General features: G+C 63.4%; 39 protein-coding genes, 1 tRNA gene and 1 pseudogene (1 of these 41 only partly in view). 18 read left to right on the top strand and 23 right to left on the bottom strand.

What is annotated here, in order from left to right; all coding sequences use genetic code 11:
- Positions 1–104 precede the first annotated feature (104 nt).
- From CKO25_RS21780 to CKO25_RS05160, 10 genes and pseudogenes are all read left to right on the top strand, one after another.
- Positions 105–1,130 carry a reverse transcriptase domain-containing protein gene (locus CKO25_RS21780; protein WP_338115068.1) on the top strand — a complete coding sequence of 342 codons (1,026 nt, stop codon included), beginning with the start codon at positions 105–107 and terminating at the stop codon, positions 1,128–1,130.
- Positions 1,131–1,404: 274 nt separating this feature from the next.
- Complete coding sequence (locus CKO25_RS05200) at positions 1,405–1,650, top strand: toxin-antitoxin system HicB family antitoxin (protein WP_200386857.1); 246 nt, start codon at positions 1,405–1,407, stop codon at positions 1,648–1,650.
- Between the two features lie 20 nt (positions 1,651–1,670).
- A complete protein-coding gene (locus CKO25_RS05195) occupies positions 1,671–1,931 on the top strand; it encodes a type II toxin-antitoxin system Phd/YefM family antitoxin (protein ID WP_200386856.1) in 261 nt (86 codons plus the stop codon).
- A 199-nt stretch (positions 1,932–2,130) separates the two neighbouring features.
- On the top strand, positions 2,131–2,289 hold the full coding sequence (locus CKO25_RS05190) for a hypothetical protein (RefSeq protein WP_200386855.1): 159 nt from the start codon (positions 2,131–2,133) through the stop codon (positions 2,287–2,289).
- 36 nt (positions 2,290–2,325) lie between these two features.
- Positions 2,326–2,820 (top strand): restriction endonuclease subunit S domain-containing protein, encoded by a 495-nt coding sequence (locus tag CKO25_RS05185; RefSeq protein WP_200386854.1) that lies wholly within the window; start codon positions 2,326–2,328, stop codon positions 2,818–2,820.
- A 30-nt stretch (positions 2,821–2,850) separates the two neighbouring features.
- Positions 2,851–3,039, top strand: a complete 189-nt coding sequence (locus CKO25_RS21045; RefSeq protein WP_242467421.1) for a restriction endonuclease subunit S domain-containing protein — start codon at positions 2,851–2,853, stop codon at positions 3,037–3,039.
- A 43-nt stretch (positions 3,040–3,082) separates the two neighbouring features.
- A complete protein-coding gene (locus CKO25_RS05175; protein WP_200386876.1) occupies positions 3,083–3,352 on the top strand; it encodes a type II toxin-antitoxin system Phd/YefM family antitoxin in 270 nt (89 codons plus the stop codon).
- Positions 3,349–3,624 carry a type II toxin-antitoxin system RelE/ParE family toxin gene (locus CKO25_RS05170; protein WP_200386853.1) on the top strand — a complete coding sequence of 92 codons (276 nt, stop codon included), beginning with the start codon at positions 3,349–3,351 and terminating at the stop codon, positions 3,622–3,624. Before CKO25_RS05175 ends, CKO25_RS05170 begins: the two co-directional genes overlap by 4 nt.
- Before the next feature lie 3 nt (positions 3,625–3,627).
- Positions 3,628–5,469 (top strand): DEAD/DEAH box helicase family protein, encoded by a 1,842-nt coding sequence (locus CKO25_RS05165; RefSeq protein ID WP_200386852.1) that lies wholly within the window; start codon positions 3,628–3,630, stop codon positions 5,467–5,469.
- A gap of 239 nt (positions 5,470–5,708) precedes the next feature.
- A pseudogene (locus tag CKO25_RS05160) lies at positions 5,709–5,819 on the top strand (transposase); the annotation flags it as partial.
- 104 nt (positions 5,820–5,923) lie between these two features.
- Here the strand turns inward: CKO25_RS05160 and CKO25_RS05155 are convergent.
- Positions 5,924–8,095 carry a carbohydrate binding domain-containing protein gene (locus tag CKO25_RS05155; protein WP_200386851.1) on the bottom strand — a complete coding sequence of 724 codons (2,172 nt, stop codon included), beginning with the start codon at positions 8,093–8,095 and terminating at the stop codon, positions 5,924–5,926.
- Between the two features lie 1,102 nt (positions 8,096–9,197).
- Between CKO25_RS05155 and CKO25_RS05150 the strand changes: the two genes are divergently transcribed.
- Positions 9,198–12,341 carry a DEAD/DEAH box helicase gene (locus CKO25_RS05150; protein WP_242467420.1) on the top strand — a complete coding sequence of 1,048 codons (3,144 nt, stop codon included), beginning with the start codon at positions 9,198–9,200 and terminating at the stop codon, positions 12,339–12,341.
- A 109-nt stretch (positions 12,342–12,450) separates the two neighbouring features.
- On the opposite strand, the gene CKO25_RS05145 is transcribed toward CKO25_RS05150, so the two are convergent.
- The 3 genes from CKO25_RS05145 to CKO25_RS05135 all read right to left on the bottom strand — a co-directional run bounded on the left by CKO25_RS05145 (position 12,451) and on the right by CKO25_RS05135 (position 14,195).
- Positions 12,451–12,537, bottom strand: a tRNA-Leu gene (locus CKO25_RS05145).
- 155 nt (positions 12,538–12,692) lie between these two features.
- A complete protein-coding gene (locus tag CKO25_RS05140; RefSeq protein WP_200386849.1) occupies positions 12,693–13,136 on the bottom strand; it encodes a tetratricopeptide repeat protein in 444 nt (147 codons plus the stop codon).
- A 219-nt stretch (positions 13,137–13,355) separates the two neighbouring features.
- Positions 13,356–14,195, bottom strand: a complete 840-nt coding sequence (locus CKO25_RS05135; protein WP_200386848.1) for an inositol monophosphatase family protein — start codon at positions 14,193–14,195, stop codon at positions 13,356–13,358.
- A 330-nt stretch (positions 14,196–14,525) separates the two neighbouring features.
- On the opposite strand from CKO25_RS05135, the gene CKO25_RS05130 reads away from it, so the two are divergent.
- The 3 genes from CKO25_RS05130 to CKO25_RS05120 all read left to right on the top strand — a co-directional run bounded on the left by CKO25_RS05130 (position 14,526) and on the right by CKO25_RS05120 (position 19,506).
- On the top strand, positions 14,526–16,025 hold the full coding sequence (locus CKO25_RS05130) for a mannose-1-phosphate guanylyltransferase/mannose-6-phosphate isomerase (protein ID WP_200386847.1): 1,500 nt from the start codon (positions 14,526–14,528) through the stop codon (positions 16,023–16,025).
- A 275-nt stretch (positions 16,026–16,300) separates the two neighbouring features.
- Positions 16,301–18,187, top strand: a complete 1,887-nt coding sequence (gene parE / locus CKO25_RS05125) for a DNA topoisomerase IV subunit B (RefSeq protein ID WP_200386846.1) — start codon at positions 16,301–16,303, stop codon at positions 18,185–18,187.
- Between the two features lie 200 nt (positions 18,188–18,387).
- Positions 18,388–19,506, top strand: coding sequence for an FIST signal transduction protein (locus CKO25_RS05120; RefSeq protein ID WP_200386845.1), 1,119 nt, complete (start codon positions 18,388–18,390; stop codon positions 19,504–19,506).
- An 81-nt stretch (positions 19,507–19,587) separates the two neighbouring features.
- Here the strand turns inward: CKO25_RS05120 and CKO25_RS05115 are convergent, their stop codons facing one another.
- Together CKO25_RS05115 and CKO25_RS05110 are read right to left on the bottom strand one after the other, a co-directional pair.
- Complete coding sequence (locus tag CKO25_RS05115) at positions 19,588–21,264, bottom strand: cation:proton antiporter (RefSeq protein ID WP_200386844.1); 1,677 nt, start codon at positions 21,262–21,264, stop codon at positions 19,588–19,590.
- Between the two features lie 16 nt (positions 21,265–21,280).
- A complete protein-coding gene (locus tag CKO25_RS05110; RefSeq protein WP_200386843.1) occupies positions 21,281–21,976 on the bottom strand; it encodes a YceH family protein in 696 nt (231 codons plus the stop codon).
- Positions 21,977–22,205: 229 nt separating this feature from the next.
- Between CKO25_RS05110 and CKO25_RS05105 the strand changes: the two genes are divergently transcribed.
- Positions 22,206–26,717, top strand: a complete 4,512-nt coding sequence (locus CKO25_RS05105; RefSeq protein ID WP_200386842.1) for a hypothetical protein — start codon at positions 22,206–22,208, stop codon at positions 26,715–26,717.
- 86 nt (positions 26,718–26,803) lie between these two features.
- Here the strand turns inward: CKO25_RS05105 and CKO25_RS05100 are convergent, their stop codons facing one another.
- The 4 genes from CKO25_RS05100 to CKO25_RS05085 all read right to left on the bottom strand — a co-directional run bounded on the left by CKO25_RS05100 (position 26,804) and on the right by CKO25_RS05085 (position 31,311).
- Complete coding sequence (locus CKO25_RS05100; RefSeq protein ID WP_200386841.1) at positions 26,804–27,277, bottom strand: hypothetical protein; 474 nt, start codon at positions 27,275–27,277, stop codon at positions 26,804–26,806.
- 107 nt (positions 27,278–27,384) lie between these two features.
- Positions 27,385–27,912: a protein disulfide oxidoreductase gene (locus CKO25_RS05095; RefSeq protein ID WP_200386840.1), complete on the bottom strand. Its 528-nt coding sequence runs from the start codon at positions 27,910–27,912 to the stop codon at positions 27,385–27,387.
- Positions 27,913–27,988: 76 nt separating this feature from the next.
- Complete coding sequence (locus tag CKO25_RS05090) at positions 27,989–30,163, bottom strand: alpha-amylase family glycosyl hydrolase (protein WP_200386839.1); 2,175 nt, start codon at positions 30,161–30,163, stop codon at positions 27,989–27,991.
- A 32-nt stretch (positions 30,164–30,195) separates the two neighbouring features.
- Positions 30,196–31,311 carry an AI-2E family transporter gene (locus tag CKO25_RS05085; RefSeq protein WP_338115067.1) on the bottom strand — a complete coding sequence of 372 codons (1,116 nt, stop codon included), beginning with the start codon at positions 31,309–31,311 and terminating at the stop codon, positions 30,196–30,198.
- A gap of 131 nt (positions 31,312–31,442) precedes the next feature.
- Between CKO25_RS05085 and CKO25_RS05080 the strand changes: the two genes are divergently transcribed.
- Positions 31,443–31,946 (top strand): acyl-CoA thioesterase, encoded by a 504-nt coding sequence (locus tag CKO25_RS05080; RefSeq protein ID WP_200386838.1) that lies wholly within the window; start codon positions 31,443–31,445, stop codon positions 31,944–31,946.
- Positions 31,947–32,048: 102 nt separating this feature from the next.
- On the opposite strand, the gene CKO25_RS05075 is transcribed toward CKO25_RS05080, so the two are convergent.
- From CKO25_RS05075 to CKO25_RS05020, 12 genes are all read right to left on the bottom strand, one after another.
- On the bottom strand, positions 32,049–32,345 hold the full coding sequence (locus tag CKO25_RS05075) for a hypothetical protein (protein ID WP_200386837.1): 297 nt from the start codon (positions 32,343–32,345) through the stop codon (positions 32,049–32,051).
- Positions 32,242–32,700, bottom strand: a complete 459-nt coding sequence (locus CKO25_RS05070) for an AAA family ATPase (protein WP_338115069.1) — start codon at positions 32,698–32,700, stop codon at positions 32,242–32,244. The genes CKO25_RS05075 and CKO25_RS05070 overlap by 104 nt, the downstream gene beginning before the upstream one ends.
- A 190-nt stretch (positions 32,701–32,890) precedes the next feature.
- A complete protein-coding gene (locus CKO25_RS05065; protein ID WP_200386836.1) occupies positions 32,891–33,085 on the bottom strand; it encodes a hypothetical protein in 195 nt (64 codons plus the stop codon).
- A 39-nt stretch (positions 33,086–33,124) separates the two neighbouring features.
- Complete coding sequence (locus CKO25_RS05060; protein ID WP_200386835.1) at positions 33,125–33,307, bottom strand: hypothetical protein; 183 nt, start codon at positions 33,305–33,307, stop codon at positions 33,125–33,127.
- Positions 33,304–33,702 carry a type II toxin-antitoxin system VapC family toxin gene (locus CKO25_RS05055; RefSeq protein ID WP_242467419.1) on the bottom strand — a complete coding sequence of 133 codons (399 nt, stop codon included), beginning with the start codon at positions 33,700–33,702 and terminating at the stop codon, positions 33,304–33,306. Before CKO25_RS05055 ends, CKO25_RS05060 begins: the two co-directional genes overlap by 4 nt.
- Positions 33,699–33,965, bottom strand: a complete 267-nt coding sequence (locus tag CKO25_RS05050) for an antitoxin (protein ID WP_200386834.1) — start codon at positions 33,963–33,965, stop codon at positions 33,699–33,701. Before CKO25_RS05050 ends, CKO25_RS05055 begins: the two co-directional genes overlap by 4 nt.
- A gap of 135 nt (positions 33,966–34,100) precedes the next feature.
- On the bottom strand, positions 34,101–34,724 hold the full coding sequence (locus CKO25_RS05045) for a hypothetical protein (protein WP_200386833.1): 624 nt from the start codon (positions 34,722–34,724) through the stop codon (positions 34,101–34,103).
- A gap of 24 nt (positions 34,725–34,748) precedes the next feature.
- Positions 34,749–37,607: a valine--tRNA ligase gene (locus tag CKO25_RS05040; protein ID WP_200386832.1), complete on the bottom strand. Its 2,859-nt coding sequence runs from the start codon at positions 37,605–37,607 to the stop codon at positions 34,749–34,751.
- Positions 37,608–37,771: 164 nt separating this feature from the next.
- On the bottom strand, positions 37,772–38,893 hold the full coding sequence (locus CKO25_RS05035; RefSeq protein ID WP_200386831.1) for an ABC transporter permease: 1,122 nt from the start codon (positions 38,891–38,893) through the stop codon (positions 37,772–37,774).
- A 12-nt stretch (positions 38,894–38,905) separates the two neighbouring features.
- Positions 38,906–40,021: an ABC transporter permease gene (locus CKO25_RS05030; RefSeq protein WP_200386830.1), complete on the bottom strand. Its 1,116-nt coding sequence runs from the start codon at positions 40,019–40,021 to the stop codon at positions 38,906–38,908.
- A gap of 10 nt (positions 40,022–40,031) precedes the next feature.
- On the bottom strand, positions 40,032–41,867 hold the full coding sequence (locus tag CKO25_RS05025) for an ATP-binding cassette domain-containing protein (protein ID WP_200386829.1): 1,836 nt from the start codon (positions 41,865–41,867) through the stop codon (positions 40,032–40,034).
- On the bottom strand, positions 41,851–42,891 hold the full coding sequence (locus CKO25_RS05020) for an HlyD family secretion protein (protein WP_200386828.1): 1,041 nt from the start codon (positions 42,889–42,891) through the stop codon (positions 41,851–41,853). Before CKO25_RS05020 ends, CKO25_RS05025 begins: the two co-directional genes overlap by 17 nt.
- Positions 42,892–43,466: 575 nt before the next feature.
- Between CKO25_RS05020 and CKO25_RS05015 the strand changes: the two genes are divergently transcribed.
- Positions 43,467–45,038: a P-loop NTPase family protein gene (locus CKO25_RS05015; RefSeq protein WP_200386827.1), complete on the top strand. Its 1,572-nt coding sequence runs from the start codon at positions 43,467–43,469 to the stop codon at positions 45,036–45,038.
- A 635-nt stretch (positions 45,039–45,673) separates the two neighbouring features.
- Here the strand turns inward: CKO25_RS05015 and CKO25_RS05010 are convergent.
- A complete protein-coding gene (locus CKO25_RS05010) occupies positions 45,674–46,903 on the bottom strand; it encodes a hypothetical protein (protein ID WP_200386826.1) in 1,230 nt (409 codons plus the stop codon).
- A 1,070-nt stretch (positions 46,904–47,973) separates the two neighbouring features.
- Between CKO25_RS05010 and CKO25_RS05005 the strand changes: the two genes are divergently transcribed.
- Positions 47,974–48,001: the beginning of a hypothetical protein gene (locus tag CKO25_RS05005; RefSeq protein WP_200386825.1), read on the top strand. The gene runs 527 nt beyond the window's last position; only the first 28 of its 555 coding nucleotides appear in the window; it begins with the start codon at positions 47,974–47,976; its stop codon lies beyond the right edge, outside the window.

Below are 48,001 nucleotides of genomic sequence, written 5' to 3'. Positions count from 1 at the left end.
ATCGGATCAGCTTGCAGGACGATCAGGCCCGACGACTCCAGGCTTGGGTCGTCAACTCCTCGAGGATTGCCGCTCGGCGGCATTCCGAACATGCACTGTAGGAGGTGCAGTATGCAATCGCCGTCCCCACGGTGCAGGACCGGCTGATCCAGCAGGCCCTGCACCAAGTGCTGAGCGCGGCTTTCGATGGCGACATGAGCGAGCACAGCTGGGGTTTTCGCCCCGGACGCTCGGCCCATGACGCCGTCACGGCCGCACGCGGGTACGTGGCCGACGGCAAGGAATGGGTGGCGGATATTGATCTGGCGCGCTTTTTCGACCAGGTCAACCACGACCGCCTGATGCACCTGCTGGGACAGCGGATCAGCGACAAGCGGATCATGACGCTGATCGGGCGCTACCTGCGCGCACCGATGGACGAGGGCGATGGACGGCACAGTCGGCGCAGCCGCGGCACGCCGCAAGGCGGGCCGCTGTCGCCGCTGTTGGCCAACCTCTACCTTGACGTGCTGGACCGGGAGCTGGAGCAGCGGGGCCTGTCGTTCGTGCGCTACGCCGACGACATCGCCGTGTTCGTGGCCAGCGAACGGGCCGCCGAGCGGGTGCTGGAGCGCATGACGCGGTGGCTGCGCACGCACCTGGACTTGGACGTCAACGCCACCAAGAGTGGCGCACGCCGTACCGAGGAGAGCGCGCTGCTGGGCTTTCGCATCCACCCTGGTGGGCAGGTGAGTCCGGCGCCGAAGGCCATCGAGCGGTTTAAGGATCGGGTGCGCGAACTCTGGGACGCCCGGCAAAGCCTCACCAGCGAGCAACTGCGTGAACAGTGGCAACGCTATGTCACCGGATGGTGGAACTATTTCGGCTACGCCAACTGGCGCCGCGAGGTCCACGCCCTGTCGGGTTGGGTCAGGCGGCATATGCGCAAATACTTCTGGCTGCGCTGGCACGATCGCCACGGACGGTTCAACGCGCTGCGGCGCCTCGGCGTGCGCGGACGTGCGCTCGGGGTGGCCGGCTGTCGGCGCGGTGCCTGGTTCATGGCGCGTCATATCGTCATCAACCAAGCGTTGAAAACCGCAACACTGAATCGACGCGGATTCACTCTACCGTGGACGCTTGCGGGCTAAGCCCGCTGGGCTCAACCGCCGGATGCGGAAAACCGCATGTCCGGTGGTGTGGGAGGGCTGACGGGCGCAATCCCGTCAGCCCGACCCGATCGAAACCGGCTCCGCTGTAGGGTGGATAAGGCGCGCCGCTCGGTGTCGGGGACCTGGCACGGCGGTCGCGCGCGCCGCATCCACCAGGGGTCGCGCGCTGCCGCCCAAATTTGGAATTGCTGAACCTCTGGGCCGTTCAGCCGATCGCCCCTGCTGCATTGTTGAAGCACCTGGAGATATTCACTTGAGCACCCTGACCATCGATATCCCGGACAGCCTTGCCGGCCAGCTCAAAGAGGTCGCCGCAGATCGGGGCATCACCCTAGATCAGCTCATCTCTTCGGCGGCGGCCGAGAAGCTGAGCGCCCTCATGACCACCGAGTCCTTGCGCGACCGCGCTGCCCGCGCCGACCGGGCAGCCTTTGAGCGCTTTCTCGCGTCTTCCCCCGACGCCCGCCGTTGCCCGTCGACGAGCGTTGATCCGCCGTGATCTGCTGTCGGAGCATCGCCATGACGACTACCACGCTGAGCAGCCGCGCGTTCAGTCAAGACCCTGGCGCCGCCCGTAAGGCCGCCGAGTCCGGACCGGTGATCATCACGCACCGGGGCCAGCCCACTCATGTCCTGCTCAGCATCGCCGAATACCGACGGCTGACCGGCGCGCCCTGTAGTCTCGTGGACAGGCTCGCGATGCCCGCTGACGCCGAGGACATCGATTTCGATCCCCCGCGTCTGGACGGCGCGCTGGTCAGGGCGGCGGATCTCGACTGATGTATTTGCTCGATACGATGCTGGTGTCCGAGTTGCGCGAGGCGCGCACCGTGAGGGCTGCCCCCGGGGTTGTCGCTTGGGCCGCGAGCGTCATCAACCTGGACTCCAGTCACGGCTCACACGATCTTCAACCCGAACTGACGGCCCGTCCAACACCCTCGGGATGCGAATACGCACCGCCCATGACCGGAGACCAGCAATGCAGGTGACCGACAAGCTCAGAAGCCAGGCTGCAAAGGCCGTACGGGTCTCGATGCTGATTGAGGGCTACAAAGCGACCCGTTCCAAGCAGACGAAGGACGAGGCCAAACGGATCATGGATCGGCAGCGTGTCCAAGTGTCGGTTCCGGGAAAGTGACATCGATTTGGTGGGGTTGAGCAGGGAGGACAACAGGTGAGTTTTCCGCGCTATCCGGCTTACAAGGACTCGGGGGTGGAGTGGTTGGGGGAGGTGCCCGAGAAATGGGCGGTTTGCCGTCTAGGAAGCGGAAGTGAAAAGATCACAAACGGATACGTCGGTCCGACGCGTGATATCTTCGTTGATGACGGCATCAGGTATTTACAATCTCTACATATCAAGAACAACAAGATCTGCTTTGAGCCGCCTTATTTTGTCACGAAGGAGTGGAGCGAGAGTCACGCGAAGTCTATTTTGAGGGAGGGCGATGTCTTGCTCGTTCAGACCGGAGACATCGGCCAAGTCGCTGCAGTGCCAGCGGAGTTTATTGGCTGCAACTGTCACGCCCTCATCCTGCTTTCGCCAAAGCCGGGTTTGAGCGGAGCATGGATCGCGCTCGCCCTGAACTCCGACTACGGACGCCACAGCCTCCTCTCAATTCAGACCGGCGCGCTGCACCCGCACCTCAACTGCGGAAACGTGAAGGATTAGAAAATCCCTGTACCTCCGGAACACGAGCAGGTGGATATCATTCGGTGGCTGGTTGACGCCACAAACAGCGTCGATTCGCTGATCGAGGACGCCCAAGAAGCTATCGCTCTCCTCCAAGAACGCCGCACCGCCCTGATCTCCGCCGCCGTCACCGGCAAGATCGACGTGCGCGGCCTGGTGGCCATACCCGAGACCGACCTTGTCCGATCGTGCGGTTGACGGCATGATCCAGTGCACGACTCCCGTTCCGACCGAGACCGCCATGAGCACCATCAGCGCCAACGACCTCAAGACCAAGGGCATCGCCGCCATCGAAGCGGCCTTGGCGGGCCAACCCGAGGCGGTCGTCTCGGTGCGGGGCAAGGAACGGTTCGTGGTGATGGACCTCGACCACTACCGCTACCTCCGGGAATGCGAGCTGGAAGCCGCGCTGGCCCAGACCCGGGCGGACCTGGCCAGCGGGCGCTTCGTCGAAGAGTCGGCCGATGCGCACCTGCGGCGCATCTCGCCCCCGGCGGAGGGCGATGGGTGAGCTACCGCCTGGTCTTCACTGCGCGCTACGACAAGATCGAGGCCAAGTTCCTGCGCCGTCACCCGGAGCTGCGGCCGCTCTACGGCAAGGCATTGCGGCTGCTGGAGGCTAATCCGCATCACCCGTCGCTGCGCCTGCATCGCCTTGAGGGGCGTCTCCGCGATCTGCACTCGGCCTCCATCAACCTGTCCTACCGCATCACCCTGGAGCTGTTGGTCGAAGACCAACGGATCATCCTGGTCAACGTGGGCGACCACGAAACGGTGTACTGAGCCATGGTCACTCACCATGAGATCGCCTTCGAGAACGACATCTGTGACCACCTGAGCCTTCACGGATGGCTCTACGATGGCCCGCAGGATCACCAGCACTACGATCGTAAACGCGCTCTGTATCCCGCCGACCTCGTCGCCTGGGTAACGGCGAGCCAGCCCGAGTCATGGGAGTCCCTGGAGAAGCGCTATGGTGTCGCGGCAGCTAATACCCTGCTGACGCGCGTGCGCACCGAGATCGACGCCCGCGGCACCCTGGATGTCCTGCGCAACGGCGTCTCGATCCTGGGGGTGAAGAAGCCGATCGCGCTCGCTCAGTTCAAGCCGGCCTTCGGGGTGAATCCCGAGCTGCAGGCCCGCTACGCCGCCAACCTCCTTAGGGTGGTGCGGCAACTGCGTTACTCCGTCCATCACGAGAACAGCCTCGACCTGGGACTCTTCCTGAACGGCGTCCCGGTCGCGACCGCTGAACTCAAGACCGACTTCACCCAGTCGGTCGAGGACGCGGTGGATCAGTACCGCTTCGACCGGAACCCCAAGCCGAAGGGCCGCGATGGCAGCGGGACCAAGGCCGAGCCCCTGCTGTCCTTCCCCAACGGTGCCCTGATCCACTTCGCGCTCAGCAACTCCCGCGTGCGCATGACCACGCGCCTGGCCGGTCTCGAGACACACTTCCTGCCATTCGACAGGGGCGACGGGGGTGCCGCGGGGAATCCGGTGAACCCGACCGGCCACCGCACCGCCTATCTCTGGGAGGAGGTCTGGCAGCGGGATTCCTGGCTGGAGATCCTCGGGCGCTATGTCATTGCTCGGCGGAACGCCAAGAAGCAGATCGAGTCGGTCATCTTCCCGCGTTATCACCAGCTCGATGCGACCCGCGCATTGGTCGCCGCGGTCTTGGCCGAGGGCGTGGGCGGGCGCTATCTGATCCAGCACTCGGCCGGGTCGGGTAAGACCAACACCATCGCCTGGACCGCCCACTTCTTCGCGGATCTCCACGATGCGAACGACCGCAAGGTCTTCGATTCGGTGATCGTGGTCTCCGACCGCACGGTGCTCGATGCCCAGCTCCAGGAGGCGATCTTCGACTTCCAGCGCACCACTGGCGTGGTGGCGGTCATCACCGACAAGCAGGGCAGTAAGAGCAGCGCCCTGGCGGAGGCGCTGGCGGCGGGCAAGAAGATCATCGTCTGCACCCTCCAGACCTTTCCATTCGCACTCGCGGCGGTGCGCGAACTGGCGGCCACCCAAGGCAAGCGCTTCGCGGTGATCGCCGACGAGGCGCACAGATCGCAGAGTGGCGAGGCGGCGTCCAAGCTCAAGGAGGTGCTCTCCGCCGAGGAGATCGCGGAGCTGGCCGACGGCGGCGAGCTGAGCAGCGAGGATATCCTGGCCGCCCAGATGGCGGCCCGCGCGAGCGATACCGGCATCACCTTCGTGGCCTTGACCGCGACGCCCAAGGCGAAGACGCTCGAACTCTTCGGCCGCCGGCCGGACCCGAGCACGCCCGCCGGCAAGGACAGTCTGCCGCAAGCCTTCCATGTCTACTCCATGCGCCAGGCGATCGAGGAAGGCTTCATCCTCGACGTGTTGCGCAACTACACCCCCTACAGCCTGGCCTTCAAGCTCGCCACCGGCGCGAAGGAACTGGACGGGCAGGCGGTCGAGCGCGCCGCGGCCATGCAGGGCCTGATGCGCTGGGTGCGCCTGCATCCCTACAACATCGCTCAGAAGGTGCAGGTGGTGGTGGAGCACTACTGGTCGGTCGTGGCCCCGCTGCTCGACGGCCAAGCCAAGGCCATGGTGGTGCTCGGCAGCCGCGTGGAGGCGGTGCGGGTGCGATGAGGATCGTTGGATCCCGACCCCGAACGCGTCCTACCCTCAATGCTCTGGCCCCATCGAGAAAATTGAGAAGTGACTGCCTGACTAGTTAAGTTTCTATTATTAAATAACTTTTAGTCATAAATAAAACGGGTAATTCCCCCGGCTCTGCCGGGCTGACAGTAGCCGTTTGACATTTCCGGGAGTCCATCGGGGACACTCCGACGCGTGAGCCGCCAAGCACATGCGTGAGGAGAGTCCCGATGGACGAGTTTGAGAGCCTAAGCCACTCCAAATGGGAGTGCAAATATCATGTTGTTTTTATAACGAAATATCGCCGACGTGTGCTCTACGGGCAACTGCGGTCGAACCTCTTTGCACAGCACAACGCCGAGCAACGTTATCTCAACGTTGCTCGGCGACTTTAGACCAACATGCTGAGGTGTTGCTGCCTCGTCGAAACGAGGCAGCCCTTCTTCTACTGAACGATCTCAAGAGTGCTCGGACTCGGCAGGGCCATGCCATAAACCGCCAGGATAGGCTCCTGATCGACGGACAGAGATCCACTCGACCCTGCTGTCACGGAGCCGTCGAGACGCCGAATCTCCTGCACACTCTGCGTTGTCGTGATGGTTTGCGGGGAGGTCGACGTCGTCCAAGCGATCATCCCGCGTTGCCCATCCGGTAGATTTAAGTCGAGGCGGAAGGTGTTGGTTTGTCGATCCTTGTTGTAGCTGGTCACGGTCGAGCCGGCGAGCCATTCACGAACGACCTGATACGCACGTCCGCCTGCACTGAGTGATGCAAATGTACCCGGATCAGAGACTAAAGGAAGTCGTGACATCGATGGATCATTTTCCCAGAAATACCACCCTGAGGTTTCCAATCCAGCAAGCCATGTCAGCAGATAATACCGAGCGACATAGGAGCGCATCTGTGCCGGCGTTAAAGAAGCGCCTTGAGGGATGGTGACTGCTCCCTCCGTATTGTAGATCGGCATGTGTGCGAGGCCGGCTTTTGCCATGAGACTCCTTACGGTCGTAGGGAAAACAAAGGCATTTTCCAACTGATCGCTTGAAGCGTACAGGTGAATCGATACCGCGTCTGCGTACTGCCCGCCACCCATCGCGAGGTACTCCTCTAAGCGATGTAGGCCAGTGACCGTAACATTAGGGGTAAGTATAACTGCATTCGGATCTTTTGCTGAAACCACCTCTTTCAATATTATCGCCATTTCTAGCATTTGCTGTTGTGTGCCTGACCAGAAGTAATGGTAGTTATACTCGTTCCATGCCTCATAATAATCGATGTGTTGTCCGTGACGATCAACAACGGCCGTCACAAAGTCACGCCAATCACTCATATTCAAAGGTGGTCGAGAGATTCCTTGTTGACCATTCGCCCAAGCTGGGACACGCCCGAATGTGTATACAATTTTACTGTCTGGAAGCGCTTGTTTGATACGCTGGATATACATATCAAAACGTAACCAATCGTATACTCCCTTTTCTTTTTCGACACCGAGCCAATCAGTCCCAGTATCCCAGAGTCGTATCATTCCAGGACTAACGTTCGTCAAGGTTGGCCACATGTCAACGACATGGCCCCGATTCATGTGCATCCCGAAGAGCGATGACGGAATGGCGCGAGTCGTATCGACGCGGAAGGGATCTGCGCCACCTTGACCTGATGTTTGAATCAGTGACACGTCATCAATGAACACATCGATATTCAACTGTGTCAGGCCAAATTCGATCCGTGCTGAGTTATCCTCCAATGGTGCAACATCGAAGGTGTACTGCTTCCAGGTTTTTCCGACTTTCGCCGTCTGCTGTCCCCACACTGTCCAATGTGGACTATTTTTACGGACGATGATGGCGACCGTGGTTGCTTTGCTGGCTTTCAGCCAAACCGAGGCCTGATAGGTCTCCCCGCCTTTCAGTTCGACGCTCTGCCTGAGAATGACTTTCGTTGGATCCTGGACCACACGAACTCGGACACTTTGGCCGGTTCCGTCACGACCTGGCGTTGCCATCGCGGCTTGCATGCTGCCGCCCCACGCGTTGATATTCCAAGGAGCGAGCGATGCCGATTCGAAGCCTGGATTCAGGAGGCGATTGCCTGTTAATTGCTCGAGGATGATGTCATCAAATTGAACGTGAACCCCGGCCTCCAGCAGTTGGATTTCGAAACGAGCGGCATTGTCTTCACTTGGCGCAACATCGAAACTCACGAACGCCCATTCAGTACCAATTTGAGCGGTCTGTTGGCCCCACACCGTCCAGTGTGGACTGTTCTTGCGGACACGTAGTACGACGGAGGTCTCTCGATCCGCTTTAACCCATGCGGTAGCGCGATAGAGTTCACCACCACGCAAATCGACACTTTGACGGAGAATAACGGCTTCGGGATTCGCGGAAACATGGAGCCGGGCGCTTTGGCCGCCAACGCGCCCGGGGCTTACGATCTGTGCCTGCATCTGTCCGCCCCAAGCATTCACGTTCCAAGGGGCGAGTGTCGCGGCCTCGAAGTTAGAGTTGACGAGAAGATTATGGGTGCCCTGGCCCTGTGCAACGGAGGTGAACAGGACGAGGAATCCGATTACGACCCAATGCCAGGTCGGGTTGCGCCAACGGGGTTGGTCAGACATGGTAGTTTCCCTTAAGGTCAATTTCTGTGAAACACATCAGACAAAGCCAGTGCACGCGTCTCGGATAACAGGGGAAGACAATCCAGAATCTTCGCATCGCATTCACGAGGAGCAAGGCCAGTGAATCGTCTGGGCGGGTTGCAAGTCCGATCAATTGCTGCGTCAACGTACACCCTTATCACAACAAAACTGGCAACGGCATGTGAGTGGGGGGGCCGTCCCCTCCTGGCAGAGGCATCAGATCCCAGTCTGCCCTCTGAGGTGCTTGCCTAGGATCTCGGCCTCGGGATGGCACAGTCCGCTGAACGCGGTTCCAGATTCCAGGATATCAGGTCGGCATGCCTTGACGACCTCGTCCGCAAGAGCAGATGACCGAGGGGGTGATCGAGCCCACCGATCGCAAACTATTGTCTAACTTGCGGCTGAGTCTGATCCAGGTCAACCGCCTGCTCGCAGACCCCTTTGGGTTTAAGTATGGTGTGGGGGGTGGAAGGGAATCTGTGACGGACTTCACAAATTGCGAGGATGTTGGCCTCGGCAATTCCCATCTTGACCCGGGCTCGGCTCGCTCGATTGGCGCGATGCTGCTGTGCTTGATGCCGAGCCCGAACGCGTCTTCCCGCGTTTGGGCTACGGTATCGAGACGCAACCGGCTGCTCGCTGGAGTTCAGCCCACACCGTGCGTGCTTGGCTGGAGATTCCATCGTTTTGCTCAATCCTGAACGGGTATGATCCTAATGGATATTCAATGAAAAAGATAGACTTGCAGGATTCCGGTTGATCCCGTCGAGCCCTGTACGCGGGGAGTCTGGACGGATCATTGTTGCAACCAGGGATTCGCACCATCGGAGGATCTAAGGTGTTGAGAAGACACGAGGTGTTCGCATTTCTTTCGCGTCGATCGTCACAATGTCTATCCGTTGCCCGAGATTCTGTTGTTGGTGTTCTGTGCGGCGCTGTTCGAAGCTTCAACGCCTGATCGAGGGTATAGACTAGACGATCAACAACCGATTCTCGTCCCAATCAGCTGATGCAGCACTCCGCTCATGACACCGCATCGACCCCAGGAGGTGGCCACTCCGCGCCGCTTGGAGATCCCTTCTTGCTCGATACCGAGCAGATCGAGGCCTTGGCATCCTCTGCCGTCGTGCGTCTGGGGCTTCGCTACGCCAGCGAGTATCGCGTGGTCGCACTCGAGCGTATGGAGGCTGGGCTCTATGCTCGGGTCGAGGATGGCGAGACCGAGGAGAAGCTCGCGCTTGAGATCGTCCGTCATCGCGACGGTCGGTTGCTGGCGGCTTGCGAGTGTGATGAGGCCACGCTTGACACCTTGTGCGTGCATGCCATCGCTGCCTTGTTCGCCTATTCCAAGGGCCAGGGACACGAGCCGATCGATCCGTCGTGTCGCGCCGATGCGCGGCGCGCGGCACTCGAGGAGCGACTCGCCAGGGCTCGTGCGGAGGTGCGTGTCGATCCGCTGTCCGAATCCGCCAGCGCCTCTGGTTTCGGCCTCTGGCGTGCGCGTTCCTTGCAGTCGGCGACGCACTATTCGAGCGACTATCGGGTGCATATCCGCTTTCTGACCCGTCGTGCCAATCACTGCACCTGCCCGGATTTCGCCACCAACGAACTCGGCACCTGTAAGCATGTCGAGGCGGTGTTGCACCATCTCCGCAAACGCCGCGATTTCAAGCAGATCAGCCAGATGCCATCGCCACGTGGCGCCGTCGTGCTCGACTGGGAGGCCGACCCCGCCCCCCTCCTGCGGCTGCATCGCGGTGCCGAGATGAGCATCGACCTGCAGCCCCTGCTCCATGAGCACTTCGACGCCGACGGGCGTTTTCGACTCCGCTTGCCGGACGACTTCCTGCGTTTCGTGGATCTGGTCGCGGGTCATCCCGACCTCGATATCGGCGACGACGCGCTCGCCTATGCGCGTCGATTGGCCGAGGATGGCGCGCGGGCGATCCGCGCCGCGGAGATCGGCGAACGCATCCGTGCAGGCGGCGGCCGTCTGCCTGGTGTCCAGGCCAAGTTGTATCCCTATCAGACCGAAGGGGTCGCCTTCCTAGCCGGCCGTGGACGCGCCTTGCTGGCCGATGACATGGGGCTTGGCAAGACGCTCCAGGGGATCGCCGCGGCCTACTGGCTCCACCTCCACGAAGGTGTCGAGCGGGTGCTGGTGATCTGCCCCGCGTCGCTCAAGCGGCAATGGGCGCGTGAGATCGAGCGCTTCACTGGCGCGTGCGCGCAGGTGATCGAGGGGCCGGCGGCGGCGCGCGGCGTGCAGTACCGCAAGGGCACCGGCTTCTATGTCGTCAACTATGAGCTGGTGATGCGCGACCTTGCGGTCATCAACAGCGAATTGCGCCCGGATCTGATGATCCTGGACGAGGCCCAGCGCATCAAGAACTGGCGTACCAAGATCGCGAGCACCGTCAAGCAGATCGGCTCGCGCTACGCCTTCGTGCTGACGGGCACGCCGCTCGAGAATCGGCTGGAGGATCTCTACAGCCTGATGCAAGTGATCAACGCGCGGGTGCTCGGGCCGCTCTGGCGCTACATGGTGGATTTCCACATCACCGATGAGCGCGGCAAGGTGCTCGGCTATCGCAATCTGTCGGAGCTGCGTCGGCGTCTTGCGCCGGTGATGCTGCGTCGCGATCGCAGTCTGGTGCGCGATCAATTGCCCGAGCGTATCGTCACCCGCATCGACGCGCCGCTCTCGCCAGCGCAACAACAGATCCACGATGATGCCTTGCAAGCCGCCGCCTCGCTCGCTCAGATCAGCACTCGGCGCCCACTGACGCCGAGTGAGCAGAACCGCATGATGGCGGCGCTGCAACGCGCGCGCATGGCCTGCAATGCCGCGGCTCTGGTCGATCCGAGCATGGCCGAGAGCCATCCGTCCAGTGCGCCGAAGCTCGACGAGCTCGAGACCATCCTCGACGAGGTGTGCACACTCTCCGGGCTCAAGGTCGTGGTCTTCTCCCAGTGGGCGATGATGACCGAGCTCGTCGAGCAGCGCGTCCGACGCCTCGGGCTCGGCAGCGTGCGACTGCACGGCGGCATCCCGAGTGCCCATCGCGGTGCGTTGATCGACCGTTTTCGCGCGGATGATGCGGTGCAGGTTTTCATCTCCACCGATGCCGGCGGGGTCGGCCTGAACTTGCAGAACGCATCGGTCCTGATCAATCTCGACATCCCCTGGAACCCGGCGGTCCTCGATCAACGGATTGCCCGCGTGCATCGTCTCGGCCAGCGCCAGAAGGTCCAGGCAATCCTGATGGTGGCGCCCGACTCCTATGAGGAGCGCGTCCTGACGCTGGTGCAAGGCAAACGCGAGTTGTTCAACAACGTCGTCGACGCTGATGCGAGCGAGGACGTGGTCAGCGTCTCCAAGCGTCTCGCCGAGATCCTGGCCGAGGATCTGGCCGCCCGTGCCGAACCCGTCGCGGCAGCGGAGACGCCAGCTGTTGCCAAGGATCTCGCGGGGACCAGGATCGACCCTGATGCCGGAGCCGCTCCCGTCTCACTGGCCCCCGACCCGGTCGGTGCGACAGCGGGGCGCGCCGACGTGGCGCCGACCGTGCCGGACCTCGACGACGCGGTGCGTGAGTGCGTGATCGGCCTACAACAGGCGTTCGGTCAGCGCATCACGCGCGTCTTGGGCCAACGTCGCCGCGGCGAGGATGGGGGACTGGGCGGACTGCTGGTCGTCATGGACCGGGTCGAGGAGAGTGACGACGCCGTTGCCAGCCGTCTGTCGAGTCGGGTGCCGATCGCGCTCATCGACCGGCGGACGCTCGACGCTTTGAGCCGACTCGGCGGCGTCTCGCCGCTCGCCGACGCTGATGCGCTATACGACCAGGTGGAGGAGGGCGCGGACGTCTCCGCACCGAGCGAGGCACCGTTGATGCGCAAGGCGCGCGATGGCCTGGGCGCCGCGAGGCTCCTGATCCAGCAGGGCTGTCCGGGTCCGGCGCTGGATCTCATCGTCGCGGCACTGCTGTCCACCGCGGCCTGTCGTGCCGGGCTCGCGCATCCCCCGAGTCCCGCGCAAGCCGCGGTCTGGCTCTATGGCGAGGCCTTGCCCGCTGGCCTGTTGGAGCCGTCGGAAGGTGCCCTGCTGATGCGCGCGATCGGTTTAGCCCAAGCCCGCGATGCGGTACCCGAATCGATGCTCCAGGGCCTAGCCGAGGATGCCGCCGGCTTTCTGGACGCGGCCAGGTCGTGGCGGTTGTAGATCGGCGCCGCGCGGAGTCGGTCGATGAGCTGCTCAAGTACGCCTGGTCCCATGGCCCATCGCGGCAACAAAAAGGGGTTAGGCTGTTCGCCTAACCCCTTGATTTTTTTGGTACCGGGAGCCGGACTCGAACCGGCACGGTGTTGCCACCGTCAGATTTTGAGTCTGATGCGTCTACCAGTTTCGCCACCCCGGCAACGCAGCACGAGAGTATACGCCGCTCGGGCGAACTTGGGTACCCCTTCCAGCCCTTCGGTATTCGCGATGCGTGCAGGCGCGGGCCGGACATGGGTCCGCCGCGCTCTGACCGAATGGGGCGCGTGGTCATACATCGAACTTGTACGCCCAGCCTCAGCGTTCATCAAACCCGGCTAAGCGATAGAGCCGGTTCGCCTCTTCGAGATCCTGCTCGACGCCATGTCCTTGTTCGTACATCATCGCTAAGGTCGTCAATGAGCCCACGAGCCCCTGGTCAGCCGCTTTCTTGAACCAGGCCACTGCCTTTTCGGGATTCTTGTCGGTGCACTCACCTTCCATGTACATGAAGGCGAGACCATGTTGGGCGAGCGCGAGGCCGGCCTCGGCGGCGCGCTTCATCGAGGTGTAGGCGAGGAGTGGGTTCGGCAGCATGCCGAGACCGTTTTGCGCCATGATGGCGATGCGGTACTGCGCATCAGGGTTACCTTGTTCCGCCAACGGGCTCAAGAGTCCAGCGGCCCGCGAAAACTGTTTGTATTCGAAGGCGGTGATGCCACTTGAGAGGGCCATATCCTGATCGCTAATCTCTTCGGTCATGTCTGCTGTCCTCGTGCAGTCTGGGATGGATGGTGACTGATTGGGTTGGACTGGGTTGGCTGTCTGGTCAGTGCCGACTGGTGCGACAGGGCGGTCACGATCGGACTGCATGGCTGCCGCTGTGCGTGGTGTTGTGCCTGGCCGGACGGATGGCGCTGGTCCGGGCTCGGGGTTGAGTCGATCGGATCCGCATGTCAGGTCCCGCGCGCGGCGAACTCCTCAGGCTGCGTCCTCGAAAGGCAATTCGATGAAGTCCAGCCAGGTTTTCAATAAGCCTTCATTCGCCGCGGCGACCGCGAGCCTGGGTTCGAGGCTGATCGCATCATCCTGCGTGATTCCGTCACCGGCGTAGAGTGCGGACGCAGCGCCTGCCTCGCTGGCGATCAGGCGTCCAGCGGCATAGTCCCACAGCCTCTGGCCACCATGCAGATAGAGCTGGAAGCGACCCGCGGCGAGCCAACACCAGTCGAGTGCGACGGAGCCGAGGTTGCGCTGCGAGCGGAACCCACCGGGGCGAAAGAGTCGAGGGATGCGTGATGGCGGTAGGCGTTTCAGATCCACCATCGCCAGACCATCGCTGAGTTGATCGCTAGTCGCAACAGGACGGATGGTGACCCCGTTCAGGAAGGCTCCCTCGCCCCTGATCGCGTGGAAGCATTCCTGACGCACCGGGTCGAGGATCATGCCAAACCGGCTTGCGCCGTGCTCGAGGTACGCGATCGAGATGGCGAATCCAGGGAACCCTAGGGCATAGTTACTGGTTCCATCCAAGGGATCGAGGATCCAGACGCCGTGCTCCCCCGCGGCGAGCAGGCGATCCTGTTGCGCGCGCTGCATCTCCTCGCCCAACAGGGGGGTGGTCGGATGCCGGCGCGCGATCGCGGCGGCGATCCGGGCTTGGACCGCGCGATCCGTTTCCGTGACCAGGCTGCCATCGGCCTTGTGAGCGGTTGGCGATGCGCTCATCCCGCCGTCTTCGCAGCGACGGAAGCGTGGCAGGATTTCGGCCGTCGCGGTTGCCTGCAGGATCTCGCGGATTGAATCCGGGTCTGGTGTCATCGTCGTTGTCCCATCCGTTCGCTGGGGCGCATTGCGTCGTCCCGATTCAAGTCATTGAATTGGATCCGGGCAAAACGCGCGCAATCAGGCCAACCATATCGCGGCCATGGCGCGAAAGTGAGGGACAATGGGCCAGATGCAACTCGTTGGCAGGGTGTGGGCGCGGCCGCTTGATCAGGTCACTCCAAGTCTCCCGCGTGATCTGGATTCATGCGTCGGCGCGGTTTGCGATAATCTTGAGGCTGTGATGAGGCGTTGGTTGCTGCGACTGGACGCCCGGCCTCAAGGGTCTTTCCCTACTCCCCTCATAGTCTTGTAAGGAGCACGACGATGTTGCTACAGCCTGTCATCCTGTCTGGCGGATCCGGAACCCGGCTGTGGCCGCTCTCGCGTGAGTCCTATCCGAAACAGTTCCTCTCGCTCACGAGCGAGCACACCATGTTGCAGGAAACGGTGCGTCGTCTCGATGGTCTGGCCGATGAGCACCCGCGTGAGGCCATCGGATTGTGCGATCCCATCGTCGTGTGCAATGAGTCTCATCGGTTTCTGGTCGCGGAACAATTTCGGGTGATCGGGCGACGGACGGCCGACATCATTCTCGAACCAAAGGGCCGAAACACGGCCCCAGCCTTGACCCTGGCCGCGTTCGCGGCGACGCGTGATGGCGCCGATCCGATTCTCCTGGTGATGCCGGCCGACCACACCATCCGTGACGAGGTCGGATTCCGCGCCGCGGTTGCTGATGCCTGTCAGGTCGCCGCGGCGGGGTTCGTCGTCACCTTCGGCATCGTCCCCAGCAAGCCCGAAACCGGCTATGGTTATATTCGTCAGGGCGCGCCCTACGCCCTGAAGGACATCCAGGATGGTCGTGCCCATCGCGCCTTTAGGCTCGATGCCTTTGTCGAAAAGCCCGATGCGCAGACCGCCTCGGCTTATCTTGCGGCGGGTCAGTATCTCTGGAATAGCGGCATCTTCGTAATGAGGGCGTCGCTCTGGTTGGGTCTGATCGAGCGGTTTCGCCCGGAGATTGCGCGCGCCGCGGGCGATGCCTACCAGTCCTCCCAGGTCGATGGCGACTTCCGCCGCGCCGATGCCGACTGTTTCGCCCGTTGCCCCAGTGACTCGATTGACTACGCGGTGATGGAACCCTTGGCGAGCGCGGCGGACACGGACCTGCCCGGCGCGGTGGTCGTGTCACTGGACGTCGGCTGGTCGGACGTGGGTGCCTGGTCCGCACTCTGGGAGGTGCGAGAGCGCGATGCGGCTGGCAATGTCCTCGACGGCGATGCCTTTGTTCACAATGCCCGCAACAACCTCTTAATCGCGCATCATCGAATGTTGGCGGCCATTGGGGTCGAGGATCTGATCGTCGTCGAAACCCCGGATGCGGTCTTGGTCGCGACCCAGTCGAGTGCACAGGATGTCAAGGCGGTCACGCAGTTCCTCCAGCACGAACACCGCAACGAGCATCGTCACCATCAGCGGGTCCACCGCCCCTGGGGATCCTACGAGGCGATCGGCGAGGGTTCGCGTTATCAGGTGAAACGTCTAATCGTGAAACCCGGTGAGTCACTCTCGCTGCAGATGCATCATCATCGCGCTGAGCACTGGATCGTGGTCTCAGGCACCGCACGCGTCACCTGTGATGACCGCACCTTCCTCCTCACCGAGAATCAGTCGACCTACATCCCCATCGGCTCATCCCATCGCCTTGAGAATCCTGGCACCATTCGTCTGGAACTCATCGAAGTGCAATCCGGAAGCTATCTCGGCGAAGATGACATCGTGCGGTTCGAGGATCGGTACAATCGGCGGCAGGGCGAGTGTTGAGTCGCGTCAGGTGTGGGGTCCCAAGCCACCGTGCAGACCGCGACGCCTGCCCCGGTTGTGATCCTTGATCCCATTTCGCGCTATGATCCTGGCCCTTCCTAGAGGGCGGCTCGACGTGGCGCTGGGTCAGCCGCGGTCTCTCCCGCGAGAGCCTTGGCGGATGTCCTGGCCCGAATCCGATGACGCCGAGCCGTCATCATGACGGCGCGGGGTGCGGCATCCTCTGCTATCCATGATTTTTCTAGCCCACGACAAGGGATCGTTCAATCGCATCCATGACCGGCAATTACGACGCTTCAGCCATTGAGGTCCTGAGTGGCCTCGACCCGGTGCGCAAACGCCCTGGGATGTACACGGATACTAGCCGCCCGAATCACCTGGCCCAAGAGGTGATCGATAACAGCGTGGATGAGGCGCTGGCCGGCCACGCGCGCCGCATCTCGGTGGTGCTGTTCGCCGACGGTTCGCTCGAGGTGAGTGATGACGGGCGTGGGATGCCGGTCGACATCCACCCGGAGCAGGGCTTGCCTGGCGTTGAGGTGATCCTGACGCGGTTGCATGCGGGTGGAAAGTTCAACGCCAACAATTACCGGTTCTCCGGGGGCTTGCATGGCGTGGGCGTCTCGGTCGTGAATGCGCTCTCGCAACGGCTTGAGGTGTGGGTGAAGCGGGGCGGGCATGAACACCATATGTCCTTTGCCGGCGGAGAAAAAACCAGCGCGCTCGTGCGGACGGCGGCGGTCGGGCGCGCGCAAACGGGCACGCGGCTGCGTTTCTGGCCTGATGCGGGCTACTTCGACAGCCCGCGGTTCGCGGCGCGACCACTCATCCATCTACTCCAGGCAAAGGCGGTGCTCTGTCCTGGGTTGGAGGTGCGCTTCCGTGACGAAGTGGCGGATGAGGAGCACGTCTGGTGTTATCAGGATGGTCTCGAAGAGTATCTACAGCACGCCCTTCAGGGCGCCGAGACGCTGCCGCGCGAGCTCTTCGTGGGTGATCTTGCGGGGACGAACGAGGCGGCGAACTGGGCGCTCGCCTGGCTCCCCGACGGCGGCGAGCCGGTCGCGGAGAGCTATGTGAATCTCATCCCAACCGTTCAGGGTGGCACCCATGTGAACGGTCTGCGCTCGGGCCTCACCGAAGCAATCCGTGAGTTTTGTGAGTTTCGGAATCTGTTGCCGCGTGGCGTGAAGGTGGCACCGGAGGACGTCTGGGGGCGTCTCAGTTATATCCTGTCCGTGAAGCTGATCGAGCCGCAGTTCTCGGGGCAAACCAAGGAACGGTTGTCCTCGCGTGAGTGTGCGGCGTTCGTCTCGGGGGTCGTGAAGGACGCCTTCAGTCTGTGGCTCAATCAACACGTCGCCGAGGGCGAGCGCATCGCCGAATTGGTGATCGGCGCCGCGCAGGCACGCCTGCGCGCCGGTCGCATGGTGACGCGTAAGAAGGTGACGCAAGGGCCGGCACTCCCAGGGAAACTGGCCGACTGCACGACCACCGATCCGGAACGCAGCGAGCTCTTCTTGGTCGAGGGTGACTCGGCGGGCGGCTCGGCGAAGCAGGCGCGTGATCGTGAGTTCCAAGCCATCTTGCCCCTGCGGGGGAAGATCCTGAACACCTGGGAGGTGGATTCCGCCGAGGTTTTGGCCTCGCAGGAGGTCCATGACATTGCCGTGGCGATCGGCGTCGACCCGGGTAGCGATGATCTCGCGCGGCTGCGGTTCGGCAAGGTATGTATCCTTGCCGATGCCGACTCCGATGGCGCGCACATCGCGACCTTGCTCTGCGCGCTCTTTCTCCGGCATTTTCGACGTCTGGTGGGCGAGGGCCATGTCTTCGTCGCGATGCCGCCACTCTATCGGATCGATGTCGGTCAGCAGGTCTTCTATGCATTGGATGACGACGAAAAACGCGGCATCCTAGATCGCATCGATGCCGAGAAGATCAAAGGCAAGGTCAACGTCCAGCGCTTCAAGGGACTGGGTGAGATGAATCCCATGCAACTGCGCGAGACGACCATCCACCCCGATACCCGGCGCCTGGTCCAACTCACGGTTGAAGCCGAAGAGGACAGTATCAATCTACTGGATATGCTACTGGCCAAAAAACGGGCAACCGATCGGCGCGCTTGGTTGCAGGAGAAGGGCGACCTGGCGGACGTGTAAGAACGCCCACTGGTTCCTCATCTCGAACGCTATCCCCACTTGCTCATGACCTACCCGAGATGACGCCCGCGGGTTTCTCCAGCGGATCGATCAGATTCGATTAGAGGTCAAACATCACCTCGCCGTCGTCCGCCGGGCTGGGTCTATGAAGACTGTCCAGATGGCGACCATTCATCACCGGGTTTCGAGGAGATCAGGATATGACTGCGTTTCGCTTTGGTCATGCCGCAGCGCCCGATTGGCGTGTGGCGCTCGATCAGTGTCTCACGCGCATCGGTCAGGTTCCCCCGACGGCGACGCTGGGTTTTCTCTACACTACCGATGCACTCAGCGATGACCTCGCCGAGATCCTGCGGACTCTTCGTGATGCCACTAAGATCCAGGATTGGGTCGGCTGTGTCGGTCTCGGCATCTGCGCGACCGGTGCCGAGTACTACGAAGAACCGGCGATCGCGATCATGCTGGGCGAGTTCGAACGGGACGCCTTTCTGGTCTTTCCGAGTGTCACTGATGATCTTGTGGACTTCGATCGCCGTCATCGCGACTGGATCACCGCACAACGCCCCTATCTCGGTCTGGTCCATGGCGATCCCTCCAACGGCCAGATCGAGAGCCTGGTCGAACAGCTCGCCGCGCGAACCACCGCCGAATTCCTGGTCGGTGGTCTTGCGAGTTCGCGAGCAGACGCCCTGACGATCGCCAATGGCGTGACGCAAGGTGGGATCTCCGGGGTGCTGTTTGCCGAACGGGTTGGCCTCATCACGCGCTTGACCCAGGGATGCTCGCCAATCGGTGCTCATCACCGGATCACCGAGGCCCAGCGCAATATCGTGATGCGGCTCGACGGCGAACCCGCGCTTGATGTGCTGAAACGCGATATCGGTGAGGAGTTATCACAGGACCTGTCCCAACTCGGGGGGCTGGTGTTTGCCGGACTGCCGATCCAGGGATCGGATACGGGTGACTATCTGGTCCGCAATCTGGTCGGCATTGATCCCAACCACGGGCTAGTCGCGATTGGTGACCTGGTTGAGCCGGGCCGTGAACTCATGTTCTGTCGCCGTGATCTCGAGACCGCCCGCGAGGATCTCGACCGCATGCTCGAGGGCCTCAAGGCGCGTTTGAGCGCACCACCACGCGGCGGGATCTATGTCTCCTGCCTTGGGCGCGGGGTCAATCTGTTCGGACCCGAATCGGCCGAGCTGCGGCAGATTCAAGCCGCCCTCGGCGAGGTGCCGATCGTGGGCTTCTACGCCAACGGCGAAATCTCGCAAGATCGACTCTATGGCTATACCGGCGTCTTAACGCTCTTCACCTGAGCGCCGCCGGCCACGGCTGCAGTTCGGCATCGCGCGGGCGCTTGTCTGGATGTTCCGTGCCCCGCGCCTGACGTGTCTCGGTCAGGGTCGGGATCTCTCGATGTGTGTGGATGTCCCGGCGTGTTTGCGCATGATCTCGATGATGTTCTCGGCGGCGAAATCGACCGCGTCGCGCACGGGGTAGAGGATGATGGGCGCCCCGGCAAGCCAGAGTTGTTGGCCCTGCTGATCGTCGCGCGCGACGATCGCGATCTCGCCGGTGAAGCCACGCTCGGCCAGGGCATAGAGCAGGACCCGGTTGGAGTCCACGTCGGGCAGGGTGCTGACGATCCAGCCGAGCCCAGTCAGCGGGAGTGAGTCCAGGAACGAGGGGTCATGGCCATCGCCGAACCGCACCGGCAAGCCATCCCCGGCCAGACGTCGAATCAGATCAGGGTCGCAGTCCACCCCCAGGACTTCGAGGTCAGCGTTGCGCAAATGACGCGCCAGACGCAAGCCATACCGTCCCAGCCCGAGTACCAAAACCTGTGGTGCCACCTGGCTGTCGCCAGACTCAGCGGTATTCACCTCCCGATAGGGATGACGTCGCTCGAAGAGTCCGAGCACGGGGGCTAGGAACCGATAGAGCGGATGTGAATAGAGGATCATGTAGGTCGAGAGCGTGATGGTGATGACGCCGACGAGCGTGGTGAGACCCAGCGCCTCGCCACTGATGTGTCCAAGACCAATGCCCATGGCAACGAATACGATGGAGAACTCGCTGATCTGCGCCACCGTCAGCCCGGCCAGGAATCCGGTGCGTTTGCGATAGCCCATCACTCCCATGATCGCCATGACGATCAGGGGATTGCCGATCAACACGAAAAGTGACAGAATCAGCGCCGATCCGATCTCCGCCCCCAGGGTCGAGAAGTCGAGTTCGGAGCCGAGATCGATGAAAAAGAACAGCAGTAAGAAATCGCGAATCCCGGTGAGCCGGGCACTGATGGCCTCGCGATAGCGCGTCGAGGCGAGCGAGAAACCCGCGAGGAAGGCCCCCGCTTCTTGCGAAAAGCCAACCCACTCGCCGAGTGCGGCGAGTCCGGTGCCCCAAGCGATCGCGAAGATCAGCAACAGCTCTTGCGAGCGCGCCACGCTGTGCAACACGACCGGCAGCACATAACGCATCATGATGTACATCAGGGCGGCCGCGGCGGCGATGCGCCCGATCAGCGATGCGGCGACCTCGATGGCGGGGGCGTCCGAGCCACTGCCGAGCGCGCTCATCGCCATCATGGCGAGTACCACGGCGATGTCCTGCACGATCAGGAAGCCAATCGCGATCCGGCCATGGAGCGTGTCCAGCTCTCCCTTATCCGAGAGCAGCTTCACGATGATGATGGTGCTTGAGAAGGTCAGGGCGACGGCGACATAGAAGGCCTCGGTGACCCCCTTGCCGAGTGCGAGAATGATGATGAAGCCGAACACGATGGTGAAGGCGAGCTGCCCGAGGCCGGTTGCCAGGGCGACGGTGCCAATGTCGCGCACCCGGGTCAGATCCAGTTTCAGACCGACCACGAACAGCAGCACGGCGACGCCGACCTGTGCGAGGACATTGATCTGATCGTGCGAGCGCACCAGATCGAACCCCGCGGGTCCCACGGCGATGCCAACGACGATATAGGCAATGAGGACCGGTTGGCGCAGCCGCACGGCCAGCGCGGCCACCACCGCGGCGATGGCTAGGAGTGCGGCGAGTTCGGCGAAGGGGTCGGCCATCGCGCGTGACCCTTGGCTAACGCCGTTCCGCGGGGCCAGTCACCGACTGCAACTGCTCGATCTGTGCTCGCAGCTCCGCGACCGCGCTCTCCAGGGCCGCAAGTCGGGCCTCATGGCGCTGGAACTTGGATTCGGCGGGTCTGGATGCGGATTCCTCATCGCGCGCTGGCGCGATCGCCTCCGGCCGCGGCTGACCACAGAGAAGGTGGGCAAAGCGCTCCTCCCGATTGCCAGGTCGAAGCGGCAGTTCGGTCACCAACGGGCGGTCACCATGCATCATCGACTGCAGGGTGGTGGTCACCTGCTCGAGATCCCTGAACTCGGCTAGACGTGCGGTATTGGTGCGCAATTCACCAACCGTCTGGGGGCCCCGCAGCATGAGCACGCACAGCAGTGCCTGTTCTTCACGGCTGAGCATGAAGGTGCCAACCATCTTGTGGTCGTAGCGCTCGGTCCGACCGGTAAAACTGGCGTGGATCAGACCGCGATCGCGGAGCTGGTTGACCAGGTGACCGACCTCGCCGGGCGTCATGTTCATCACCGGATGGCGTGCGCTCTTCTGATTGCAGGCGCTGACGAGACCGTTCAGGGTGAGCGGATATTGATCCGGCGTGGTGCGCTGTTTTTCCATCAAGGCCCCAATCACACGCGCTTCCTTTGCGCTCAGCATGGCATCAGTTGAAACGGTCTCGGATGCGTCATCGCTCGACATGATTGCGACCTCATTCGATGGTGGTTGGATGGCAGCTTGCGCGGTGTTGATCCGCCCGCACGGTTGGCGTTCAGGTCGGCCACGACGGTGCGGTTGATCCGGGGCGGTCCGCGCTGGTGACAGCTCGTCTGCACCGGCGGGATCATACCGCGCAATCCCGAATGCAGACCAATCGTGTGGGGGACAAACGACGCCGGCAATCGGGTCCGTGCAGGGGCATCGAGGCGACATGGACGAAGGCGAGGTTGAGAGCGACAATCGCTCACGACACCTCGATGGATCGATCCAGGCTGGCGCCGAGGGCAGGCGTCCCAGGATGTCCAGCGGGCCGGGTTTCGTGGTCATGACGATCGCATGCATGCGGCGCCTGACGCGGCCCGAGGCCATCACTGCGACCCAGGACAACATCATGACCGGATTTTCGCGATGTCTTCCCCTCTTGCTGCTCGCGGTCGTCTCATGGCCCGCCGGCGCGGTGGCCGAGGAGGTGACAGAGGTGACAGGGGTGACGCGCCCATCGGACCTCGTAGCGGACCCCGTGGCGGACCCGATGGCGGATGCAGCAGAGCGAGCCGCCCGCTCGGACGCCCTGTCTGAGCAGGGGATCCCCGCGGCACTGCGGCCTTGGATTCCCTGGGTCCTGGAACGCGGTCCAGCGGGTCGGGATCAGCGGGCCTGTCCAATCGCGCCGCTCGACGCTGCTCCAGTATGTGCCTGGCCGGGACGTTTGGAATTGAGGATCGATGAGCGGGGTGGGTCCTTCGCCATCGACTGGGAGGTGCTCGCCGAGAGCCGCGTGCCTCTGCCAGGTGATGCGCAGACGGCCTGGCCGTTGGAGGTCATGTCCCATGGGCGTGACCTGCCCGTGGTCATACAGGACGACCGCCCGAGCGTGACGCTGGAGCCGGGCTGGCAGCGGGTGACCGGACGCTTCCTGTGGGATCACCCGCCCGATGCACTCGCGATTCCGCCCATGATCGGACTGATCGAGCTGGAACGCGATGGACACCTGGTCCCGGTTCCGGCCCTGGATCAGGACCGCCGGATCTGGCTCACAGAACCGCGCGGGCCAGAAACAGCGCGCGCGGGTGATCAACTGAATGTGGAGGTCGCGCGACGCATCACGGATCGTCTGCCACTCGAGGTTCTGACACGCCTGCAGCTTGAGGTCTCCGGTGCGGCTCGTGAGATCCGGCTTGGCCCGGTTCCGCTGCCGGGTGGCATTCCCTTGCGGCTAGCGAGTCCGCTCCCGGCACGCCTTGACGAGGACGGCAGCCTGCGCGTTCAGGTCCGGCCCGGACGCTGGGAGCTCGAGGTCACGACCCAGCATCCCGGAGATGTCACGACCCTGTCGCGTGCGCCCGCCGCCGCACCCTGGCCGGTACAGGAGATCTGGGCCTTTGCCGCTGAACCAGCCTTGCGACGGGTGGAGCTGACCGGCCTCACCGCGGTCGATCCTCGCCAGACCGGTCTTCCGCATGACTGGATGCAACTGCCGACCTTCATGGCCGGCCCGACGGATCAGCTCACCCTCGCCAATGCGGTCCGAGGTGATCCCGACCCGGGGCCTGATCGGCTGCGGCTCGAGCGTCATCTGTGGCTCGACTTTGATGGCAAGGGCTACAGTGTCCAGGATCGGATCGAGGGTGAACTCACACGGGGCTGGCGTCTCGATGCTGGCCCCCGGCTCGACCTGGGTCAGGTCCGAATCGATGGCGAGCCCGTGCTCATCACACACCGCGACGGCGAGGCGCCACCCGGGGTGGAGGTGCGCCGCGGGCGGCTCGATCTGGTCGCCGATGCCCGTCTCGACGCCATGCCGGGCCAGGTCCCGGCCGCTGGCTGGGCGGTCGATTTCGAGCGGGTCCAGACGCGGCTCGATCTGCCGCCCGGCTGGAAGCTCTTGATGGTGCAGGGCGTGGACAATCTACCCGACACCTGGGTCGGGCGCTGGACCCTGCTCGATCTCTTCCTAGTGCTGATCGTGGCGCTGGGCATCGGGCGGATCTGGGGATGGGGTTGGGGACTCGTGGCGCTCGTGACGCTGGGTCTGACCTGGCAGAGTGACGGGGCACCCCGGCTGGTTTGGCTCAATCTGCTCGGTGCCGCGGCCCTGCTGCGCCTGCTCCCACTGACCACGGCCAAGAGCGGTCTGCACCGGCTACGGCTGCTGGTGTCGAGCTATTTTCGTCTCAGTCTGTTGGCGCTGGTTTTGATTGCGTTGCCGTTTCTGGTCACCCAGGTCCGCGACGGACTCTTTCCACAACTGGAGCGTCCCGCGATGACGCTGCCAGGGCAAGCCGCGCCTGGTGTCGGCCTGCGCGCCCCCATCCTCAGCGGGGTCGCAGCCGGCGTCAGCGCACAGCGAGAGCGGATCGCCGCCAGTGCCGATGAACTGTCCAGTGAGATCGATACGGTGACCCGGAACAAGCAGGCCGTGCCGCTGGAGCGCCTTGATCCCACTGCACAACTCCAGACGGGGCCGGGGATTCCGCAGTGGGGATGGAACCGGTACGAGCTGCGCTGGACGGGTCCGGTTGGCGCACAGGACCAGGCGCGCCTGTGGCTGTTGAGTCCGTTCTGGAACCTGCTCATCAGTTTGATAGGCGTCATCCTGGTGGTGGTCCTGGGGCTGCGTTTAGCTGGTGTTCTCGGTGATCCCACGCCGGGACACCCGCCCGGCGGGAATGACGCTGTCCCGAGCTCGGGTCCGGGTCCGGTACCGCGTGCCGCCCTGCGCGACAGTGGCCTGCGGTTGGTGTGGGCTCCGCTGCTGTCGGGGCCAGTGCTCGCGGCGCTTGTGCTCGGTGTGCTCTGCGGCAGTGGTCCCGCGAGTGCCGACCCCTTTCCGAGCCCGTCCTTGCTCGATGAACTCGAGGCGCGATTGCGGGCGCCACCTGAATGCCTGCCGCACTGTGTCGAACTTGCGTCCATGCGCCTCAGCGCAAACCCTGAGCGGCTGGTCATTGCGTTGACGATCGACAGCGCGGCGGCGGTCGCCACCCCGATCCCCGGTGGGGCAGGGGGCTGGTCGCCGGAGCGGATCGAGGTCGCGGGTGAGCCGCGCGAGACGCTCTTGCGCGATTCATCCGGACGGTTGCTGCTCGCGCTCGGGGCTGGACGGCATCAGATTCTGCTCGAGGGTTCAGTGGCGACCCGTGATCAGGTCGAGATCCTCTTGCCGATGCCACCGCGGACACTGGCGCTTCGTATTGAGGGTTGGGAGTTGGAGGGACTGGACGCGAATGGCCGACCCGGCGAGCAGATTCGGCTCATCCGACGCGCCGAGACGCCCCCGAGCGGGGTGGAGGAGGTTTCGCTCACGCCTGGTGCGCTCCCGCCGCTGCTACGGGTTGAGCGCACGCTGCGGTTTGGGATCGACTGGCGGGTCGAGACCCGGGTCGAGCGCCTCTCCCCGAGTGATGTCCCGGTCTTACTGCCCATCCCCTTGCTGCCGGGTGAAGCGGTTCAGACCCCGGGTATCCAGGTCGAGCGGGGAGCCGTCCTGGCCGACCTGCCGAGTGGTCGCAGCCAGATGCGCTGGACCTCGCGACTGGATCCTGTCACTGAGTTGTCTCTCACCGCCTCACTGGACCCGCGCCTGAGTGAGGACTGGCGTCTCGATGTCAGTCCGCTCTGGCATCTCGAGTTCTCCGGTCCGGCGCCCATTCACCGGCTCGGTCCGGCGGATCGCTGGTTGCCGAACTGGCGCCCCCTGCCGGGGGAGACCCTGACCTTGTCCCTGTCGCGGCCGGTGGCGGTTCCCGGTCCGACCCTGACGATCGATCGGGTCGGGATGCAGGTCGAGCCCAGCCACCGGGGGACGCTCGCGACCCTGACCCTGGCGCTGCGCAGCAGCCAGGGTGGTCGCCATCTCATCCGGCTTCCCGAGCAGGCCGAGCCGGTTGCCTTGCGACGCGATGGGCAGAGTGTCCCGCTACCGGACACGCTGCCCGATTGGGAATTACCACTCACCCCGGGAGCCAGCGTCGCGGAGATCGTCTGGCGCCAACCGCAAGGGCTGTCCTGGTTTGAGTCACCCCAGTTTCCGGATCTTGGTGCCCCCGCGGTGAACCTCAACCTCAGCCTGCGACTGCCCGAGGATCGCTGGGTGCTCTTAACCGGTGGGCCACGCATGGGACCCGCGGTGCTCTTCTGGGGCGTGCTGCTGGTGCTCGTTGGGTTGGCCCTGGTCTTGGGACGTAGCCGGCTGACGCCGCTGCGGATGCACGATTGGTTGCTGCTCGGAATCGGCCTGAGCCTCGCGCACCTCTGGGTCGTGCTGCTGGTGATCGGCTGGTTGTTCGCACTCGGTTTCAGACACCGGCTGGATCCCCAAGCGAGTCCGCCCTGGCGTTTCAATCTCGTGCAGATTGGACTCATGATGTTGACACTGGCTGCCCTGGTGGGCTTGCTGAGCGCAGTCCAGCAGGGTCTGCTTGGCCCCCCCGCGATGCAGATCATGGGGCATGGATCGAGTGCGACTCTGCTGAATTGGTATCAGGATCGTGGTGGCCCACTGCTCCCGGAGATCTGGGTGCTCTCGGTGCCCATGTGGGTCTATCGCGCGCTCATGCTGGCCTGGGCCCTGTGGCTTGCCCTGCGGCTCCTCGACTGGCTGAGGTGGGGCTGGCAAGGACTCTCCACGCCCATGCTGTGGCGCGAGACGCGCGTGTTGGGTGCGCAACCCGACAAGACGCGGACCGGCTCCGAGCGGGATGAGATGCGTCTTGACCTGTGAGCAGGGTCCTGCTCACAGGCCTCGTCTCAGGCTGCACACCTGATCCGGCCGAGGTCGCCCCGGGCCCGGTGATCACCGTCGCGGCATCACTGCGCGGGTGCGAGTCCGAGTGCGATGCGCAGGGATGGCGCGTCGGGAATGAAGCGAATCGCTTCGATTTGGCCCCCATTAAGCTCGATCAAGGTGACGTTCGCGGGCTCCCGCGGGAGCATGGCCGTCTCCTCCGACTCCCGTCCAAGCAACATCGGGTAGGGGCGTTTGCGCATCTTCGGCAACGCGATCAAGCGGGTCACCATGCCCGGCATGGCGCTGATGTCGGCGACATAGAGAACCCCCGCCGCCGCGAGCGTCTCCGCGGTCTCGCCCTCGAGCGCGGTTTCGACCTGTGAGGACATGTCGCGCTCTGCGCTGAAGATCAGCACGCGGGTCTCGTCCTGCACGCTGTGCGGGACATCATGCTGGTCATTCAGTGTCAAGACCAGGGGGGAGCCGACCTCCAATGTGGCCGCGGTCAGCGACACGGGGATCAGGAGCAGCGAGAGAGCAGTGATCAGTTTCATGACAGGTTCCGAAGCGGTTGAGTCGAGCGCACCCTACCGCTTCGATGGCCTACTCTGCAACCGAAGCGCTCGAGTGCGCACGGGTAGCGGGTCGCATGTCCCGGCCATCAGTCCGCGGCCATCCAAAGACGCAGGCGCAGACCCGGCTCGGTGCTGAGTCCCACGCCGCGGAAGCTGATCCGCCCCTGCGCATCGATCACGAATGCGCTCGGCACCCCGCTGACGCCCCAGTCGCGAGCGATGGTCCCGCTGGGGTCTGGGATGACCCGGTAGTCATGCCCGGATTCCTGCATGGCCGCCGTGAGTTCTTGCATCCCTCCTGACTGCATGGCGATGGTGATGACTGGATAGTCATGGGCAATCGTCTGGATGGAATCGGCCATCAGGACGCACACCGGACACCAGGTCGCCCAGAAGTAGACGAGGACGGGGGTGCCGCGAAACGCTTGCAGCGTGACCTGGTGGCCATTCAGATCGCGCCCCTGGAGCGCCGGGGCCTCGCCACTGACCAGCGGTCGGGCCTTCCACCATTGCACCGCGACAATGACCAGGATGACCAAGAGGAGGTTGAACGCCCAATCGCGCAGGCGCGCGCGCATGGGCGTGCTGGTCTTGGGGCGAGGCGTGCTGGACATGGTGCGCTGGCAGGACGAATGTAGGTTGATCCAAGGGGTTGCTCGGCACCCTGTGCAGGATGATGGCGCGCCGCGGTTACCTGAGATACAGACCGTCCTCACCGATCTTGCCAGGTCCGTTGAGGACATAGATGCCCGCCGAGTTGGCCTTCACGTGAAAGACCAGCCGGCCATCGGAGCGCAGTTCGTGTCCGGTGACGGCATCACGATAGAGACCTGGACGCACGCCATCGATCCCGATCTCCTGGCTCGCGCCGATGGCGAGACCAACCACCACATAGCTGCCGCTGGGCTGATCCTCGCGCACGAAGCGCATGCCGTGACCCCATTCGGCTAGGTGACTCAGCCGCGCCTTTTGGAGCGCCGGGATGGCCCGGCGGATCTGGTTGAGACGTTTGATGTGACGGTAGATGGGGTGCGCTTGGGTCTCGGCGAGACTCTCGTCGGTGAGATGATCGCCAAAGTAGGCACGTCCAGTCTGATGCAGGGTATCGCGTTCGCCCTCAACATCCTGCGGGGCCCCTTTCATGAACTCGATCTCTTCGCCGAAGTAGAGGCAGGGGATCCCTCGCACGGTCCAGATCAGGTTGTAGGCCGCCGCGGCCATCCACTGCTCACCCTTGAAACGGTACTTGAAGTCGTTGTCCGGACCCACGTCGTGATTCTGTAGGAAGGTGACCAACTGCGTCACATCCCCATAGATCCAATCCATCCCGAGGATCTGCGAGGTTCCTTCGTAGGTGCCCTTGCTGACGGTATCGCGAAAGGTCGAGAACAAGCCGAAGTCGAGCTGCGGAAAACCAGAATCTCCACCGGATTCGGGATCCCGTGGGTCGCTCCCCAGCCGGGTATACCACCAGGGTCGGATCTGTGAGGGCCCATTGTCACCACCACCGAGATCGCCCCAACCGTAGCCTTTGACCAGGTTTTCGCCAAACACGAACAGGTCGGGTTTGTGGGCCTTCCAGGCGTTGATGTATTCGAGCAAGGTCTCGCGCTCGATGTGTTTGACCGTATCGATGCGCAAGGCATCGACGCCCATGTCCAGATAACGCTTGATGGCGTTGATCAGATAGTCCTTGACGTTCTGCCGCTCGGTGGCGAGATCGATGCAGTCACCCGCGAGATGTTTGTGTTGCAGCGGGTAGGCACTCTCCCAGTCACCGCCACAGATGAACCCATCCTGGTGATACCAGTGTGGGTCCAGATCCTGAGGATCGATGCCGAAGAAGCGCCCCGGGTCATAGCCAGGTTTGGGCAGGGTCTCGCCGGTCTTGGGATCGATCAGGGGCTCGATGCCCTCGGGGTCACGCGCATGACGCTCACGAAACCACTCGGGCGCGAGCGGGTTATCGATGTCATCGCGATTGGGCCAGGCGTAGTTGCCGAGATGACCCTGGTAGGGACCATGATCGACTTGTCCCTGTTGCGCGCCCTGTGGAACATAGTATTTGATCGGCAGATGATCGATATGGACCTGACCGCGAATCCCATATTGAGATGAATGGTTCACGACCACGTCCTGGATGATCTTGATGTCGCGGGCATGCGCGGCATCGATCAAATCCTGATAGGTGGCGTCGGGTGACTCCAGCCGCGGGTCGATCCGCGTCCAGTCGTAGGGATGGTAGCCGTGATAGTCGAGACCAGACCGATTCTCGACCGGTGGGGTGATCCAGATGGCGGTGAAACCCAGATCGCGCAGATAGTCCAGACGCTGGATCAAACCCTTGAAGTCGCCGCGCCAATGGGGATCGACCGCGCGTCCCTCCGCATCGAATTGGATACGGTCGCGGCAGAAGAAGTTGTTCGTCGGGTCGCCATCATAGAAGCGTGTCGTTAAGAGAAAATAGATGGTCTCTTCGCGAAAATCGTGCCGCTGCGCGAGCGGCCGTGGCGCCGTGTCGACAACCTGCGCTGGGGTGATCGGGGGTGGCGTCGCCGTGGGGTCTTGCGACTGTGGGTGTTGCGCGCGCGTCGGTTGGTGGTCATGCCAGCGATCCTGACGGTCGAGCCATCCGTCGCGATCGCGCCAGAGATCCGGGGTTTGATGACCCTCGCCGTCCGTGAAGACGAGCTGCGTTGCCGTCACCCCCACCAACCGCAGGTGATACCAGCCATCCTCGCCCGGCTCCATCGGCTGGCCCGGCCAGGACGTCGTCAAGCCATTCGGACGAGCATCCCAGCAGTGAACATAGAGTTGTTTGCCCCACTGGGGCCGGCGTTCGAACGAGAGTGTCAGGTCGGTCATCCTAGGAATCTCCTTGGCGAGTGCGGGTCGGCTCAGGATGCGGGGTCGGACTCGGTGGACGAGGACGCGGGCTTGGCCGAGCGATCGAAGTGATCATGCAGCCAGACGAGAAAGAGCTTGTAGCCGAGGACGAGGATGACCGCGCCGACGAACAGGCCGATGATTCCAGCGCTCAGGAATCCACCAATGGCGCCCACGAAGACCACGGCCATGGGAACATCGACCCCGCGCCCGAGCAGGATCGGCTTGAGGATATGTTCGAGGCTGTAGACGAAGAGGCTCCAAACCAGGAAGGCGATGAAGGCAAGCGTTCCGAGGTGGAAGAAGGCGTATACGAGCATCGCGATGGTGATCGGCAACAGGCCGATCTGCACGATGCAGAGCAGGAGTGCGACCAGGGCCCAGAGCCCCGCCGCGGGCACGCCGATCGCGAGCCAGCCGAGGCCCGCGAGCAATGACTGGATCAACGCCACGCCGAGGATGCCACGGGTGACACTGCGGATGGTCGCGCCAGCCAAGGTGGCGAACTCCAAGCCACGCTCGCTCGCGATGCGCCGCGCGAACAGCTCGCTCGCGCGCTGTCCAGCCTCGGCGTTGGCGAGCAGAAAACCCGCGATCAGGATCGCGATGATGATATGGATGAGACCGATCCCAGCACCGCCGGCCACCCCAAGCGTCCAGTGGACCGCGACGCTGATCTCAGGTTGGAGTTCCGTGAGCAGCGACTTGATATTCTCGGTGCCATCGGTCCAGATGCGATCCAAATCATCACCGATCAGGGGCCATTGCGTCACCGCTTCGGGCAAGGGTGGAATTTTGAACGATTCATGCATCAAGAGGTTGATGATGTGATGGATCTCACCGACAAGTGACGCACTGAGCAAGATGGCCGGAACCAAGAGCAGTAGGAAACTCAAGAGGGTCATGATCACGGCTGCCAAGACCCGTCGTCCTTGCAATTGATGCGTCAAACGGAGATAACCTGGGTACAAGCCAATGGTGATGATCACGGCCCAGAGGAAGGGAACGAGGAAAGGCCGCACGATCTCGAAACACCAGGCGACCAGGACAGCGATCAAGGCAATCCGGATGAAGGCCTCGACCGCACGGTCCATGAAGACGCGATGATCATCGGGTATCTCTCGCACGCAGCACCTCCGTATCCAGTTCCGATTCGGGATTCAGTGGGGTCATAAAATGTGCCTGATGATAGCGCTGATGGGGAGCCATCGCGACCACCCACCCCGCAATCGCAGTGGAATTCTGATCACAGCCGGCCATGGACACACAGAATAAGACACTCACGATGACGCTGCTGATGACACCCGATATGGCGAATTTCGCGGGTCATGTCCACGGCGGGGCAACGCTGAAGTTACTTGATCAAGTCGCCTATGCCTGCGCGGCGCGCTATGCCAATCGCTATGTGGTGACCCTCTCGGTCGATCAGGTGTTCTTTCGCCAGCCGCTGCGGGTCGGCGAACTCGTCACCTGTCTGGCATCGATCAACTACACTGGCAACACCTCGATGGAGGTCGGGATTCGCGTCATCGCCGAGGACATCATCCACAAGACCACCCGCCACGCCATGACGTCCTATTTCACGATGGTCGCGGTCGATGACCAGGGACGCCCCGTGAAGGTGCCCGTGCTCCAGATCGAAACACCCAACGAACGTCGCCGCCACGAAAGCGCCGCCCTGCGGCGGGAGTTTCGACGCGAGATCGAGCGGCGCAACGACGAGATTCGGCAGGTGCATAAACGTCGGGCGGGGGAGTCATGACAGCTGCGACCAATGCGCAGTGAGCGCATCACCAAGCCGGATTTAGCGGCAGCCAACAGCAGGTGGCGACGAAACTCGTCGTCTCGGCTCAAGGGATGTACCTCACGAGTCCTTCCCACCTTCGTCGGCCCGTTCATCCGCAAGGATCTCGTCGAGGATTTCGTCGGCCAGCGCGGCCTGTGCCTGAATCTCCTCCTTGGACAAGGTCGTTGCGGGCTCGGGCTGTCGCCCGCGGGCCATTGCATTCGCGAATAGCTCGAAGTAGGGATTCGGGTGCGTGCGCGAGATCCCCAACTCATTGAGCTCGTCTGCAAGCCGCATGAGCTCCTGCTGCTCGCCTTCGCTCATCTGGGTGAACTTGACGCGTTGGCCTTCGGTTCGCTCGACGGTGACCCGCACCTCGTCGATCAGGTCGCAGAGGAAGAGGCTCTCCAGGTAGCCGAATAGGGTCTTCGCGTCTTCTCCCGGCTCCCTTAGTGCCCTCAGCTCCTCCTCGTTCTTGAGGAAGACTGATCGTCAGGCGCTTGCCTGTGCGCTCCGGGTCCGCGTCGACCTGAATGCTTTGCTCACGGCAGACATCGTTCAGCTGGTAGGCGAAGGACGGCGCGCCGCCTAGCTCCAGCTCGCGGAAAATCTCGACGATGGCCTCGACGAGGTTCGACTTTCCGGTCCCGTTCCGCCCGAGCAGGACCGTGGTCGGCCGGGATTCGTCGAAATCGATCTCGAACCCGCGCAGGTTGCGATAGCTCGGGATGACGAGGCGGTCCAGCCTCGCGCAACGGCCTCCAGCATCCGAGGGGCGTGCGCGGACGCGTTCCGGTTCTCCCGCAACAGACCGCGGGCCACCTCATCCTTGAGCTGGTCGTAGAACTCGTCGATCGGGAGCTGAGAGGCGGACCAGAGCGACTCAGCGGTCAGGGGGCCGCGCTCCTTGAGGATGTTCGTCATTCGCTGGCGTTCTTCTCCAGCAGCCCCTCGTAGAGGTCGCCCAAGCCCTCCTTGTGCACGCTGTACCAGTCGAGCTTGTCGATCTCGGCCACCAGGGTGGAGAGTGTCGCGGGCTTGCGGATGAATGAGCTGGCGTTCGCGAAGATCTCCTGCACCAGGTGAGAGCCATGGGTACCAAGATGGATCAGCATGATCTTGTAGAACTCGAGCCGGTTCGGTGCGGGCTGGGCCTACAGATCGGCCCAGCGGTAGCTTTCGGGAAGCTGATCTTCGCTGCCGGTTTCCCGGGCCATCTTGAGAAAGAGCAGATAGGTCAGCTCGGTGACGTATTGATGGTAGGTGACCCCGTCGTCCTTGAGGACGTTGCGGAGGTTCCACAACTTGGCGACGATGTCGTGGGTGACGGCGGTCATGCGTGCTCGTAGTCTTGAATGGGCAGGCCGGGGACCCGGGCGAACGCGCGGTCGGCGGTGATCAAGGTTGCCCCCTCGGCCAGGGCGTGGGCGGCGATCATAAGGTCGAGCGGGGCTAGAGGCTTACCCAAGGCGGCGAGCTCGGCGCGTAGTGGACCGTATCGACGCGCCGTCGTGGAGGTCCAAGGGCGGATGTCGATGCGGCCAAGCACGCCCTCGGCCAAGGCGGAGAATCCGGTCCTTTGCTGCCGGTGCGCGAGACCAAAGCGAATCTCCGCTTCGGTCACAACCGAGATGCAAAAAGGCTTGTTGGCAAGCCGCCGGTCTAAGACCGGGGAGCGGGCCTTCATGACTGCGGACAGTGCATTGGTGTCGAGCATCAGCAGGCCGCTCATGGCCAGTCGCGCTCCACGTCCTCGCCCTGATCCCGATCGGTCATAAATTCGTCCAGCTCCTTGCGTTCCTCTTCCGTCATGCTTGCCAGCAGACGATCGCGCTCCTCGAGCCAATCCGCGAACGACTTGTTCAGCGGGCTGAGGATCACGTCGCCGGTCTCCGGATCGCGACGAATCCGGACCTCCTCGCCCTCGAAGCGGAACTCCGCCGGCAGGCGCACGGCCTGACTGCGGCCGTTCTTGAACAGTTTCGCGGTTTGCATTGCTGACCCGGATCGGTTGGTATAGACCTTGGTCTAGTCTAGCGGCTCGGCGATATGCGCCAAGGGCGGCAATCCGCCCGGGATTCAGATCGAGGGGGCCGTCCAAGATGCGTAGGTCCTTAATCGCGCGACAACCTATCGAGCAGCCGGTCGGCCGTGATGATTGTACAGGGCGAACGGTCGGCCAGGCTCAAGAGATCCTTGTCGCCGCTCATCGCGCACCAGGGCCCGCTGCGTATCGTCTCTGACCGTCGCCAGCTCGCGTACAAGCTGGGTGACGCTGATGTTGGGGTCGACCACCATGGGCTGCATGGCCGTGATGTCTTTCAACGCCTCGTAGATCCGCACCGCATCGAAGATTTGGATGGCGGCGATCTGAAAAGGATACAGCGAAAAGCCGTATAGGAAGGGCTGGGCCTGGAGTTCGGCGTTGGCGCGCTCCTCGTCACGCTTGAGCAGAGCGATGAGTCCATCCGGGGTGTACCAACCGTCGAGCGGATGACCGAGGTTGTCGGGTCGACGCAGATCGCAAAACCAGATGCCGCTGCGGGTTGCGAGCTGGCGGAGATATGGGCGCCCGTTCGTGGAGAAGGCGAACGGCAGACGATAACCGCCCCCCGGTACTCGGCGAGCCGTTGGCTCAGGTGGTCGAGCTCGGCCCGTAGATCCTCGGATTCGTCTCTCGGCGCCTTCGGGGGAACAAAAGGCCCTGACTTGAACGCGGCGTCCTTCGAGCTTTTCGTTGTCCGGCCGATCCATCGCCTTCCGGACCGGCGTCGCGGCTCACAGCGCCGCAATCTTCTCCCGTTGCGCCTGCAGGTTGCCGATCGCCGTCGACTGCTCGGCAAGTCGGGCGCGCTCCTTCTCGACCACCGCGGCCGGGGCCTTGTCGACGAAGTTCGGGTTGGCGAGTTTCTGATCGATGCGGGCGATTTCGTCGGTCAGGCGGCCGATCTCCTTGTCGAGACGCTTGAGTTCGGCATCCTTGTCGATGAGGCCAGCCATCGGGATCAGGATCTTCATGGCGCCGACGAGTGCGATCGCGGACTCGGGCGCGCTCGCTTCGTCCGCGAGCAGGGTGACGGACTCGATGCGGGCGAGGAAATCCAGGTAGGGCCGGGCGACGGCGAGCCAGGTCTGGTCCTGCGCGGAGGCGTTGGCGATCAGCACCGGCAGCGGTTTACCGGGGGCAATGTTCATCTCGCCCTTGATCCGGCGCACCCCGAGGATGACCTGCTGGACCCACTCGATCTCGGCCACGGCCGCGGGATCATCCGCGCCCGCGGCGGCGACCGGGTAGGGTGCGAGCATGATGGTCTCGCCCTGGACGCCGGCCAGCGGCGCGACCTTCTGCCAGATCTCCTCCGTGATGAAGGGCATGATGGGGTGGGCGAGGCGCAACAGGGTCTCCAGGGTCTCGACTAGGGTGCGGCGGGTGCCGCGTCTGGCGGCCTCGCTTGCGCTCATGCCTGTCAGTACCGGCTTGGAGAGCTCCAGATACCAATCACAGAAGGCGTTCCAGGTGAAGTCATAGATCGCCTGGGCGGCGAGGTCGAAGCGGTAGCCCTCGATGGCCTCCGTGACCGTGGCGGTGGTACCGTTGAGACGGGCGCGGATCCAGCGGTCCGCCGCGGACAGCTCCAACTCGCCGCCCTGTTGGCCGCAGTCCTGATCCTCCGTGTTCATCAGCACGTAGCGCGAGGCGTTCCACAGCTTGTTGCAGAAGTTGCGATAACCCTCGATCCGACCCAGGTCGAATTTGATGTCGCGCCCGGTGGTGGCCAGCGCGGCGAAGGTGAAGCGCAGGGCATCGGTGCCGAAGCCGGGAATGCCGTCGGGAAAGTCCTTGCGGGTCTGTTTGGCGATCTTCTCGGCCAGATGCGGCTGCATCATGCCCTGGGTCCGTTTCGTGACCAGGGCTTCGAGTTCGATGCCATCGATCAGATCGATGGGGTCGAGCACATTGCCCTTGGACTTGGACATCTTGTCGCCGTGGGCGTCGCGCACCAAGCCGTGGATGTAGATGTCCCGAAAGGGGACATCACCCATGAACTTCAGCCCCATCATGATCATCCGGGCGACCCAGAAGAAGATGATGTCGAACCCGGTGACCAGCACCGAGGTTGGATAGAAGGCGTTCAGACGGTCGGTCCGCTCGGGCCAGCCGAGCGTACTGAAGGGCCAGAGTGCCGAGCTGAACCAGGTGTCGAGCACATCCGAGTCCTGACGCAGGACGACCTCGGAGCCAAAGCCGTGGCGCGTGCGCACCTCATCCTCCGAGCGGCCAACATAGACGTTGCCCTCGACATCGTACCAGGCCGGAATCCGGTGCCCCCACCAGATCTGACGGCTGATACACCAGTCCTGGATGTTGCGCATCCAGTCGTAATAGGTGTTCTTCCAGTTGTCCGGAACGAAACGGATGTGCCCGTCCTCGACCGCGGCGATCGCCGGTGCCGCCAGCGGGGTAACGCGCACGTACCACTGATCGGTCAGATAGGGCTCGATGACGGCGCCCGAGCGGTCACCGCGTGGCTGCTGAAGCCGGTGCTCCTTCACCGCGGCAAGCAGGCCGAGCGCGTCGAGATCTGCAACGATCCGTTTGCGCGCCTCGTAGCGGTCGAGCCCGACATAGACGGTGGGCAGCAGCGTGCCTTCCTCGGGCTGGTTGGCGCGGATCGCGGCATCCGGGGTGAGGATGTTGATCAGACCGCCATGCGGCTGCTCGGCGATCGCGGTTTCGTCGCGATGGCGCAGCCAGACCTGATGGTCGTTGAAGTCGTGCGCGGGGGTGATCTTCACGCAGCCGGTCCCGAACTCGGGGTCGGCGTGCTCGTCGGCAATGATGGGGATGCGCCGCCCGGTCAGCGGCAGCTCGACGAATTCACCGATCAGGTGGCGGTAGCGCTCGTCCTCCGGATTGACAGCTACCGCACAGTCGCCGAGCAGGGTTTCGGGACGCGTCGTCGAGACCACCAGATGCGCCGGCCCCGTTGCGCCGGGCGGCAGCGCCAAGGGGTAACGGATGTCCCACATGTGGCCGGACTCTTCCTCGGAGAGGACCTCCAGATCGGAGACGGCCGTGTGCAGAGCTGGATCCCAGTTGACCAGACGCTTGCCGCGATAGATCAGTCCCTCCTCGAACAGCCGCACGAAAACCTCGCGCACGGCGTTGGAGAGCCCCTCGTCCATGGTGAATCGCTCATGCTGCCAGTCGAGCGAGGAGCCGAGCCGGCGCAGTTGGCGGGTGATGTGTCCGCCGGACTCCTGCTTCCACTCCCAGACCTGCTCGATGAAGGCATCACGCCCGAGATCGTGACGGGTTTGACCGGCGGCCTCCAGCCGACGCTCGACCACCATCTGGGTCGCGATTCCGGCGTGATCCGTGCCCGGCTGCCAGAGGGTGCGATCGCCCTTCATCCGGTGATAGCGCACCATGGTGTCCATGATGGTGTTGTTGAAACCGTGCCCCATGTGCAGGCTGCCGGTCACGTTGGGTGGCGGAATCATGATGCAGTACGCCCCCTGCCTTGCGGTCGCCTCCGCGTGAGATGGCTCGGACGGCTCGAAGTAGCCCTGATCTTCCCAGCGGCGGTACCAGTTCGTTTCGAGTGCTCGGGGGTCGTAATTCTTGTCCAGCATGTCGGTCTCGCTGTCTGCAAAGCGAATTCGGGAAAGTCGACGAGTATAGCCATCTTCCCATGCCCGCGCCCGCAACCCTTGCCGCGGGCCGGACCGCGCCGCTGTCATCGCGACTCGAATGCTCTGTCCTCCGCACAACAGCCCCCATCACGATGACCATCGGTTCAGCCCATCCGATGTCGGAACAGCCAGGTCGCCGCGCCCATGCTGAATAGAGCCATCAGCGCCAGCGGCCAATACTGGGGGATCAGCATCCTGATCGTGCTGCCTTCCAGGAACACCCCGCGCACGATGATCAAGACGTAGCGCATCGGGTTCAGGTAGGTCAGCGCCTGCACCGCCTCCGGCATGTTGGCGATGGGCGTCGCGAAGCCCGACAGGATGATCGCCGGCACCAGGAAGAGGAACACCCCGAGCAGGCCCTGTTGTTGCGTCACGGCGAGCGAGGAGATCATCAGCCCGATCCCGATGGCGGCGAGCAGAAACAGGGAGAGCCCCAGTAAGAGCGCGAGCGGACTGCCGACGAAGGGCACCTGAAACCAGAGCACCGCCATCAGCACGATGAAGCCGGCCTCCAGCAGTCCAATGACAAATCCCGGGACCGCCTTACCGATTAGGATCTCGTGTGGCCGCAGCGGCGTGACCAGCAATTGATCGAAGGTGCCCATCTCACGTTCGCGCGCCACCGACAGGCCGGTGACCAGCAGCGTCACCACCAGGGTCAGGAGCGCGACGATACCCGGCACGATGAACCAGCGTGACTGCAGATTCGGATTGAACCAGGCGTGCACCACCAGCTCCGCTGGCGGACCACGCTGGCCATGTCGCGCCGCCCAGTCGCGATTGAAGCGCATCAGGATGCTGGTGACATCGTTCAACGCCAGGCTCGCGGTGTTGGAGTTGCGGCCATCGATCAGCACCTGCACCCGCGCCGGGCCGTTGCCGGCGTGCGTTGCCAGCAGATCGCGGCTGAAGTTGGCATCGAGGCGCAACACCAGCAGCACCTCGCGGTTGTCGATCAGCGGTGCGATCTGCCCCTGATGGGTCAGGCGCGCCACCTCGGTGAAGTTTGGCGAGCCGGCGAAGCGCGCCACCAGCTCGCGCGCCGCGGCACCCCCGTCCTGGTCCAGGACCGCGTAGGGGATGTGTTCCAGATCGAAGCTGGCGGCATAACCGAACACCATCAGCTGGATCACCGGTGGGCCAATCAGCACCATCCGGCTCGCCTTGTCGCGTAGGATGGCGAGGAACTCCTTGATCACCAGTGCGAAGATGCGTGCCCACATGGTCTGAAGCGCCTAGTCGAGCCGTTTGCGCGACTTGGCGCGGGTGATGCCCAGAAAGATCAGCATCATCAGCAGCAGGGCGGCGGCATTGGTCAGGATCAGCGGCCAGACATTGCCGGCCAGGAACAGCGTCTGCAGGATGGCGACATAGAAGCGCGCCGCCACCAGATGGGTGATGATCTGCACCGCTTCGGGCATGGAGCGGATATCGAAGATGAAGCCGGAGAGGATGAAGGCCGGCAGAAAGGTGACGATGATCGCGACCTGTCCGGCCACGAACTGGTTCTTGGCCAGGGTCGAGATCAACAGTCCCATGCCCAGTGCCACCAGCAGGAACAACGCCGAGCAGAGCACCAGCAGCCAGAAGCTGCCGACTAGCGGCACCTGGAACAGCCACACCGCCATCGCCACCGACAGCAGCAGTCCGCCCATGCCGAGCAAGAAATAGGGGATGAGCTTACCAAGCAGGATTTCGCCCATGGTGACGGGACTGGCCATCAGCGCCTCCATGGTGCCGCGCTCCCACTCGCGGGCAATCACCAGGGCGGTCAGCAGTGCGCCGATCAGGGTCATGATGACCGCGATCAGCCCGGGCACCAGGAAATCACGGCTGCGCACCGCTGGGTTGAACCAGATGCGCGGCTCGGCCACCACCGGCATCGCCAGTGCAAGGCCCGCGGTTTCGGCCTGGATCAACATCCAGTCCTGCCAGACGCCCTCCAGATAACCGCGGAGCAGGGTCGCGTGATTCGCATCCACCGCGTTCAGCCACACCCCAATCGGCGCGGTTCGGCCGGTCAGCAGCAGCCGGTCAAAATCGCCGCGCAGCCACAGAATCCCGCTGACCTGGCCGGCCATCAGTGCCTCACTCGCCGCGGCGGCGGTGGCGACGTACCTGGGCGCGAAGTAGGGCGAATAGTCCAGACCAGCGACGAAGCTCGCGGTTTGCGGGGTCGGTGAGTCGATGACCACGGCGATCGGCACCTCGCGTGCATCCAACGAGACGCCGTAGCCGAATAAGAGCAAGAGGATGACCGGCAGCACGAAGGCGATGGCAATCGCCGAGGGATCGCGCAGCACCTGTAGAAACTCCTTACGGATCAGACCACGGAGCCGTTGGCGGTTCATCCGCGCCCCCTCATGCCGCCTGCCGGGAATCAGACTCGTGGGTCTGGATGAGCTGGACGAAAGCGTCCTCCATGCTCGGTTCTGGGTGGTCTGGCGTCGTCGCCTGTGCCCGGATCGCCTGTGGCGAGCCGAAGGCCAGCACCTCACCGCGCGACATCAACACCAGATGGTCGCAATACTCGGCCTCGTCCATGAAGTGGGTGGTGACCATGATGGTGACGCCCGACTCGGCGAGATGATTGATCCGCCGCCAGAAGGCGCGTCGCGCCAGCGGATCGACGCCCGAGGTGGGCTCGTCCAGGAACAGGATCCGCGGCTCGTGCATCAGCGCGCAGGCCAGGGCAAGGCGTTGCTTGAAGCCGAGTGGCAGCGCGCCGGTATTGGTGCCGAGATAGTCGGTGAGCGCGAATTCCTGCTCGGCCCAGGCCAAACGCGCCTGGCGCCGTGCGCCGCGCAACCCATAGGCGGAGGCGAAGAAGTGGAGGTTCTGCTGCGTGCTCAGGTTGCCGTAGAGGGCAAATTTCTGTGCGACATAGCCGATCCGGGCGCGCGCCGTTGCGGTCGCCTGACGCACATCGACACCGGCGACGCGCAGCACGCCCGAGCTGGCCGGCAGCAGCCCGCAAAGCATGCGAAAGGTGGTGGTCTTGCCGGCCCCATTCGCTCCGAGCAGACCGAAGACCTCGCCGCGTGTCACCGAGAAGCTGATGTCCTTGACGGCCTCGAAGCTGCCGAAGGATCGGCGCAGATTCTGAACCTCGATCACCGGTTCGGATGACGAAGTCGCGGCGGGTGGCTGTGTCGATCCCGCGCGCGGCGCCGGGGCCATGCCCCCATCGACAGTTACAGCCGAGGATCGCGGCACTGGGTCTGATGCGCGCTGATCACGCGATGGCGTGGACATCGCTGGCGCTGGTTGTCCTGGCGTGGACGGTGGCGACAGCAGGCTGATGAAGGCATCCTCGAAGCGCGGCGGTTGCGGTTGCCAGTCCTCGTCTGGTGCCGGCTGTGGCGGGTTCTCCGCGAGCAGCACCCGCACGCCCTCGGCCTGCAGGGTCGCGTCACGGACCCCGGGGCGAGTCAGCAAGCTCTCCTGCAAGGCACGACGATGCATTCCGGCATGGCGTACCCGCCAGCAGTGACCGGCGAGTGGGGCCGTAAAGGCCGCCGGAGGCTGCTGCGCCAAGCACCGACCCTGATCGAGCAGGATGATGTCGTCGCAACGCTCGGCCTCGTCCAGATAGGCGGTGCTGACCAGCACGGTCGCCCCTTGCCCGTGCAGCGTCTGGATGATCGACCAGAGCTCGCGCCGCGAGATCGGGTCGACGCCCACCGTCGGTTCATCAAGCAGCAGCAGTGTCGGCGCCCGCAGCAGGGTACAGGCCAGCCCCAGCTTCTGTTTCATGCCGCCGGAGAGGTCGCCGGCGCGGCGCGCGGCGAAGGGGCTGAGCGCGGTGAGCCGCAGCAGCTCGGCGCAACGGGCCGCTCGCTCGGCATCCGGAAGTCCTTGCAGGTCGGCGTAGAGATCGAGATTTTCGCGCAGGCTCAGCTCCTCGTAGAGGCCGAAGCGCTGCGGCATGTAGCCGATTTGCTGTTGGATCAGAGACGCTTGCGTGCGGGTATCGAGCCCCAGCACCTGAACTTCGCCAGCATCCGGATGCAGCAGTGCCGCGGCCAGACGCATCAAGGTGGTCTTGCCGGCCCCATCCGGCCCCATCAGACCGGTGATCCGCCCACGCTGCACCTGCACACTGAGCTGTGTGAGCGCCTGGGTCGATCGCTTGCCCTGGCGAAACTGTTTGTCGACACCCGCCAGCACGAGCGCCAGCTCAGTCTTGGCAGACATCGCTGGCGACCGCGCGGGGCGGGTTATCGATCATGGGAACGTGTACGGTCACCGGCATCCCCAAGCGCAGCCGGCCCTCCGGGTTGCAGGCGAAGACGCGGACGCGATAGACCAATTGTGTGCGCAGTTCGGTGGTCTGGACGGATTTCGGGGTGAACTCGGCGGTCGGCGAGATGGAGCCGATCCAGCCCGGAAACGGCTGATTGGGAAAACTGTCGGAGAAGATCTCGGCGCGCATCCCGGGCTGCAGGTGGCCCAGCTCGGGCTCGGGCACATAAACGCGCGCCCAGACCGGGTCATCCAGCGCAATGGTGACAACGGGGATCTGCGGTGAGGCCATGTCCCCGACCTGCAGGATGCGGTTCTCGATCACACCTGCTTCGGGAGCCATCAGTTTCGCGTCGTTCAGTGCCTTCTCGGCGAGCGCCAGCGCCGCCTGGCTGGCCTGTACCTCGGCCGCGGCGGCGTTGATCTCCTCGACACGTGGACCCAAGCGCGCCAGCTCCAGGGCCTCTTGAGTCCGCTTGAGATTCGCCTCGGCGGTCTTCAGGATCTCGGCCACATCGTCGAGCTCTTGTGCCGAGACGAAGCCTTTCTGCGCCAGGCCCTGCTGCCGCTTCGAGACGCCCTGGGCGTTGCGCAGCGCCGCCTCGGCGGCATCGACCGCGTCTTGGGCCTGGGCAATCTCCTGCGGCCGGCTCCCGGCACGCAGCCGATCTAGGGTCGCCTGACGTGCGGCTAGGTCGGCCTGGGAAAGGGCGACTGAATGCTGGAAACGCGCCAGGTCAAGACTTGCGACCAGTTGCCCCCGGGTGACGCGGTCGCCTTCCTCGACGTGGATCTCCGTGATCCGATCGGCATCGTTGAACGCGAGCTGGACCTGACGGATGTCGATATTGCCGTAGAGGGTGAGGATGGAGCGATCTGGCTCCGAACGATTGAGGTACCAGGCCAGGCCGCCGCCAGCGGTGGAAAGTACCAGCAACAAGACAACAAGCGGAATCAGGCGTTGACGTGCGATCACGATCGAAAATCCCTGACTGATTCTCCGAAATCCATGAGGTCGCGGAGGGTGTTGTGAGCGCGATCGTCAATTCGAGAGATCGACCGCGACCTGAGTCATCCTAAGCTGATCGCAATCTGACAACTCATTCGCTTCGGGAGGCCACAGCGCCTGATGCAATCCATCTGTCGCTGCGGCAACAGCGAGGTTTCAACTGATTACTAAATAATAGGCAAGCATCCATGTCGGGTCAATGCAAGGTGGGCACCAGCAGGGTTCGCTGTGAGTACAGCCTGCCAATCCGCTTCATGGCACGTCAAATCATGGCCAGGTGGTGGGTGATGATGGGCCGCTTCGATTATGATTTCGTTGCACCTTCGAGCCGCTGAAGCTTGAGTCCCTGCTCGCCACGACCCTGCGATGGCCCGGACTCAACCCTGCAAGCGCTCCCCTTAGACGAGTCCACCAGACGTCCCGAGCGCTGCAACTGATCCGTGCCGAGAGCAGTAAGGTGAATCACACCACCGCACCAGACGGATCAGGGTCCGCATGGTGGTTAGTCGATTCCATCTGCCCCGAGTCCCGGAGACCCTGAGATGCGTTTTTTCAACACCGAAGGGCCGGTTCGACCAACGGACCACTACAGTCTGCCACCGCTCGAACGCTGGGATCTGAACGAAATCCTGACGTTCATCGAGCAGAAGAAGTATTTCCTGCTCCACGCCCCGCGCCAGACTGGCAAGACTACCTGTCTGTTGGCGCTGATGGACCATCTGAATCGCACAGGCCTTTATCGGGCCTGCTACGCCAACATCGAAGGGGCGCAGGCGGCACGCGAGGATGTCGAGCGCGGCATGGCCATCATCTGCAGTGTGCTCGCGCGTTCTGCGCAACATTATCTGCAAGACTCGCGGCTGAATAACTGGGTTCGGGCCGACGGAGCGCTGGTGCCGGCCGGCGATCGGCTCTTTCAACTGTTGGAATACTGGGCGGCTGCTGACGCACGCCCCGCGGTGCTGCTGCTCGACGAGGTCGATGCCCTGGTGGGCGACACCCTGATCTCGCTGCTGCGCCAGGTGCGCGCCGGCTACACCCAGCGTCCGAACGGCTTCCCGCAGACCCTGATCCTCTGCGGGGTGCGCGATCTGCGCGACTACCGCATCCATGGGAGCTCAGAGCGTGATCCCATCACCGGCGGCAGCGCCTTCAACATCAAGGCCAAGTCGTTGCGGCTGGATGATTTCAGTGCCGCGGAGGTGCGGACCTTACTGCTGCGGCATACCGCCGAGACCGGGCAGGTCTTCACCTCCGAGGCACTGGACCGGGTCTGGGACCTCACCCAAGGCCAGCCCTGGTTGGTCAATACCCTGGCTTACCGTGCCTGTTTTGAGTTGCCCGAGGGACGCGATCGGACCCGGCCTATCACCCTGGCGCTGATCGATCAGGCCAAGGAGGCGCTGATCCTGGAGCGCGTCACCCATCTCGATCAGCTCGCGTATAAGCTGCGGGAACCCCGAGTTCGCCATGTCATCGAGCCGATGCTCGCCGGCACCGCTTTGGGCGACGTCCCGGACGACGACATCCAGTATCTGCTCGACCTAGGCCTACTGCGCCAGGGCAACGGCGGCTTGACGATCGCCAACCCGATCTACCGCGAGGTCCTACCGCGCACTCTGGCCTTTACCCCGCAAGCCTCCCTGCCACAAATCTATCCAACTTGGCTCAACGCCGACGGTAGCCTGAATCCTACTGCTTTGCTGGAAGCCTTCCTCGCCTTCTGGCGCCAACACGGCGAGCCCCTGCTGCGCAGCGCGCCCTATCACGAGATCGCCCCGCATCTGGTCCTGATGGCCTTCCTGCATCGGGTGGTCAACGGCGGCGGGACGTTGGAGCGCGAATACGCCATCGGCATGGGGCGGATGGATCTGTGCCTACGCTATGGCGCGGTCACCCTGGGGATGGAACTCAAGGTCTGGCGCGACGGCGCACCGGACCCGCTGACCGAGGGGTTGATCCAACTGGACGGCTATCTGGCCGGTCTGGGGTTGAGCAGCGGCTGGCTGGTCATCTTCGACCGGCGCGCCGATCAACCGCCGATGGCCGAGCGCACCGCAAGCAGCACGACGGTGAGTCCACACGGGCGATCCATCGAGTTGGTGCGCGCCTGAGCCGAGGTGGATGGTCCCAACACAATCGTCCGTGTCTGTCGCAGAGATGACAGTCAACACCCTGGGAGACTGTCACAAAGCCCCCAGCCAGCACCCGCCGTTGGCGACAGGACCCGATCGGAACAGCGATATCAAAGGCTGGCTCGGTCTTTGCTGCGTGTGACCTAATTGCTGTCCGCGGTCGTTGTCTACGGAGATCTGCCGATCAAGATCCCCGCGTCCCATGCCGGCCCCCCGGTCGACATCAACGACCAACGCTGCACGACGGCACCTGCGTTGCGCCTAGGCCGCCCCGGATGGGCTGGAGCAGGTTGTTGCCGGCGACGATCACGACCGCCTGGACCTGAACGCCAGCGGCGTCAGACCAGCCGAGCGGCAGGGCGCACTGCCGGCCTACCTATCTGCATCCACCGCACCGACCCAAGCCCCACCCATCAGCAACCAACCAGAGCCGCACTTGAGCGAAGCAACGCTTGCGTATTTCGGAGAAAGGGGCCGCCCAGGTCTAGAAGGAAGGTGGCCACGGGTTCTAAAGTCACCATCCCCCGGCTTTGCCGGGGGATGGTGACTCATGACCCACTCCTGCTCCTGCATCCCCAACCGGAAAAAAACCGCGCAGTCTGAGGCTGCACAACCTAAAAGCACACTCCGGGATGGTTCAAAAGAAGTGGCCGTTTGTGGGCCAGTTTAGGTGGCCAGTAACACCTAGGATCGCGGACTCGCGGCCGGCCGAGGAAGTCCGCCACCCTCACAGTGCCTCCATCCTTGAACCGTAGCCTGTCGATGTGGTGGAGCGTATGAAAAGAGTCCGAACCGGAGAGTGAGAAGGACGCCCCGTCCTCGCTCTGCCACACGAGCATGTAGTCGCCGAGCCATCCCGGCAACTCTACCGTGTCTACGGCCTGGCTGCTGCCCCAGACGGTGTTCGTGCCGAGTCCCGGCCGGAACAGGTCGCCGCCGCCTCCGCCGTACATCAGGTCGTCGCGCACACCGTCGGCGTCGCCGGTCAGGATGTCGCGGCCCAGGCTCCCCCAGATCGGCATTCCCGGCACCTGAGCCGCGAGCGAGCCGCGCCTGCTCCAGCCGACCTGATGGTAGGTGTTATCCGCGCTGTCGCGGATGACGAGGTAGTGGAAGCGCGCGTTGGGGTCGTCACTTACCGCGGGCCGGAGCACAAGGTCGCGGCCCAGTCGCCGGATGGACTTTCTCCAGCCGGGCGGCAGGACCGCTCGATCGAACGCCGCACGCACGTCGGCCGCATCGCGCTCGCCTGACGCGTGCATGATGTACTCGTTGCCCCATGCGTCCGTGACGAAATAGCGGTCCAACGCGACCGAACCCCGGCCAGGTGCGGCGCCGCCGGCATACGCCCAGAACTTCATGTTCTGACCCTTGTAGTTGACGGTCACCTTGACCACGCCGGGCGGCGGCGTGACCTCGAAGTTGCCGGCAAAATACGTGTTGATACTGGATGGAGGGTCATACGCCGCCGGATCGTAAGGCCATAGAGCATTGATGGCCTCGGACATAGCCGCCCAGGTGTAGCCGTCCGGAGTCGTGATATAGGACGTGACACCGATGGGCGCGCCCGGAGAAGCCAGGAATGCCGATTCGTTGAACTGCAGGTTGCGCGTGGTGTTCTTGAGAAACGGCAGGCTCAATTCGTACGACGGCCAGACATCGTCCGGGACCGGATTGTCACCGGCGCTCTTATACGTCTGGACGGGTAAGTCGGGGCGACCTGACAGCACCGAGGAGATATTGATGATCTCGCGGGCTTCTTCCAGGACGCGCCATTCCGCGGCTACAGGGCCGCTTGCAGCCAGTAGGGCGCCGGCGAGCAGGCAAAGAGCAGGTGCACGCATGATTCTGTCTCTCTGATTGATTTGCTGTTATCGGGTTACCAGCATCACGCCGGCGGCCGGGCGGAGGCCCCGAGACCGGAGGATGACTCAGCGTCAAGAGCATGCCCAGATCGCGCGCAGGTTCCCGTGACGCCCTCCGACCTGGCCGGCTATCCTGCTGCGCTTTCCCTGAGCGACACACCAAACCACTTCCCATGAAAATCGAACAGAACCGGGTTGTCCGCTTCCATGACACCGAGACCGTGCAAGTCTTCGCTCGCGCGATCGGGCGGCGCGTCCTCGCGTACCAGCGCACCGCAGCATGAGCAGGGCGTGATGGGACGGGTCTAAGCTTGGGGTAGCGAAAACACTCAGCAAGACTCCGGATCGACTCATGGAAGCGCTTGAGCACCCCGGGGAGCACGCCGAAACGCACGACGAGACCATCTCCCCGTCTGCGCCCGCGTTGCGTTGCGCCCGGCACAGGGCGATGAGGCCCGCGACGCCGAAGAGACTCAGCAGTCGTCGGAAGTTGTAACAGTGAACCAAGAAGGCCATTCCCCCGCGCACCTTCTCGCAGCCGCGCACCAGGAAGTGATCCCAGCCCAGCCAGCGCTCCACGCCCCGCGCCAGACAGGCAAGACCACCAGCCGAGGTGACGCGTGGTTGGCCCAGGCATGAACCGCTCCGCCATGCCTGCCCAGTGGTTTCCACCATGATCTCGTTACGGATGACTTCGATTCGTTCACGCGTCCAAGATGGTCCCAACACAATCGTGCGTGTCTGTCGCAGAGATGACAGTCAACACCCTGGGAGGCTGTCACAAAGCCCCCAGCTAGCCCCCGCCGTTGGCGATAGGACCCGATCGGAACAGCGATATCAAAGGCTGGCTCGGGCTTTGCTGCGTGTGACCTATTGCTGTCCGCGGTCGTGGTCTACGGAGATCTGTCGATGAAGATCCCCGCGTCCCATGCCGGCCCCCAGGTCGACATCAACGACCAACGCTGCACGGCGGCACCTGCCCGCGGGAGGGCGTGATGACGAAGAGCGTCGCGGCACCCGGCCCGACGAGAACCTGAACGGAGCGACCCATGGATCTGCACGACTTTACCGGCGAAG

It is taken from the genome of Thiocapsa imhoffii (assembly GCF_016583985.1).
In the GTDB taxonomy this organism is placed as follows: domain Bacteria; phylum Pseudomonadota; class Gammaproteobacteria; order Chromatiales; family Chromatiaceae; genus Thiocapsa; species Thiocapsa imhoffii.
This window is presented reverse-complemented; position numbering and strand designations above follow the sequence as displayed.

Excerpts from the sequence above, each read along its gene's own strand:
- CKO25_RS05195 (WP_200386856.1), top strand. The coding sequence starts at position 1,671 with ATGACGACTACCACGCTGAGCAGCCGCGCGTTCAGTCAAGACCCTGGC.
- CKO25_RS05190 (WP_200386855.1), top strand. The coding sequence starts at position 2,131 with ATGCAGGTGACCGACAAGCTCAGAAGCCAGGCTGCAAAGGCCGTACGG.
- CKO25_RS05175 (WP_200386876.1), top strand. The coding sequence starts at position 3,083 with ATGAGCACCATCAGCGCCAACGACCTCAAGACCAAGGGCATCGCCGCC.
- CKO25_RS05165 (WP_200386852.1), top strand. The coding sequence starts at position 3,628 with ATGGTCACTCACCATGAGATCGCCTTCGAGAACGACATCTGTGACCAC.
- CKO25_RS05155 (WP_200386851.1), bottom strand. The coding sequence starts at position 8,095 with ATGTCTGACCAACCCCGTTGGCGCAACCCGACCTGGCATTGGGTCGTA.
- CKO25_RS05140 (WP_200386849.1), bottom strand. The coding sequence starts at position 13,136 with ATGACCGAAGAGATTAGCGATCAGGATATGGCCCTCTCAAGTGGCATC.
- CKO25_RS05135 (WP_200386848.1), bottom strand. The coding sequence starts at position 14,195 with ATGACACCAGACCCGGATTCAATCCGCGAGATCCTGCAGGCAACCGCG.
- CKO25_RS05130 (WP_200386847.1), top strand. The coding sequence starts at position 14,526 with ATGTTGCTACAGCCTGTCATCCTGTCTGGCGGATCCGGAACCCGGCTG.
- parE (WP_200386846.1), top strand. The coding sequence starts at position 16,301 with ATGACCGGCAATTACGACGCTTCAGCCATTGAGGTCCTGAGTGGCCTC.
- CKO25_RS05120 (WP_200386845.1), top strand. The coding sequence starts at position 18,388 with ATGACTGCGTTTCGCTTTGGTCATGCCGCAGCGCCCGATTGGCGTGTG.
- CKO25_RS05115 (WP_200386844.1), bottom strand. The coding sequence starts at position 21,264 with ATGGCCGACCCCTTCGCCGAACTCGCCGCACTCCTAGCCATCGCCGCG.
- CKO25_RS05110 (WP_200386843.1), bottom strand. The coding sequence starts at position 21,976 with ATGTCGAGCGATGACGCATCCGAGACCGTTTCAACTGATGCCATGCTG.
- CKO25_RS05105 (WP_200386842.1), top strand. The coding sequence starts at position 22,206 with ATGGACGAAGGCGAGGTTGAGAGCGACAATCGCTCACGACACCTCGAT.
- CKO25_RS05100 (WP_200386841.1), bottom strand. The coding sequence starts at position 27,277 with ATGAAACTGATCACTGCTCTCTCGCTGCTCCTGATCCCCGTGTCGCTG.
- CKO25_RS05095 (WP_200386840.1), bottom strand. The coding sequence starts at position 27,912 with ATGTCCAGCACGCCTCGCCCCAAGACCAGCACGCCCATGCGCGCGCGC.
- CKO25_RS05090 (WP_200386839.1), bottom strand. The coding sequence starts at position 30,163 with ATGACCGACCTGACACTCTCGTTCGAACGCCGGCCCCAGTGGGGCAAA.
- CKO25_RS05080 (WP_200386838.1), top strand. The coding sequence starts at position 31,443 with ATGGACACACAGAATAAGACACTCACGATGACGCTGCTGATGACACCC.
- CKO25_RS05065 (WP_200386836.1), bottom strand. The coding sequence starts at position 33,085 with ATGCTGATCCATCTTGGTACCCATGGCTCTCACCTGGTGCAGGAGATC.
- CKO25_RS05060 (WP_200386835.1), bottom strand. The coding sequence starts at position 33,307 with ATGACCGCCGTCACCCACGACATCGTCGCCAAGTTGTGGAACCTCCGC.
- CKO25_RS05055 (WP_242467419.1), bottom strand. The coding sequence starts at position 33,702 with ATGAGCGGCCTGCTGATGCTCGACACCAATGCACTGTCCGCAGTCATG.
- CKO25_RS05050 (WP_200386834.1), bottom strand. The coding sequence starts at position 33,965 with ATGCAAACCGCGAAACTGTTCAAGAACGGCCGCAGTCAGGCCGTGCGC.
- CKO25_RS05045 (WP_200386833.1), bottom strand. The coding sequence starts at position 34,724 with ATGGATCGGCCGGACAACGAAAAGCTCGAAGGACGCCGCGTTCAAGTC.
- CKO25_RS05040 (WP_200386832.1), bottom strand. The coding sequence starts at position 37,607 with ATGCTGGACAAGAATTACGACCCCCGAGCACTCGAAACGAACTGGTAC.
- CKO25_RS05035 (WP_200386831.1), bottom strand. The coding sequence starts at position 38,893 with ATGTGGGCACGCATCTTCGCACTGGTGATCAAGGAGTTCCTCGCCATC.
- CKO25_RS05030 (WP_200386830.1), bottom strand. The coding sequence starts at position 40,021 with ATGAACCGCCAACGGCTCCGTGGTCTGATCCGTAAGGAGTTTCTACAG.
- CKO25_RS05025 (WP_200386829.1), bottom strand. The coding sequence starts at position 41,867 with ATGTCTGCCAAGACTGAGCTGGCGCTCGTGCTGGCGGGTGTCGACAAA.
- CKO25_RS05015 (WP_200386827.1), top strand. The coding sequence starts at position 43,467 with ATGCGTTTTTTCAACACCGAAGGGCCGGTTCGACCAACGGACCACTAC.
- CKO25_RS05010 (WP_200386826.1), bottom strand. The coding sequence starts at position 46,903 with ATGCGTGCACCTGCTCTTTGCCTGCTCGCCGGCGCCCTACTGGCTGCA.